We start from the raw sequence: 56,241 nt of genomic DNA, 5'->3' as shown, positions 1-56,241 counted from the left end.
CGGGAACGGAGGGCACGATTCCCCGATACGACATGGTGGTGACCGATGTGGTGACGGCCCGGACGGGACTGTTCCGGTTCGTCATGCCTTTTCACAGCGGGCATGTCGTGGACAGCGCGGGCACGGTGGTGGCGCATGACGGCAGTGATGAAATCCGCACGCCCTATGACCGGTGCATGCTGGTCATGCCCAACCTGCGCCCCGCCCGTGGCCATACGGCCGTAAGGTTCGCCCGTGCAGATGCAGGGCCGCCCGCCCCGGATCAGTAACCGGAACGGGCGACCATCATCATGTTCAGGCGTAGATGGGGAAGCGCGCGCACAGCGCCTTGACCCGTTCGTGCACGGCCTGCTCGGTTTTGGTGCAGCCTTCCTCGCCCGGGGTCTTGGCCAGCGCGGTCAGCACCTCGTCAATCATGCGGCCCACTTCACGGAACTCTTCCGCACCAAAGCCACGCGCCGTCGCGGCCGGGCTGCCCAGGCGGATGCCCGAGGTGACGGCCGGCTTTTCAGGGTCGAACGGAATGGCGTTCTTGTTGGCGGTAATGCCGGCGCGTTCCAGCGCGCGTTCCGCCGCCCGTCCCGTAACCCCCTTGGGCCGCAGGTCCACCAGCAGCAGGTGACAGTCCGTGCCCCCGGTCACGATGTCGAACCCGGCCTGCACCAGCGTTTCCGCCAGCACGCGGGCATTGTTCGCAACCGCTTCCTGATAGGTCTTGAAATCGGGGCGCAGCGCCTCGCCAAACGCCACGGCCTTGGCCGCGATCACATGCATGAGCGGACCGCCCTGCAGGCCGGGGAACACGGCGGAATTGATCTTTTTCGCAAGATCCGCGTCATTGGTCAGGATCAGCCCGCCACGCGGCCCGCGCAGGGTCTTGTGCGTGGTGGAGGTGACGACATGCGCATGCGGCACGGGCGACGGATACAGGCCCGCTGCAACCAGCCCCGCGAAATGGGCCATGTCCACCATCAGATACGCCCCGACCTCGTCCGCGATGGCGCGGAAGCGGGCGAAATCGATGATACGGGGATAGGCGGAACCACCGGCCACGATCAGCTTCGGCTTCTCGGCGCGGGCCAGGCGTTCCATTTCCTCGTAATCCAGCAGGCCGTCTTCCTTGCGTACGCCATACTGGACCGCATTGAACCACTTGCCGGAATAGTTGGGGGCGGCGCCGTGGGTCAGGTGGCCACCGGCGGCCAGGCTCATGCCCATGACGGTATCGCCGGGCTTGACCATCGCCATGAAGGCGGCCTGGTTGGCGTTGGCGCCCGAATGGGGCTGCACGTTGGCGAATTCGGCGCCGAACATCGTCTTGACGCGTTCAATGGCAAGGGTCTCGACCTTATCCACTTCCACGCAGCCGCCATAATAACGGCGACCGGGATACCCTTCGGCGTACTTGTTGGTCAGAACGCTGCCCTGTGCTGCCATGACGGCGGCGGAGACCATGTTCTCACTGGCAATCAGTTCAATCCCGTCGCGCTGACGCACCAGTTCCGCGTCGATAATCGCGGCGACATCGGGGTCGGCTTGGGTCAGTGGGGCGCGGAAAAACTGCTTGAGGTCAGTCTGGCTGATGGGGTCCGACACCGTTATGTTTCTCCATTCATTGGATGATCTGTCATTTCCGGGTAGGCAAACGGACATGACACGTATGGGAACAGACCTGCTATGTGCGCCATATCGTGGCGTCAAGACAACGCCAAAATGATGGAGACCGGCTGATTTGACCGTTGTTATATTCCTTTCTTCCGTCCCCGCCGTCCCGTGCGTGGCAATATGAACACCGGCATTACGCGCGCGTTGCTGCGCCGGCTGCCGGTTGGCGCACCGGCGAATGATGCGGGGCTGAAACGCGTTCTGGGCGCGGGCAGCCTTGTCGCCCTTGGCGTCGGGGTCACGATCGGGGCGGGCCTGTTTTCGCTGACCGGCATCGCGGCAGGCAGCAATGCAGGGCCTGCCGTACTCATTTCCTTCGTACTGGCGGCCATGGCATGCGCGTTTGCCGGGCTGTGTTATGGGGAACTGGCGGGCATGATCCCCGCGGCGGGCAGCGCGTACGTCTATGCCTATGCATCCCTTGGCGAACTGGCAGGCTGGATCATCGGGTGGGACCTCGTTTTGGAATATACGGTGGGTGCATCGGCCGTATCGGTCAGCTGGGCGCGGTACATGCGCTCTTTGCTGGATGAATGGGGCATCCACCTTTCGCCCCGCCTCATGGCATCCCCGTTCGAGGTCGTGGGAATGGTGGATGGACAGCCCATCCACGGTATCGCGAACCTGCCGGCCGTGTTCATCATCGGGGTGCTGTCGCTGCTGCTCATACGCGGCATTTCCGAATCAGCGCGGCTCAACGCCATCGTGGTGATCATCAAGCTGGTGATCATCGCCGCCGTGATCGGGTTCGGGCTGCCTTATATCAAGGCCGCCAATTACACCCCGTTCATTCCCCCCAACACCGGCGAATTCGGGCATTACGGCGTGTCTGGCATCCTGCGCGCGGCGGGCACGATCTTCTTCGCCTATCTGGGGTTTGACGCCGTTTCCACCGTGGCGCAGGAAACACGCAATCCCGGGCGCGACATGCCCATTGGCCTGATGGGCAGCCTTGCGATCTGCACGTTTATCTATATCGCCTTTTCTTTCGTGCTGACGGGGCTGGTCAATTACCGTGACATGATCGGGGATGCCGCCCCCGTGGCCACCGCCATTGACCAGACACCGTTTGGCTGGCTGAAGGCGGCGGTCAAGCTGGGGATCATATGCGGGTTCCTGTCGGTCATCCTCGTCCTGCTGCTGGGACAGAGCCGGGTCTTCTTCGCCATGGCGCGGGACGGGCTGCTGCCGCCAATGTTCGGCCGCACGCATGCGCGCCTGGGCACGCCGGTCGCGTGTCACCTGTTCTTCATGGGGGTGACAGGGGTACTGGCCGCCTTCCTGCCGATCGAACAGCTTGCGCACATGACATCCATCGGCACGCTGCTGGCCTTTGTGATCGTCTGTGTTGGCGTTATCGTACTGCGCGTGCGTGAACCCGACCGCCCGCGCGTCTTCCGCGTGCCCGGGGGTGCTGTGATCCCGGTTGCGGGAATCATAAGCTGCGGGGTCATGATGCTCTCGCTGGATGGGCTGACATGGCTGCGGCTGGTTGTCTGGCTTGCGATCGGGCTGATGGTCTACGCACTGTACGGCATCCGCCACAGCCGGTTGGGCACCGTCATGCCTGCCATGCGCCCGAAACGCTGAACACCGGGCAGGTTACCGGATCATAATTTGGCACGGGGGCGCTGCAGGATCATAGTCGCCCCTTCCCCTGATGGAGTTGGATTGGATGAATATCGGTCAGTTTCCTCAAACAAGGCTGCGCCGTAACCGGCACGACCGGTTTACGCGGCGTCTGGTGTCTGAAAACACGCTATCGACCGATAACCTGATCTGGCCGATTTTCGTGACCGAAGGTACGGGATCGGTCACCGATGTCTCCTCCATGCCCGGCGTGCAGCGTGTCAGCCTTGACCGTCTGGCGGCACATGTGGAACCTGCGGCAAAGCTGGATATCCCCGCCCTTGCCCTGTTCCCCATCACGCCCACCAGCCTGCGTGATGAAGCGGGCACCGAAGCCACCAACCCCGACAACCTGATGTGTCGGGCGGCGCGCCTGCTGAAAAAGGAATTTCCGGAAATCGGCCTGATCGGCGATGTGGCGCTGGACCCCTACACCAGTCACGGCCATGACGGGCTGATTGAAGACGGATACGTGGTCAATGACCCATCCGTTGATATCCTGGTGACACAGGCCGTCAACCAGGCCGCTGCCGGGATCGACATCATCGCCCCGTCCGACATGATGGATGGCCGCATCGGGTCGATCCGTACCGCGCTGGATACGAGCGGTCTGGTCAATACCCGCATCATGTCCTACGCCGCCAAATACGCCAGTGCCTTCTACGGCCCGTTCCGTGATGCGCTGGGGTCCGGTGGACTGCTGACGGGTGACAAGAAAACATACCAGATGGACCCCGCCAACACGGATGAAGCCCTGCGCGAAGTCGCGCTGGACCTGCGTGAAGGCGCGGATATGGTCATGGTCAAGCCGGGCATGCCCTATCTGGATGTCATCCAGCGCGTTCGGGCGGAATTCGCGGTGCCGACCTTCGCCTATCAGGTATCGGGCGAATACGCGATGCTGATGGCTGCGATCCAGAATGGCTGGCTGGACCGTGACCGCGTGATCATGGAAAGCCTGATGGCGTTCCGCCGCGCGGGCGCCAATGGCGTCCTGACCTATTTCGCGCTGGACGCCGCCCGCCTGCTGCGCGCCTGAACACGACAAAAGCACAAGCGCGCAGCCGGATAGTTGATGCCTGCAACAGGAAGAATATGATAACCGTATAGGCATACGGGCAGTCTGTTTTTCCTGTTTGCGGGGCTGCTGCTTCCTGTTTCCCGGCTGGTGAGAGCGCATGACCTATACATCGCCACGGCATCCACAGCTGTTCTATACGACGGCGCCCATGCCCTGCCCCTATCTTGCGGGACGGATGGAACGCAAGGTTGTGACCGAAATTGGCGGACCGGACGCCGTGCCGTTCCACAACCGCCTGTCGCGTGCCGGTTTCCGTCGCAGCCACACCATTGCCTATGCCCCGGTATGCGCAAGCTGCACCGCATGCACGCCCATACGCGTGCCCGTGGCGCGGTTTAACCCCAGCCGCACGCAGCAACGCGCCCTGCGCCGCAATGCCATGTTACACGCCGCCCGCGTCCCCCCCACGGCCACGCCTGAACAGTTTACCCTGTTCAGCGCCTATCAGCAGACCCGGCATGAAGGCGGCGACATGGCGTCCATGACGTTTCCCGACTATCGCGCCATGATCGAGGATACCCCGATCGAGACCTTCATGATCGAATTCCGCGATACTGAAGGCAAACTGGCCTGTGTCGCGCTGGTGGACCAGCTCGATGACGGGCTGTCGGCCGTCTATGATTTCTATGATCCCGCACTCCAGAATCGTTCACTGGGCACGTTCGCGGTGATGCACCTGATCGACTATACCCGCACGCTTGGCCTGCCCTACCTGTATCTGGGCTACTGGATCAGCGAGAGCCGGAAAATGGCCTACAAGGCCCGCTTCCGTCCGGCCCAGATCATGACGCGTGGCGTCTGGCACGATCTGGACCCGGCCCATTACGAAGCACGTGAAAGCGCCTTCCTGCCGGACGGACTGTTCCGCCCGGTGGAATGACCTCGGCCGGATCAGGCGCGCGGTTTGCGGGTTGCCCATGCGGGCGCCGTCCTGCCCATATCGGCCCGCTTTCCTACATAATCCTTCAGATCCGCAAAGGAACGGGTGCGGGCCGGATCTGGCCATGCAAGCCCTTCGGCCGCCGTAAACACGACTGCATCGCGCAGGCCGCCTTCCTTGTATTTCTGCACGATCACACCAAGGCCGCGCGTCATTTCAGGCAACTGATCCAGCGGGAAAACCAGCATGCGCCGGTTCTGGCCGATCACCAGCACATGGTCGCCTGTGGCGGGGGCGCAGACCTGCGCGCTTTCCCCGTCCTTCAGGTTCAGCACCTGCTTGCCGGTACGCTTTTCCGCCGTCATGGCCGATTCCGCCACCACCATGCCGCGGCCCGCGCTGGAAACCAGCAGGCGCTTGCGCGTGTCCTCGACCGGGAACATCGTAATGATGTCCTCATCATTGGACAGGTCGATCAGCAGCCGCAGGGGCTGGCCATCACCACGCCCGCGCGGCAGATCCCCCACGCGCAGCGTAAAGGCGCGCCCATCGGTTGCGAACACACACAGCCGGTCATTGCTATGGCATTCAACCGACATGCCCGGACCATCGCCCTCCTTGAATTTCAGCGCCTCCGGGTCCTGTCCATGTCCACGTACGGTCCGGATCCATCCCTTCTGTGACAGGATGACCGTCAGCGGATCACGTTCGACCGGCAGGGCGGCCTCGACATCGATTTCAACCGGCGCATCCGCCAGCAGGCTGCGTCGCCTGCCCAGCGCACCGCTGCCAAAGGTTTTCTGGATGTCCCTGATCTCGGACGCGATACGCTTCCACCGCAGCCCCTCCTGCTCCAGCAGATCATGCAGGGACTGTTTTTCCGCGCTCAGCTTCGCATGCTCGTCGCGGATTTCCATTTCCTCCAGCCGCCGCAGGCTGCGCAGGCGCATGTTCAGGACTGACTCCGCCTGCAGTTCCGTCAGGCTGAACGTCGCGATCAACGCTGCCTTCGCATCATCCTCCTCGCGGACAATGCGGATCACCTCATCAAGGTTGAGATAGACCGCAAGGAACCCGTCAAGGATTTCCAGACGCCGGTTGACCGCCGCCAGCCGGTTGGCGCTACGGCGCTGCAGCACGTCATGGCGGTGGTCCAGCCAGGCCTGCAGCACGTCCTTCAGGCTACGCACACCCGGCACCTGGTCGGCGCCCAGCACGTTCATGTTCAGGCCGAAGCGGCTTTCCAGCTGCGTTGCGCGGAACAGGGTTTCCATCAGTACCGCAGGTTCGATCCCACGCGACTTTGGTTCCAGCACCAGCCGGATGTCGGTCGTGCTTTCATCGCGGATATCGGCCAGAAGGGGCAGCTTCTTCTGTTCCATAAGGTCCGCGACCTGTTCGATCAGGCGTGATTTCTGCACCTGATACGGAATTTCGGTCACCACGATCTGCCATGTGCCGAAACGCCCCTGCTCCACCTCCCATTTCGACCGGATGCGGAAGGAACCGCGTCCCGTCTCGTAGGCACGCGCAATGGCGTCGCTGTCTTCCACAATGCTGCCCCCCGTGGGGAAGTCCGGACCGGGCATATGTTTCAGCAGGTCGGCCGTAGTCATGGCGGGCCTACGGATCAGGGCAAGGGCGGCCGCGCAGATCTCGCCCACGTTATGGGGCGGGATCGAGGTCGCCATGCCCACCGCAATGCCTGCCGCCCCGTTGGCCAGAAGGTTGGGAAAGGCCGCGGGCAGGACGACGGGTTCCTGTTCCTCGCCATCATAAGTGGGACGGAAGTCAACGCAGTCCTCACCGATTCCTTCCAGCAGGGCCTTGGCCACCTCGGTCAGACGGGATTCGGTGTACCGCATGGCGGCGGCGTTATCACCGTCGATTGAGCCGAAATTGCCCTGCCCTTCCACCAGCGGATAGCGGACGGCAAAATCCTGCGCCAGTCGCACCAGCGCCTCATAGACCGAGGCATCGCCATGCGGATGGTATTTACCGATCACGTCACCCACCACACGGGCGCATTTCTTGAACCCGGCGGACGGGTCCAGCTTGAGCTGCTGCATCGCATAGATCATGCGACGGTGCACCGGCTTCAGCCCGTCGCGCACATCGGGCAGCGAACGCGACATGATCGTTGACATGGCATAGGCCAGGTAACGTTCGCTCAGCGCATCGGCCAGCTTGGTATCTTCAATATGACCGGCTGTTGTGTCCACAGGCATGCAATCTCCCTCCCGCAGGTGAACAGATAGCGAAACTTTACGCTTTGTCCAATGCTCGTACTCAGTCTGTAGCGGTCGTGGTGGCGTCAGGCGACGCATCTGGCGGGGAAATGTCCGCCTCACGCGCAATCATGTCCAGCAGCCTGCTCCGGGCTTCGGGCACGGGACGATGACGCTGCCCAAAGGCGTCACGTTGCAGGAAGTGACCCGTCAGGCGCAACCCGTCATACCAGTCCACCGGCGTGCCGACCTGATCGGGATGCAACACGAAACCGGGCAGCGGCAGCAGGCGGCTACGCCATTCTCCCGCCCGTTCATCCGATACCGCCCGTCCGGTGCGCGGCGATACCCAGCGCAGGTCGTCACACCTGCCACCAAGGGCACAGTGGCCCAGATCCAGCCCGAAGCCGAGTTCGGACAGCAGCAGCAGTTCCCAGCGCACGATTTCGGGCATGGCTTCGGCCACCGCCCATTGCGGGTCAAGGCTGATCCGCGCAAGCAGGCTGGCCAGTCCCTGAAATATGGCGGGGTGGGGTTCGCGTTCGGGCAGGCAGCCATCGGCCAGCGCGCACAGAGATGCCAGCATGGCCAGCGGTAGCGGATCGTCCAGTATGCGGGCGGCAGATGCGTGGACCGTCTCCGCCGTAATGTTGCCCAGCTGTTCAGGCAGGCGGGCGGTCCAGCGCGCACGCACGAGGTTCCCCGTCTGCCAGACCGCGCGACCCCGTCTGGATGATCCCCCACGGGCCAGACCGTGATACAGCCCGTGCTCACCCGTCAGGACATGCACGATCGCGCTGCCTTCCCCATACGGGGTGGCGGAAAGCACAAGGGCGGGTGCTTCCCATTCCATCAGGAAACACCCGCCCTTGCGAAAAGAAAACCGGAAACCGGCAACGTGATCAGTTGCCGGCAGCCTTTGCCACTTCGGCGGCAAAGTCGTTTTCTTCCTTCTCGATGCCTTCACCCAGCTGGAAGCGGTCGAAACCGGTCAGCTTGGCGCCTGCCTTTTCCACGATCTTGCGCACGCGGCTTTCGCCATCATGAACCCAGACCTGTTCCAGCAGCACAACTTCTTCATAGAACTTGCGGATACGGCCATCGACCATCTTTTCAATGATAGCATCGGGCTTGCCCGACGCCTTGGCCTGTTCCACCAGCACGGCACGCTCGCGCTCAAGCGCCTGCGGGTCGACACTGTCCACATCCAGCGCGGCCGGACGGGTTGCGGCAACATGCATGCCGATGCGGCGACCAAGGTCTTCCATCGCTTCGCTGGCAGTCGGCGCCTCAACGGCAGCCAGCACGCCAATCTTGCCCAGACCCGGGCTTACGGCGGAATGAACATAGGTCGCGACCACGCCCGACGGCACGCTCAGCACGCGCGCGCGGCGGATGGACATGTTTTCGCCAATGGTGGCGATCAGGTGCGTCAGTTCATCGGCAACGCTGCGGCCGCTTTTCAGCACGGCGGTCTTCAGCTTTTCCAGATCGTCGCCAACGTCCAGTGCCGCATGCGCCACTTCGGAGACGAAGTTCTGGAAATGCTCGTTGCGGGCAACGAAGTCGGTTTCGGCATTGACTTCGACCATGGCGGCCTTCTTGTCCGCCTGCGCCACGCCGACCAGACCTTCCGCCGTAACGCGGCCGGACTTCTTGGCGGCAGCCGACAGGCCCTTCTTGCGCAGCCAGTCGATCGCGCCTTCAATGTCGCCTTCGGCCTCGTTAAGGGCCTTTTTGCAATCCATCATGCCCGCGCCGGTCTTCTCACGAAGTTCCTTGACGAGGGCTGCGGTAATTTGCGCCATTATCCTGATACTCCTCACGACAGGCGCACGCCCCGCATCGCTGCAGGGCGTGTCCTTGCTGTGTCAGTTACGCCGGGGGGCCTGTTCAGCCCCACCCGGCGTGCAATTTCATTCCGCGCTTGCGGCGGCTTCCGTCACGGCCGTTTCCACGGCGGGGTCGATCGGCAGTTCTTCGGACGCACCGAAGTCTTCGCCCGACGCACCCAGCTCGGCGGAGATACCGTCGAGGACAGCGGACGACACCAGTTCGCAATACAGGGCAATGGCGCGGATGGCGTCATCGTTGCCCGGGATCGGATAGGTCACGCCACGCGGGTCTGAGTTGCTGTCCAGCACGGCCACAACCGGGATACCCAGCTTGTTGGCTTCTTCAACCGCCAGCTTTTCCTTGTTCGTGTCGATCACGAACAGGATGTCCGGCAGGCCGCCCATTTCCTTGATACCGCCGAGCGAACGCTCCAGCTTCTCACGGTCACGGGTGATGTCCAGGACTTCCTTCTTGGTCAGGCCCTGGGTGCCGTTTTCCAGCATGTCGTCAATGCCGCGCAGACGCTTGATCGAACCGGTGATGGTCTTCCAGTTCGTCAGCATGCCACCCAGCCAGCGGTGGTTGACGTAGTACTGGCCGCAACGCTTGGCAGCTTCCGCCACCTGATCGGCCGCAGCGCGCTTGGTGCCGACGAACAGCACGCGGCCACCACCGGCCACGGTGTCACGGATCGCCTTAAGCGCACGGTCCAGCATGGGAACGGTCTGCTGCAGGTCGATGATGTGAACCTGGTTGCGCACACCGAACAGGTACGGCGCCATGCGCGGGTTCCAGCGGCGGGTGTGGTGACCGAAGTGCACGCCGGCTTCCAGCAGCTGGCGCATTGTGAATTCAGGCATCGCCATGTCGGCTAAATCCTTGTGTCTGGTTTATCCTCCGTGAAGCACGCCCTGTTTTTCAAGGACACCAGAGGTATTGGCTTCACGTGCGAATTGGCCCCAACGTGGGACCGTGGCGGGATATGGCCGTTTTTGGTGCATATTGCAAGGGTGGTGTTGGCGCGAAGTGCATCGTGATGCAACTTTTCACCGGTCAGCCGGTTGCCCCGTGCGAGGGATGGCAATCATCCGGGGCGCATATCGCGCCCAGATCGTAACCTGGATATCTGAGGAAACGCGACATAATGGCGATCACGAAATTTGCGACCGCACACTGGTCCGGCGGACTGAAGGACGGCAAGGGCGAAATCTCGACCCAGAGCGGTTCACTCACGAACCAGCCTTATGGTTTCAATACCCGTTTTGAAGATAAACCCGGCACGAACCCCGAGGAACTGCTGGGCGCAGCCCATGCCGCGTGCTTCGCCATGGCGCTGTCGGGCATTCTGGGTGGCGCGGGGCTGACAGCCAGATCACTGGATGCGAAGTCTGAAATCGTGCTGGACAAACAGGGCGAAGGCTTTGCCATCACTCATGCGAAACTGACGCTGGAAGCTGAAATTCCGGGTACTACCGAAGCGCAGTTCAAGGAACTGGCGGAAAAGGCAAAAGCCGGTTGCCCCGTCTCGAAGCTGTTCAACGCAACCATTACACTTGATGCAAGGCTGAAAGGCTGATCCACAGGGCTGATGCGGGGCGGACAGATGTTCCGCATCGGCTTTCATGCCTGCTGCATTCCACCCTGTCTGAAGCTTTTTGAAAAAGCTTCATCAGAAACTTTCCGACAGTCAGAATGTCCTGCGGCTGGTCTGTCCAGACAGTTTTCGGGAACGGTACGACCTTGGGATAAGGAACAGACTGCCGCAGCAGGCGGGGCGGGTATAACCCGCCCCCACCGGAGCGACATGCCGCGGTCCCGGGTTTTACAGAACCACGGGCTCCTGATTGCCCACCTGTCCACGGTGGCGCAGCAGGTGATCCGCCAGGACGCAGGCCATCATCGCCTCCCCCACCGGCACGGCACGGATACCGACACAGGGGTCATGCCGCCCCCTGGTCATGACATCCACGTTCTCCCCGTCCCGCGTGACGGAGGGGACGGGCGTCAGGATCGAACTGGTCGGCTTGACCGCGAAACGGGCAACGATCGGCTGCCCGGTGGAAATACCACCCAGCACGCCGCCGGCATGGTTGGAAGCAAACTGCAGCATGCCGTTTTCCATGCGCATCGGGTCCGCGTTTTCTTCCCCCGTCAGGCAGGCGGACGCAAAACCGTCCCCGATTTCGACGCCCTTGACGGCATTGATGCTCATCAACGCCATGGCAAGGTCGGAATCCAGCTTGCCATAAATCGGCGCACCCAGCCCCGGCGGTACGCCTTCGGCCATGACCTCGATCACGGCGCCAATGGACGATCCCTTCTTGCGGATATCGGCAAGGTAGTCTTCCCATACCGGCAGCATCGCCATGTCCGGACAGAACAGCGGATTGGCATTCACCATTTCCCAGTCCATCCGTGCGCGGTCAACCGCATGCGGCCCGACCTGCACCAGCGCGCCACGGATGCTGATCCTGTCACCCAGCACCTTGCGCGCCACGGCCCCCGCCGCGACCCGCATGGCCGTCTCCCGCGCGGATGAACGCCCGCCACCACGATAGTCACGGATGCCGTATTTCATGTCATAGGCGACATCGGCATGGCCGGGACGGTACCGGGTGGCGATATCGCCATAATCACGCGAACGCTGGTCAGTATTGCGGATCACCAGTGAAATGGGGGTGCCGGTCGTATGCCCCTCGAACACGCCGGACAGGATCTCGACCTGATCTGCCTCCTGTCGCTGCGTGGTGAATTTGGACTGTCCCGGCCTGCGGCGGTCCAGCCATGGCTGGATATCCGCCTCTTCCAGGGCAACACGGGGCGGACAGCCATCAATCACGCAGCCAATGGCCGGGCCATGGCTTTCGCCCCATGTGGTGACGCGGAACAGGTGGCCAAAGGTATTGTACGACATGGGGACAGGCTTCCCGCGATCAGTTACCCGCGACCGTGATATCCGGCGCGGTGGGGTTTTTCATGCCGACAATATGGTAGCCGGAATCAACGTGGTGGATTTCCCCCGTCACGCCACCCGACAGGTCGGACAGCATGTACAGGCCCGCGCCGCCCACTTCTTCCAGCGAGACATTGCGTTCCAGCGGAGAGTTGTACTGGTTCCATTTCAGGATATAGCGGAAATCGCCAATGCCATTGGCCGCCAGCGTCATGACCGGCCCGGCAGAGATACCGTTGACGCGGATGCCGTCACCACCCAGGTCGACCGCCATGTACCGCACCGATGCTTCCAGCGCCGCCTTGGCGACACCCATGACATTGTAATGCGGCATGACACGCTCGGCCCCCAGATAGGTCAGGGTCAGCAGCGACCCGCCGGGGTTCATGATGGCGGCCGCGCGCCGGGCGACGGCGGTAAAGGAATAACACGAAATATCCATCGCCTTGAGGAAGGCATCACGCGGGGTATCGACATACCGCCCGCGCAGGAACTGCTTGTCCGCCCAGCCGATGGCGTGAACGAGGAAGTCGATCTTGCCCCATTCCTTCTCGATCGCGGCGAACGTCGCATCCATGGCGGCGTCGTCGGTCACGTCGCACGGCAGGACCAGGGTCGACCCCACGGTTTCGGCCAGCGGGCGCACGCGCTTGCCCAGCGCTTCCCCCTGATAGGTAAAGGCCAGTTCCCCCCCCTGTTCCGCCACGGCGCGTGCAATGCCCCAGGCGATGGAGCGGTCATTCGCCACCCCCATGACAAGGCCCCGTTTGCCCTTCATCAATGAACCCTTGATGGAAATTTTGGGCGCGCCGTCTGACATGCTGGTATCCTTAATGGTAAATGACGGATGAAATTTCGGCCTCGTGGTTGCACAAGCTGCCGTTTTGGACAAGATGCCGATTGCGGTAATTCTAGCCAATAATTGTCACATAGTAACTTACCTTATGTTTCCATATGTTTCGTATCCCTGCGCAGACCGGTCCGGGCGCAGGCCGGTACAAGGCATGCAGCGTGACGGAACCCCGATCCCATGACCCTTCCCCTGATCGATCTCGACGCCGATCCGTTCGACCTGTTTGACGCGTGGATGCGTGACGCGACCGCGCACGAACCCAATGACCCGAACGCCATGGCGCTGGCGACCGCCACGGCTGACGGGCGGCCATCGGTACGGATGATCCTGCTCAAGGGCGCGGACCGGCGCGGCTTCGTGTTCTATACCAACCTCAACAGCCGCAAGGCGGCCGAGCTGAAGGCCAACCCGTACGCCGCCCTGCTGTTCCACTGGAAAAGCATCCGCCGTCAGATCCGTATCGAAGGCGCGGTGGAACCCGTCACCGCGGCGGAGGCCGATGCCTATTTCGCCAGCCGCAGCCGGGTGTCACGCCTGGGCGCCATTGCGTCGAACCAGTCCCATCCCCTGCCCGACCGCGCCGTGTTCGAAGCGGCCGTGGCGGACCTTGAAGCCCGCTATCCGGATGCCGACGCCCCCATTCCCCGCCCCGCCAACTGGAGCGGCTTCCGCGTCGTGCCACAGCATTTCGAATTCTGGCAGGACCGCCCCTACCGCCTGCATGACCGGGCTGTATGGGACCGGACGGTCAATGGCTGGGCGACCGAACGCCTTTACCCCTGAACTTAACGCCGCCTGATCCGTTTTCCGTGCATACGGGGCGTGCCGTACCTGCCTTGCAGGCCATGCGCATTCCCCATGAACGGATCAGGAGGTGTTGAATGTGCATACGCAGGATATTGCTGCCCCTGGGCGGAATGAGCCATGCGGAAAGTGCGCTGCATGCTGGCGGCGTGATCGCCCGCATGTTCGACGCCCACCTGGCCGTGCTGCACGTGGGCACGGACATGCAGGAAGTCGGGCCGCTGGTGGGTGAAGGCCTGTCAGGTGCGATGGTGCAGGAAATGATCGCATCCGCCCTGAAGGAAAGCGCCACACGCCTGCATGGGGTGCGGGGACTGTTTGACAAGTTCGTTCATGACGAGGGGATTCCCGTCGTCGCGGTGGATTCCCCCCTGTCACCGGTCGGTGCGCATGGCCTGTCCGCCAGCTTCATCGCCCATAGCGGCCATACCCGCAGCGTGGTGTCGTTCCAGGCGCGGCTGTCCGATATCGTGGTCCTGCGCCAGCCTGACCCGGATGGAGATGTCTCGTCCTCGGACACGCTGCATGCCATCCTGTTCGAAAGCGGGCGCGGGGTCGTCATCGTGCCGCCTGTCGCCCCTCCCACGATCGGGAAGCGGATCTGCATCGGCTGGAACGGCACGTCGGAAGCCGCATCCGCCATCCACCACGCGCTGCCCCTGCTGCGCCGGGCGGAAGCGGTGCATATCCTGCACAGCCCGGCCTACCAGCGCCCCGGCCCGGAAGCCCGCCATGTCCGGTCATTTCTGGCGCTGCATGGCATCATGACCAATATTCACGAATTCGGTAGTGATACACGCCCCGTAGGCGAAGACATGCTGGCCACTGCCCATGACCTGGGGGCGGACATGATGGTCATGGGGGCATATTCCCACTCCCGCCTGCGTCAGATGATTCTGGGCGGCGTCACGCGGCATATGCTGGAAAACAGCGATATTATCGTTATCATGAGCCGCTGAGACGTACGATACACCCATATTCCGCGCCATTTTGGTCCCCCGTCTCACAATACGCATATTTTTGTGTATAAATGCCGGACCCCGCCTTGATTTTACGCCGTGCGGGGATTAGGTGTGACGTGAAAAGAACGCCAAAGCCTAGTGTAAAATCTGGCCTAGGGGGGGAGATTATGCGCATCAACGCGGACATTATGGCAGAACTGAAGCAGGCGGGGGAAAACGCTTCCGAGGTGCTTCGTGTCGCCCTGACGCGGCTGCGCGGTCGCATTGCGCTTGTTTCATCCTTTGGCGCTGAATCCGCCGTGATGCTGGCACTGGCGGCGGAAATCGATCCCGCCGTTCCGGTTCTATTCCTTGAAACGGGGCAGCATTTCCCCGAAACGCTGGCCTACCGGCAGGAACTGGCCCGCGTGCTGGGCCTGCGTGATGTGCGCGACCTGCACCCCGCCCCCGGCCAGATCGAACGCCGCGACCCCGAAGGCCAGCTATGGGCCTTTGACCCTGATGCCTGCTGCGCATTGCGCAAGGTCGAGCCGCTGGATGAAGCCATGATCCCCTTTGACGCGTGGATTACGGGCCGCAAGCGCACGCAGGCCGCGACCCGGCAGGGCCTGCCGGTGGTGGAGGACGCGCCAGGGGGCAGGATCAAGATCAATCCGCTGATCAGCTGGACGCCGCGTGAACTTGACGCCGAAATGACACGCCGCAACCTACCGCGACACCCGCTGACGCTGCGCGGCTATCCCTCCATCGGGTGCGCGCCGTGCACGCGGCCCGTGGCCGAAGGCGAGGACCCCCGCCAGGGCCGTTGGGCCGGGCAGGCCAAGACGGAATGTGGTATCCATGTCCGCAAGGCGTCCTGAACCGGAACACCCCTTTGCCGGCCATGCCGAGGCCGCCAGTTTCCCTGTTTTCTTTCCTGTTACGGAAGGTCTGTAATTCCATGGACGATCTCGACCAACTAGAGGCGCAGAGCATCTTCATCCTGCGTGAAGCCTACCGGAAGCTGAAGCCACTGGCGATGCTGTGGTCGCTGGGCAAGGATTCCAACGTCATGCTGTGGCTGGCGCGCAAGGCGTTCCTTGGCCGCGTGCCGTTCCCGGTCATGCATGTGGATACGGGCAAGAAATTCCCCGAAATGTACCAGTTCCGCGACGAATACACCAAGAAGTGGAACCTTGAACTGCTGCTGGGCGACTGCCCGCCGGTGGAGGACATCGATCCCACCCTGCCGCCTGCCGCGCGTTCGGCGGCGCGCAAGACTGCGGGCCTTGCCGCGATGATCGACAAGTACAAGCTGGCGGGCGTGATCGCGGGCATCCGCCGCGATGAACAGGCCACCCGTGCGAAGGAACGCGTGTTCAGCCCCCGTGGCGCCGGCCACAAATGGGACGTGCGCAACCAGCCGCCCGAATTCTGGGACCAGTACGCCACCCCGCACGAACCCGGCATGCACGTGCGCGTGCACCCGCTGCTGTCATGGCGTGAAATTGACATCTGGCGCTATGTCGAACGCGAAGGCATCCCGCTGGTTGACCTGTATTTCGCAAAGGACGGCAAGCGCTACCGCTCGCTGGGGGACCAGGACATCACCAGCCCGGTGGAAAGCAACGCGACAACCGTGGCCGAAGTGATCGCCGAACTGGAAACCTCACGCACATCCGAACGCGCGGGACGCGCCATGGACCATGAATCCGAGGACGCGTTCGAACGCCTGCGCGTGGCCGGCTACCTCTGATCGGACAGGACGGAGTTATATTACAATGAGTACAATCCCGACCCCTGCCCCGCAGGAAGCCGCCACCCCCATCGTGATCGTGGGCCATGTCGACCATGGCAAATCCACCCTGATCGGTCGCCTGCTGTATGATACCGACAGCCTGCCCGACGGACGTGTCGCGCAGATCATTGAATCCAGCAAAAAGCGCGGCCTGGCGGTTGAATGGAGCTTCCTGCTCGATAGCCTGCAGATCGAACGCGATCAGGGTGTTACCGTTGATTCCACGCGCATTCCCTTCCGACTGGGCACGCGCCAGTTCGTGATCGTGGACGCGCCTGGCCACCGCCAGTTCCTGCGCAACATGATCACGGGTGCCGCCGATGCCGAAGCCGCCGTACTGGTGGTGGACGCGAATGAAGGCGCGCAGGAACAGACCCGCCGCCATGCGATGCTGCTGCGCCTGATCGGCATCCGCCATGTCATCGTGCTGATGAACAAGGTCGATATCCTCGACTACGACCAGAAGAAGATCGAAGCGGCCGAGCGGGATGTCACCGCCCTGCTGCACCAGCTTGAAATCGAGCCGACGGTGTTCGTCCCCGCCTCCGCACGTGAGGGCGACAACATGGCGTCGCGTTCGGACCGGATGCCGTGGTACAAGGGCCCGACCCTGACCGAGGCACTGGCCGCGGTCCCTGCCCCGTCCTCGCGCGCCGACCTGCCGCTGCGCCTGCCGGTGCAGGACGTCTACCGCTTCGACACCAAGCGTATTGTCGTGGGCCGTATCGAACGTGGCCGCATCCGCGTGGGTGATGAGATCGTAATTGGCACGCAGGGCGCGCGCGCGCGCATCGCCACCATCGAAAGCTGGCACACGGCACCGCAGGTCGCGGCCATCGCGGGGCAGTCCGTGGCCGTGACGCTGGAACCCGATGTCATTCCCGACCGTGGCGACTTCCTGTATCCCGCATCCGCCGCACCGCTGCGCGCAGCACGCATCCGCACCCGCCTGTTCTGGCTGCGTCAGGAACCGCTGCGCGTGGGCGAAAGCTTCAGGCTACGCCTTGCCACGGCGGAACATCAGGTCACGGTGGCGGCCATCGATTCCGTGGTGCGCCTTGAGGATCTGACCGAACACCCCGCCGAGGAAGTTCCGCCCGAAGGCTTTGCCGAAATCACGCTGGCGGTGTCCGAAACCATGCTGTTCGACCCGTTCGTGCCCGGCACGTCGGACGGACGCGGCGTGCTGGTGGACCGCAACCAGCAGATCGTCGGTGGCGCGCCGCTGATCGGCGTTGCCGAAAGTGTCGCGGGCCGCAATGCCATCCACCCGACCGGCAGCGCCGTGTCGCTGTGGGACCGTGCACGGGCGAAAGGCCACCGTGGCGGCGTGTTCTGGATGACCGGCCTGCCGGGCGCAGGCAAGAGCACGCTGGCGCGCGGGGCGGAGACGCGCCTGTTCTCCCGCGGGATCGATGTATCGGTTCTGGATGGAGATACTCTGCGTGCGGGACTGTGTTCGGACCTTGGCTTTTCGGAAGCGGACCGTCGTGAAAACGTACGTCGCGCCGCCGCCGTTGCCCGCATCCTTGCGGAAAGCGGGCAGGTCGTGATCGTTGCCCTGATCTCGCCCACCATTGCGGACCGTGAACTTGCCCGCCAGATCGTGGGTGAGGGTTTTCATGAAATCTTCATCGACACGCCGCAGGCCACGTGTGAACAGCGCGACCCCAAGGGCCTGTATGCCGCCGCCCGCGCGGGCAAGATCGAAGGGTTCACTGGCATCGATGCGCCGTATGAAGCCCCTGTCAGCCCCGACCTGCGGCTGGAAACGGCCAATGTGTCAAGCGACGAGACGGCTGCACGCCTTGCCGCCTTCATTGGCGATGAAATCCGCCCTGATGAGGCGGCCCAGCGCCAGCAATCCTGATGCCGGCAGGGTCAGGCCGCCCGCAGCGGCGACCTGACCCCATGCAGGACCGGGTTTAGGATCATGGGCGCCAGTTTACATGTCTGGCGCCTTTTTGTACCAGTCACGGCATATTACGCCTGTTGCCTGGAAAGGATCGGTTCACAAGTGGATGTCAGGAACAACCGCCGGGATACGACCGGCGCCAGCGTCATTACCGCCAACCGTCTGCTTGATGGCCGTACTGTCTGGCTGACGCAGCAGGGATGGTCGGAACATATCGCCCATGCCCGTATTTTCGACAATGCGGATGTGGAAGATGCGATAAAGCAGACCAAGGCGACGCCGGATGCCCGCAAACTGGTGGGTATCTATGGCGTGCAGCTGGACCCGTCGGCTGCTGGCATATCCCCGCTGACCATGCGTGAGCGCATTCGTGCGTTCGGTCCCAGCGTCCACCCCGATTTTGCCCCTGTGGAGATATCCCATGTCCACTGACACCGCGACCCTGCCGGTTGGCCGGTATGCCTATGACCAGGTGGACCGCACCTTCCTGTCCCAGCGCGTGGCGCAGTTCCGCGAACAGGTGAACCGCCGCATTGCTGGCGACCTGAGCGAGGACGAATTCAAGCCACTGCGCCTGATGAATGGCCTGTACCTGCAGTTGCATGCCTACATGCTGCGGGTTGCGGTGCCCTACGGCATGATGGGGTCCGACCAGATGCGCGCGCTTGCCCATATCGCGCGCACGTATGACCGCGATTACGGGCACTTCACCACACGGCAGAACGTGCAGTTCAACTGGATCCGGCTGGAGGATACGCCCGATATCCTCGAACACCTGGCCCGCGTGAACATGCATGCGATCCAGACCAGCGGCAACTGCATCCGTAATGTCACATGCGACGAATTCGCGGGGGCGGCCGCCGATGAACTGCTGGACCCGCGCATTCATGCGGAAATCCTGCGCCAGTGGTCCACGCTGCACCCGGAATTCTCGTTCCTGCCGCGCAAGTTCAAGATCGCCATAAGCGGCAGCCCGCATGATCGTGTCGCCGCCCGTTTCCATGATATCGGGCTGGTCGCCCGTCCCGGCCCGCAGGGTCGGCCGGTGTTTGACGTGTTCGTGGGCGGCGGCCTTGGGCGCACACCGATCATTGGCGTGCAGTTGCGCGACAACCTGCCCGAAGAGGATCTGCTGGCGTATCTCGAGGCCATCGTGCGCGTGTACAACGCCTATGGCCGACGCGACAACATGTACAAGGCCCGGATCAAGATCCTTGTGCAGGCACTGGGCGTCGAGCAGTTCCGCGAAAAGGTCGATGCGGAATTTGCGCTGATGAACCGCGCGGACTACCGGCTTGACCCCGCCATCGTGGACGGCATCCGCGCGCGCTTCGGCATTCCCGACCTGGCGGCCCCCGCTGACGCGGCGCAGAAGCTGGCCGCCGACCGCAGGGCAGACCCGGCCTTTGACCGCTGGGTGCGCACCAACACCCATCCCCACCGCAATGACGGGTTCATCTGCGCCGTGGTTTCCGTAAAGCCTGATGGCGGCATTCCCGGTGATGTCACGGCGGACCAGATGGACCTGATCGCCGATCTGGCCGATGGCTGGTCATTTGGTGAAATCCGCGTCACCCACATGCAGAACGTGGTGCTGGGCCATGTGCGCAAGGACCGGCTGCGTGACCTGTGGCACAAACTGGTCGCGGCCGGTCTGGGCACGCCCAATATCGGGCTGGTGGGCGATATCATTGCCTGCCCCGGTCTGGATTACTGCGCGCTGGCCAATGCGCGTTCCATCCCCATTGCGCAGAAGCTCAGCGCCCGCTTTGCCGACCCCGAACTGCAGGAACGCATCGGCAGGCTGAACATTAACATATCTGGCTGCATCAACGCCTGCGGGCACCACCATGCGGGCCATATCGGCATCCTTGGCGTGGACAAGCGCGGCGAGGAATTCTTCCAGCTTACCCTTGGCGGTTCGGCTGGCAATGACGTGGCCATTGGCCAGATCATCGGTCCGGCGCTACCGGAAGATGAAACGGTCGACGCCATCGCCCGGCTGATCGATACCTATCTGGTGCTGCGTCAGGGTGACGAGCAGTTTATCGATACATACCGGCGTCTTGGCGCCGCCAGCTTCAAGGATGCCGTCTATGCCCCTGCTTGAGAATGGCCACATCGTGGATGACGCCTGGGTCACGGTTGCCGGGGATGACCCCATTCCCGCGACGGGCGCCGTGATCGTACCCTTCGCACGGCTGGAGGAAGGTCTGGCGCGCGCGGGCGATGCACCGCTGGGTGTCGCCATCGGGCCGGATGTGGATGTAGCCCTGCTCCGCCCTGCCCTGCCGCGCCTCGGGCTGGTGGCGGTCACGTTCACCTCCTTCCGCGACGGACGCGCCTTCACGCAGGCACGTGCCCTGCGCGAACACCTGTCGTTTACGGGGGAAATCCGGGCCACGGGCACGCCGTTGCCCGACCAGTACGAATTCATGCTGCGCTGTGGCATCACCACCGTGCAGACCGAACGGCCGGAGGCCGTCAGCGTATGGCAGCAGGCGCACGAAATCATTTCCGTCGCCTACCAGCCGTCCATCCTGCATGAACGCGTGCAGGGACTGGGATTCCGCCGCTTCGTGTCATGACCACACACCGGGGAAAAGGACCTGTGTCCTTTCCCCACCCGGCGGGGCGTGTTACCGCAAGGGCATGCGCAAGCGTGTTTTCGAACTGATACAGCCATGACGCACCGGGACAGGATGGGCACAGGCCCGTGCGGTGCCGTCCTTGCGGCGGCATGGTGGGGTGTTGCCAGCCTGCTGCCCCCCTTCCTTCGCCTGAACCTGCGCCGCCGTCTGACGCGCGGCAGGGAAACCTCCGACAGCGTGCCGCAACGCCGTGGCATTGCCAGCCGTGCCAGTCGCCCCCCCGGCCCCCTGATATGGCTGCACGCGGCAAGCGTGGGGGAAAGCGTGGCGCTGCTGCCGGTTATCAGCCAGCTTCTTGCCATCAGCCCCACCCATACCATTCTGGTTACGACCGGCACCGTGACAGGTGCCGGAATCATGCAGGCCCGCCTGCCGGGCCTGCACGGCCATGAACGGGTCATCCAGCAATTCGCGCCGCTGGATGTTCCGCGCTGGGTCGCGCGGTTCCTCGATTTCTGGCGACCTGATGTGGCAGCACTGGTGGAAAGCGAACTCTGGCCCAACCTGATCGCTTCATGCCGCAGCCGACATATTCCGCTGGCATTGCTGAACGGACGCCTGTCCGACCGGTCATTGACCCGATGGGGCATGGCGCGATGCCTGCTGGCGCGCATGCTGTCCGCCTTTTCATGGGTCATGGCGCGCAGCCCTGAAGATGCGCAGCGCCTGCGCCTTGGGGGCGCCGCGCGGATCGACCTTGTAGCGGACCTGAAGGAAGCCGCCCCCGCCCTGCCATATGACCCGTCGGCGCTGGACGAAATCCACCACCACCTTGCGGGGCGTCCGGTCTGGGTCGCCGCCTCGACCCATCGGGGGGAAGAAGCCGGCATTCTGGCCGCCAGCCATCTGGTCCGCCATACCGTGCCCGACGCGCTGACCATCATCATTCCCCGCCATCCCGAACGCGGGACGGAAATCGAAACCCTTGCGGGTCACCCGCTGCCCCGCCGGGCGGAGGGACAGTTTCCTACGGACCATGACGCCGTATGGATATGCGACACATTGGGGGAGACGGGACTGTTCTACGCCCTTGGCGCGCCCGTCCTCATGGGAAACAGCCTGCCGGGCTGTGCCGGGGGTGGCCATAATCCGGCGGAACCGGCACATGCCGGGTGCACGATAGCCAGCGGTCCGCAGACAGGCAATTTCCGTCAGGCCTATGCCCGGATGGGCACACGCGTCCATTATGTGCGGACAGCGCAGGATATCGCGCAATGGGTCATCGCGCATATGGGGCAACGCGGTTCGGACAACACCGTACCCACCGTTGCCTCCCCGTCCGATCCGGACATTGCGCGGCAGGTTGCAGCCGCGATCGCGGCGATGGCAGGACGATGATACGCCCCCCGGCCTTCTGGTGGACTTCGCCGGCCCATCCGGGGTGGGCGGCACACCTGCTTTCCCCGCTGTCATGGATATATGCCGCCGCCACGGCGCGCCGGGTACGGGCGACGGGATGGCGTGCGCCGGTGCCCGTGCTGTGCTGCGGGAATATCGGGGTGGGCGGCACGGGCAAGACCCCGCTTGGCCTTGATCTGGCACAGCGCGCCATTGCGCGGGGGCGGCGTCCGGCCTTTCTGTCGCGCGGTTACGGCGGAAAGCTGCCTGCGGGCACGAAAGTGGACCCGCAGCGGCATACCGCGCGCGAGGCGGGCGACGAACCGCTGCTGCTGGCCCGCGTCGCCCCATGTTATGTCGGGGCTGACCGGGCCATTTCAGCCCGCCGGGCCATAAGCGATGGGATAGACTGTCTGGTGATGGATGATGGTTTCCAGAATCCCACGTTGCATCAGGACCTCTCCCTTGTCGTGGTGGATGGCGCGGTCGGATTCGGCAACGGGCGTGTCCTGCCCGCCGGGCCGCTGCGCGAACCCGTGGCTGCCGGTCTGGCGCGCGCAGGTGGCGTGGTCGTGATGGGTACGGACCAGCGGGGCATGACGACCTCCATAAAAAAGGGTCTGCCCTGCTATACCGCCACGTTGCAACAGAAGGCGGATGCCGTGCCGCGCGACAGGCCCGTTATCGCCTTTGCCGGAATCGGACGGCCTGACAAGTTTTTTGACGGCCTTGCCAGCATTGGCATCATCCCCTTGCGCTGCGTGGCATTTGCCGACCACCATCCCTATACCCTGACGGACTGCAGGCGCCTGCTTGCACTTGCGGCGCAGCAGGACGCCTGCCTTGTCACAACGGAAAAAGATGCCGTACGCCTGCCCCCGGACGTGCGGATGCAGGTCGTGACCGCAGGACTGCAACTGGTATGGGGCACGTCCGCCATGCCGGACCACATACTTGACCTATGGCTGGGCAGAACAGACGCATGACAGCACCCATCCCCTCACGCCCCACCCGGCAGATGCGCCTTGAAGCCGCGTTCGTCCGCGGATTGCTGGCCATATTCCGCCGCATCGGGCCAGTGCGGGCATCCAACCTTGGCGGTTTCCTGTGCCGGGTGGTGGGACCACGCCTGCCGGTGTCGCGCATTGCCGATGCCAACCTGCGCATGGCCATGCCGGAACTGGACGCAACCATGCGCCGCCGCGTGATACGGGACATGTGGGATAATATCGGTCGCAATGCCGGAGAATTCCCCCATCTTTCCACCCTGCCCCGCAATCCCGCCAGTGGTCCCGGTTGGGACGTGGTGGGCGAGGAACACCTCCAGGCGCAGGCAGCGCGGGGCGGGCCGACCATTTTCGTATCCGGTCATATCGGCAACTGGGAAATGCTGCCGCCTGCCGTCGCGCGGTACGGCCTGCCATTTTCATCGTTCTACCGTGCCCCGAACAATCCGCTGGTCGACCGGATCCTGTGTGACCTGCGCGACGCGGCGATGGGACAGCCCGTGCCCCTGTTCGCCAAGGGCGCACGCGGCGCACGCAGCGCACTGGCGCATATCCTGAAGGGCGGGCATCTGGGCATGCTGGTGGACCAGAAGATGAATGACGGCGTGGCGGCGCGTTTTTTCGGCCTGCCCGCCATGACCGCAGGCGCCATGGCAGCCATGGCGATCAAACTGCGTTGTCCTGTCATACCGGGGTATGTCGAACGGCTGGGCCCGGCGCGGCTGCGCATTCACGTTCACCCGCCACTGGACCTGCCCGATAGCGGGGACCGGACTCAGGACCAGATGGAACTGACCCAGATGGTCAATGACCGGATTGAAGGCACCATTCGACAGCATCCGGGCAGTTGGCTATGGCTACACCGCCGATGGAATAGGCATTTGCCTAAAAACAAGATTAATAAATAGGCAGTTATGCAACATATTATTGCTTTTTATCACAGGGTGAGGTTTCTGCCTGTTTCTGCGGCTTTCATTCCCAAATTCAGTTTGGCAAAGCAGCCATGCAGGAATAGCGTTGTTCCCACATTGTCACTCCACGACAGTCAGAGGGCCAACGGAATGCACATGATGGATCAGCAGGCTTCCGCCACCAATGTTGTTTCCCTGCGGCAGGGTTTCCTGCCCCGTCACCGCGAATACCTGATGCGCTGGCTGCAGGCAGGTGCCTGCATGGGCCTGTGTGATGTGGACATCACCAACCGTGACGAAAACGATGAAGTCGACATGGATCATGTCCTGGTCTGGGTACGTGAGAACGCAAACCCTGCCTACATGGTTCGCCCCGAAGGCATGGGCTGGGTGCTGATCGACCAGATCCGTGAGCGTCCGCTTGCCACCTACCGCAGCTTCGAAGCCGCGCTGCATGCCATCCGCCCGGTACTGTCCTGCGGGGCCACTGTCGCGGCCTGACCGGCCGCGACGCGCATTATGCCCTTCCCCTTTCGCGCCTAATTGGCGCTGCGGCGCAGCTTGCCTGCGGGGGGAATGACGATCCTGCTACCACCGGACGGCAGGATCTGGAACACTGCAAGATCACGCCGCGTCTTGCCATTTTCAAGAAAACCGAACGCGCCATCCACGCCGCCAAACCCTTCTGGCCGGGTCAGCGCCTGCACGGAATAGCCATTCGGGCTGCCCGCCGGACGGGCCTGGTCCAGCGCCTTGACCAGTGCTGCCGAATCATAGGTCAGGTCAGCCAGCGGCGTGGGCATGTGGTGGTACCGCGCCATGAACTGCTGCACGAAAGTCTGGCGCGTGGCCGGATCGGGGGCTGCGTACCATGCCCCCTGCAATGCTGACAGCTTGTTGGCGAAAGCGCCCCACAGCCCCGGTCCCATGATCTGCACATGCGTGCTGTCCACATGTGTCTCGGCCAGCGCGTTGATGACCATGCCCAGTTGCAGCCCCGTATCCCCCAGCAGCAGCGCATCGAACGGGGGCGCCGGGAATTCTGGTGCAGCAGTCGGCGCGGGCGACGGCGCAGGCTGATCGGATGCCGACGGCGCGGGTGCGCCATCGGGATTGGCGGGATCAACAGTCGCATCCACCTTGGGGGCAGCCTGCGCATCGGGCGCGGGCTGCGTCGTGGCGTCGGGCTGCACCACGGCGCTGGCACGCGTTTCAAAGGCGGACAGGGTTTTCAGGCCAGTGAGAATGGAAGCCTGCGTGCTGTCATGGAACATGATCTGCGGGGACTGCAGGCCATTTTCCTCGCACACCTGCTGCAGCGCCTGTCCCAGCGCGCGCCCCAGCCGGTTGTCAGGCAGGAAGGCGACAAAATGCTGACGCCCCTGCTGCCGGGCGGCCAGCACCATGCGCCGCACCTGCTGTTCCGGGGCAATGCCCAGCGTCCACACGCCCGGCTGGGCTACGGACATGTCACTGGTGAACGCCAGCATGGGAATATGCGCCGCCGTGGCGATCGTGGCCGCGCGGGCCGTGTCATCCGTCGTCAACGGCCCCAGGATCAGTCCGTCCCCTGCCGTGACGGCGGCCTGCGCGGCCGTCGCGGCGGTTGCACCCGGGGCCGCGGTATCATGCACGTCCAGCGGGGGTGATGTGGGGGAATTCATGGCCATGCGGGTGGCGGTCAGCATCTCCTGACCCAGATGGGCGTTGGTGCCGGTCAGTGGCAGCAGGACACCCACGCCACGACCGGCCTGCGGGCCACGATGGTGCCCGCCCCCGCTGGCGCATGCCGTCAGCGCCGACAGGGCCAGCCCGGCAAACAATAAGCGCTTGCATGCAAAGCGCGAAGAGGCAGAATCAACATCCTGTCCTTGCATCTGGGTTCCGAATGTCTGACGCCTCATCTTCCTCGCCTTCAAAATCTCAACATGCCGCGGAACATCCGACGGACATTCCCCCCAGAACGCTTCATAGCGGAGAAACGCCCCTCCGTCATGCAGGGAACGTGGATGAAACCATTGCGGTTCTGCACCGGGATGGAGAACTTATCCTTGTTTCCACCCCCATTGGCAATCTGGGTGACATGAGCCGCCGGGCAGTGGAAACACTGCAGGCCGTCGACCTGATCCTGTGCGAGGACACGCGTACCAGCGCACGGCTGCTGCGGGAATACGGCATCCATACCCGCACCCGTCCCCTGCACGACCATAATGAGGACCGGCAGATCCCCGCCCTGCTTGACGCATTGGGCACGGGCCAGCGCATCGCGGTGATTTCGGATGCGGGCACGCCGCTCATGTCCGATCCCGGCTACAGGCTGGTGCGCGCGGTTGTGGCGGCGGGTGGCCAAGTGACCGCGGTACCCGGCCCCAACGCGGCGGTCATGGCGCTGACGCTGTCGGGGCTACCGCCACATCCATTCATGTTTTCGGGCTTCCTGCCCCCGCGTGAAGCCGCACGGCGCGAGGTACTGGCACAACTGCACGCAGCGGAATGCGCCGGGCTGTCCGCCACCCTGATCTGGCACGAAGCACCGCACCGGCTGGCCGAAATGCTGGCGACGCTGGCCGATGTCATGGGGGGCGACCGCCATGCCGCCGTCGCGCGCGAACTGACCAAGCGGTTTGAGGAAGTGCGCCGGGGCACGGTAGCCGAACTGGCCGCCCACTACGCAGAAAACCCGGCACGGGGCGAGATTACGGTGGTGCTTGGCCCGCCATTGCATGATGACAGCACGGCCACGGACCTGGACACGCAGTTGCGTGAAGCCCTGCGCACCCTGTCGGTCAAGGACGCGGCCGCCCTTGTGGCCGGCATTACTAGCCTGCCGCGCCGCACGGTCTATGCCCGCGCGCTGGAACTTGCACGCGGGCCGCAGGGATAATGACCGCGATCAGTGCTGTTCGGGCAGGTCGGTACTGAACAGCGAATCTGGCGGCATAGGGCCACCGGTTGATGCATCAAGCAGGTCGACACGGGTGGTTTCCTGCTGGGCGTCCTGAATGATCCAGCCACGCAGCAGCAGCGGACTGTCATGGAAAATCAGCGTCATGCTGCCGTCACCGGGGGAATCGGTACGCACCAGCGTGATCTCCAGCACATTGCCGTCATGCGACAGGCCGGTGACCGTCACATCCCCCGATAGCTGGAGATGCGGACGCAGCAGCAGGCCCAGCGGCGTCTTTTCCATGGGCATGGTGGTGGTCTGGTCCAGCTGGCTGTCGTTGAAGACGACCTGATCATGATTGGCGACCAGCAGCAGCGGGCTGGGCGGATCATACTGAAACCGCATGCGCCGATTCGTCCGGTCGATCCACGCGGTCCCGGTGCTCTGCTTGCCATCAGGTGCAGTCTGGCGGAAACGGGCTTTCAGCAGGCTGATCGCATCCAGATGCCGTTCAACGCGCTCCAGCAGGGCATGGTCCTGATCCGACGCGCCAACGGCCATCTGTTCCTGCGCATGGGCAATGGACAACGGGCTGCCGGCAGCCAGCAGGCAGGCCAGACCACAGATGGCAAGGGTAGGATGGAATTTCATGATACGGGACGATCCATGCACGAAGTAGCCGCCCACTGGTGCCCCATCATGGGGGTAATATCAAGGCAGGCGGATCAGGAACTGCCAATCAGCACACCGGCGGCAAACACCAGCAGGCCGCCAAGCACGATCTGCACGACGGCCGACCCGAACGGTGTTTCCTGATACCGCCAGCGTATCCATGAAATCACGAACAGTTCGATCACCACCACGATCACGGCCGCGATCATCGCCGCCGAAAAATCATTGATCAGGAACGGCAGCGTATGGCCGATCCCCCCCGCCGTGGTCATGAGCCCGCATATCAGCCCGCGCAGCAGCGGCGCGCCACGACCTGACAGCTTGCCATCATCGGACAGGGCTTCGGCAAAGCCCATGGAAATCCCCGCCCCGACCGACGCCGCCATGCCGACCAGAAAGGCATTCCATGGCTGATGCGTGGCGAACGCCGCGGCAAAGACGGGGGCCAGCGTGGACACCGACCCGTCCATCAGCCCGACAAGGCCGGGCTGGATGACCTGCAGCACGAAGCGGCGGCGGGCGTCCTCATCCTCGCTTTCGCGCTTGTTCAGGGGCAGGCGGTCCAGTTCAATCGCGTTGGCGGCCTGTTCGTGCTGGTCCTCGGCATGGGCCAGGTCGCCCAGCAGCTTGCGCGTGACGGCGTCAGTAGTGCGCAGCGCGGCCTGACGGTAGAAGCGCGCGGCATCCATTTCCATCTGCCGGGCATGCTGGCGCACGGCCTCGATCCCCTGCGTCTGGACCTGCCATGCGGGCTTGCGCACGATGAAATCCGCAATGTCCTGACGGCGGATCAGCGGGATATGGGGGCCAAACCGCCGGGCGTACAGGTCGATCAGATCCCGGCGGTGGCTGTCTTCCTCCGCCGACATGTCGGTGAATATCTTGGATGTATCGGGATATTTTTCCCGGATTGCGTAAGCAAAATCGGAATAGATGCGCCCGTCTTCCTCCTCATTGGAGATGGCCAGCGCGAGGATTTCCTGATCAGTCAGGGACGAGAATTTACGCATTATCCACTCTATGCATAAATTCCTGCGTCACCTCAAGAATATTGTAAAGTTAAAAATAATTATCAGTTGTATTTACAAAGTAATAACCGAAACTGATTATGCTTCTCGATTACATTTACTGTAGATACACTAATCTTTCGCGTCAGACCGCGGCCTCGGCAAAGATACGGGTTACATCCCCCTGCCACCGACCATGATAGGCCGCAAGCCATGCCTCCGCCTGCGTGGGGCCACCCGCCGCAATTGCGTGCAGGGGGGCCAGATGACAGGTTTCGTCGCGTCCCTGCGCATCCCTGACATTGCGTGCCCGCAGCCCGTCAGTCGCCAGTTCGATCATACGCGCGGCCAGTGCGCGCAGCGTGCCCTGCCCCCATGGTGTGTCCAGCCCGCTGCGCGGCACCGCGCCGCGAATGGCGATATACTCATCCCACCCGTGTTCCAGCACCAGCCGTTCCGCGGCGTGCAGGGTGGCATCGTCATACAGCAGCCCGGTCCACAACGCGGACTGCGCCAGCATCATGGCCGGCGTCCCGGCATCTGCGCCCCGCATTTCCAGAAACTGCTTGAGCCGCACATCGGGAAACGCTGTGGTCAGATGATCCTCGAAATCCCCGATCGTCGGGCGCTCGCCCTCCAGTCCCGGTGGGCAGCGTCCTTCCAGCCAGCCCCGGAACGAACTGCCCGCGACATCAATCAGCCGGTCATCGCGGGTGACGAAATACATCGGCACATCCAGCAGCCAGTCCACATAGGATGCGAAGCTGAAGCCATCTTCCAGAAAACGGCGCGGCATGCCCGCGCGCGCGTTATCGGTATCGGTCCAGACCCGCGCACGGTTGGACAGGAAACCGTTGGGGCGTCCTTCATAGAAAGGCGAACTGGCGAACAGCGCCGTCGCCACAGGCTGCAACGCCAGCGAGACCCGCATCTTGCGCGCCATGTCCGCCTCAGACCCGAAATCAAGATTGACCTGTACCGTGCAGGTGCGCAGCATCATGTCCAGCCCCAGCGTTCCCACCCTGGGCATGTAGTTGCGCATGATGGCATAACGGCTCTTGGGCATCCACGGAATATCCGACCGCCGCGCCGTGGGGTGAAACCCCAGCGGCGCGAACCCGATGCCCAGATCCTCACAGATCGGGCGGATGGCCGTGAAGTGGCGCGTCATTTCCGACCCGGTTTCGTGCAGGGACGCCAGCGGCGCACCGGACAGTTCGAACTGCCCGCCCGGTTCCAGCGAAATCGAACTGCCTTTCGCGTCCCTCCGCCCCTTCAGCCCGATCAGCGCGTCACGGTCGATGATTTCTTCCCACCGCGTCCCCCCTTCTTCCGCGGCCAGACCACGCAGCAGGGCTTCGATCCCCTGCGGGGCATAGGGTGGCGAGGACCAGGGCCTGCGGTCCGGCATTGCGGCGTCGGGGCGGACAAAACCGAATTTTTCATGTTCCGTGCCGATCCGCCATTCTGGGCGCGGCCGGGCACCGGCCGCCAGAACTGCGACCATCTGGTCAAATGATTCGATTACGTTTGAATTATGCGCGCCGGGATTCGACATGGCGGGGGCAATATCCTCAATGACAGTCAGATTAACGCCGGCGACAGGCTGAACGCGCATGCCGGAGGGGGCAGGAATTTATTGACCCATCCCTCATACGGCCTTGAGGCCAGCCCCGACAAGAGCCAGCGCCGCCGCCGCCGCGGTATCCGCCCGCAGCACAAGCCCGCCGAGTGACAGCGGCCTGACAGACGCACGACCACGCAGGATGTCATGCTCACGCGGGGAAAAACCGCCTTCGGGGCCAATCAGCACACAATCCCCCGGGCGGGCCGCGACGGGGGTAGCCGGAGCCTCGCTGCGTTCAAGGGCGGCGAACAGGCTGACACCGTCGGGCCATCGGGACAGCACCAGCGGCAGGTCCGCCAGCGGGTCGATCACGGGCACGTCGAGGCGTTCGCACTGTTCGGCCGCCTCAATCGCGATGCTTTCCAGCCGGGCGGCATTGATGCGGTGGGTATTGGTGCGTTCGCTGACCACGGGGCGGAAATGCGTGACCCCCAGTTCGGTTCCCATGCGGATGACCGTTTCGGTCGCATCACGCTTGAGCGGCGCGAACAGCAGGCCCAGCCCCGGCGTAGGCCGGGGCGCGCGGGTCCGTTCCGTCAGCCGGATACGGCAGCGATCCCGGCGCAGGTGGTCGATCACGCCGCGCCATTCCCCGTCGCGCGCGTTAAAGACCGTGACCGCCGCCCCCACCTGCTGGCGCATGACAGTGCCAAGGTAATGGGCCTGCCCCGGTTCCAGATCCAGCATGCCACCGGGTGCCATCGGGGCGGTCGTTTCGGGGGAAATGAACAGTCGCGGGCAATCCCTCATGCCTGACGGTAACCTTTCGCACTTATTGCACTTGAACATAACGCCGGGGCCGGTCTTGACCCGACGGGGTCTTCCGGCCCATCTGTTTCGCCATTAGCAGCCACGGGGCGATCCGTCATCGGCAAACCCTGTCCCGCTGGCGCGATCAAGCCCGAAGGAGTTGCACCCGTGGACCAGCCAGTACCCCATACGGACATCCGGGTGGATGGCTGGATCGGCCGCCTGCCCGCGCGCCTGCGCCCGTATGCGCTGCTGGCGCGGCTGGATCGGCCCATTGGCACGTGGCTGCTGTTCCTGCCCGGCATATGGGGCATCCTGCTGCCCGCGGGCGTGCCGGTGTCGCAACGCATTTTCCTGATCGTGCTGTTCGCTATCGGCAGTGTCGTGATGCGCGGCGCAGGCTGCGTGGTCAATGACATGTGGGACCGCGACATTGACCGGCAGGTCGCACGCACGGCGGGCCGCCCGCTGGCATCAGGCGCGCTGTCAATGCGGGAGGCAGCGCTGTTCCTGGCCGCCCTGCTGCTGATCGGGTTCAATATCCTCATGAACCTCAATACCCTGTCACAGGTGCTGGGCGCGTCCTCGCTTATCCTTGTGGGGCTGTATCCGCTGGCCAAGCGGGTAACGTGGTGGCCGCAGCTGGTCATGGGGTTCACGTTCGGCTTTGGCGCGCCGCTGGGCTATGCGGCGGCGGCGGACCGGATCGATCCCGCGCTGTGCGCCCTGTATGCCGCCACCATCGTCTGGCAGCTTGGCTTCGATACGATCTACGGTTTTCAGGACATGGAGGATGATGCCCGTATCGGGGTGCGGTCCACATCGCGCCTCATGGCCGGGCATGCGCGGCTGTTCGTGGGCACGTGCTACGCCCTGACGGTTGCGGGACTGGCGGCGGCAGGGTGGCTGGCCCATACCGGTTACGGGTTCTGGCTGGCGCTGCCCCTGCCCGCCATGCTGCTGGCATCGCAGGTCAGCCGGCTGGACGAACGCGATCCTGCCGGGTGCCTGCGCCTGTTCCGCTTCAACCGCGAAACCGGCCTTGTCATCGCACTGGCCGTCCTGGCGGGCATGCTTACGCGCTGAGATGCATGATACGGCCTAGGAAGGTCCGGGCCATGTCCATGCACTGCAGGAACAGGGCGGAATCGTAACGGTGCCCTTCATCGCGCAGGAACGCATGCTGGGCATTGAATTCATGCCATTCGTAACACACCTGCGCCTGTTCCAGCGCTTCGCGGATCATCTGCCTTCCCGCGAAGGGCACATGCGGGTCCTGTCGCCCCCAGACCAGGAACGCCTCCCCCTTCATCTCCCCGACCCGGGCCAGCGTATCATCGCATTTCCCGTGACCAAGGCTGTGGGCATGGATGTCGGTCGCATAGAAACACACCGTCGCACGTACGCGCGGATCAAGGGCGGCACGAAACGCCAGATGCCCGCCAAGGCAGACGCCCATCGTGGCCAGCGCGCCGGTGCAGTGCGGATACGCCGCCAGCCAGTCCAGTGCCGCACGGGCATCATGGTCATAGGCAGAAAGCGGTTTTTCATGCTTCAGGAAATTGCCCCGGTCCGTGCCCGGCTTATCATAAGCCAGCACGGTGCCCGCGGGTTCGTATTCATGATAGACCTCTGGCACGCATACTACATGCCCCAGCCCTGCCATCATGGCCGCAAGCCTGCGGATGGGGGCCGTCACCTGATAGATTTCCGAAAACAGCACGATCCCGGGGAAACGCCCCGCGATGGCGGGACGGAAAACATGCATCCGCATCATGCCTGATGGTGTCGGGATGTCGGCCGTCTCGTCCGAAAGAATGATCATCGCTGTGCTCCTGTCCATAGGGCCTAAAGGGGCATGATAACAGCATCCGGACATGCCACCGAGGGGGCATGTCCATGACGATTGTGTAATATCAGGTCCGAAAAATAGGGTATTTTTGTTCAAATATTGCGCAGAAAAAGCTTCCAGCGTTGACAGCATGGGGGATCACCGGCCTGTATAGGGCATGAATTCGTTACAGAAACCATGATGTCATCCCTGTTCGCCCTCTCCCTCGCATCGCTGGCGATCGTAGCCGTCGTGGTTCTGATTGCCCGTTTCAAGATCAACCCGTTCATCGTGCTGTTCGCCGTTTCGCTGGCGCTGGCGCTGGGTGCGGGCATGCCACCGCAGAAGGCCATCACGTCATTCGAAACCGGCGCGGGCCACGTGCTGGGGCATGTCGCGACGGTCATCGCGCTGGGCACCATGCTGGGCAAGATGCTGGCGGAATCGGGCGGCGCAGACCGGATTGCGGTCACGATCACCAGCCTTGCCGGCACGAAGCGCGTCAGCTGGGCCATGATGGTGATCGGGCTGCTGGTGGGCCTGCCGGTGTTTTTCGAGGTCGGGTTCGTCCTGCTGATCCCGCTGGCCTTTACACTGGCGCGACGCACCAACACGCCCCTGCTGCTGCTGGCGCTGCCCATGGGGGCCGCGCTGTCGGTTACGCACGCCATGATCCCGCCCCATCCCGCGACGCTGCTGGCGCTGTCCGCCTACCATGCGGATATCGGGCGCACGATCCTGTGGGGAATCGTGATCGGCACGCCGGTGGCGGCCCTTGCGGGACCGATTTACGCCCGCTTCATCGCCGGGCGGATCGGGCCGGTCCAGCCATCCACGCTGGAGGCGCAGTTCGTCAACCATGATCTGCCCGAAAACATGCCCGGTTTCGGGCTGACGGTCATGACCATCCTGTCTCCCGTCATCCTGATGCTGGTGGGATCGATGGCGGACATGCTGGCCGCGGCCCATACGCCCCTGAACAACACGCTGCACTTTATCGGCAATACCGACATCGCACTGGCGCTGGCGACGCTGCTGTCATTCCAGGTCTTTGGCGCGGCACGCGGGTTCAGCCGGGAAACCATCCTGAAGTTCACCAATGACTGCCTGGCCCCCACCGCCCTGATCATGCTGCTGGTCGGCGCGGGCGGCGGCTTCGGTCAGGAACTGGTCGATAGTGGCGTGTCATCGGCCATTACCGACCTTGCGGTGGGGGCGCATGTGCCGCTGCTGGTACTGGCGTGGCTGCTGGCGGTAGTGGTGCGCGTGGCCACCGGGTCCGCCACCGTGGCCATGAGCACGGCGGCCGGCATTGTCGGCCCGATCCTGCTGCGTACCCATGCTGCGTCGCCCGAACTGATGGTGATCGTGACCGGGGCCGGGTCCGTGGCGCTGGGGCCGCTGAATGACGCGGGTTTCTGGCAGATCAAGGAATATCTTGGCCTGTCGGTTGGCCAGACCATAAAGACATGGTCAGTGATCGAGACGCTGATCGCCGTACTGGGACTGGTCTTCGCACTGCTGCTGTCACTGGTGATCGGATAGTCCGGACGTCATGCCCAGATGACAGAAGGAACCGCCATTTCCGGCAAAGGCGGCACCTGAAAATATTTAAAAAAGACTCCAGCAGGGACTTTGTTTAATTCCTACGGTTATGGGCCAGCACGTCCGCCGCCTGCGCATGGTCGACGCCTTCAATGCCCAGCGCGGCCAGCACCGCAGCCGGGGCCTGCTGCACGGCACGACAGGCGTCGGGCAGGACAAAGGTGGCAAATCCCGCCCGCACCGCATCGCGTGCGGTCGCGGCCACGCAGTAATCCAGCGCAACGCCCACCACGAAGACACGGGTGATCCCCCTGCCCTTCAGCAGCCCATCCAGTCCGGTACGGCTGACATGGTCGTTGTCTTCAAAAGCGGAATAGCTGTCGATTTCGGGATGCAGCCCCTTGCGCAGCACCACGCCGACATGCACCTGCGCCAGCGCGGGCGACAGGTCAGCCCCCCGCGTTCCGGCCACACAATGCACCGGCCATGGCCCCCCCTGCCCCGCAAAGGACACATGCCCCGGCGGGTGCCAGTCCTGTGTTGCGACAATCGCACCGAACGGCAGGTCACATAACGGGTTGATCAGGGAGGGCAGCATATCCGCGCCCGGCACCCCAAGGGGACCGCCAGGCATGAAATCGGCCTGCATGTCGATGATCAGCAGGGCATCCGTGGTGGATATGCGCAGGGACATGATCTGTCTTTCCTCCCCATGACAGCCGGGGCCATATGTACCATGCGGGACGTGACAAGGCACCAGAAACGCAAAATCCGGACGGGCGGCCGTCCGGATCCCGTGCCTAGCCCTTGGCGTAAGGGTTGCTCGATGCCCGCAGCAGCAGCCGGATCGGCGTGCCGGGCAGGTCAAAGGTTTCACGCAGGCCATTGACCAGATAGCGCTGGTAATCCTCAGGCAACTGGTCAGTGCGCGTGCCGAACACGATAAACGTGGGCGGACGGGCCTTGGCCTGCGTGATGTAGCGCAGTTTGAGCCTGCGCCCATCGACCAGCGGCGGCGGATGACGCTCGACCATCATTTCGAACCAGCGGTTCAGCGCGCCGGTCGGCACGCGGCGGTTCCATATGTCATAGGCGCGGCGCACGGTGGGCAGCAGCTTGTTGATCCCTGCCCCCGTCATGGCGGAAAACGCGACAACGGGAATGCCGCGCATCTGTGCAAGCGACGTTTCGATACGATCCTTGATCGCCTGCCGCGTCGCGGCCCGGTCTTCCACTGCGTCCCACTTGTTCAGCGCCAGCACGCAGCACCGGCCTTCACGTTCGATCAGGCGGGCGATCTGCAGGTCCTGCTCATGTACGCCCAACGTCGCATCCAGCACGAGGATGACGACCTCCGCCATCTTCAGCGCCTCGATCGAGGCGGAAACGGACATTTTCTCCAGCGTCTCGTCAATCCGCGCCTTACGGCGCAACCCCGCCGTATCGACCAGCTGGATCGGGCCCTGGTCATCATGCAGCATGACGGCAATGGAATCACGCGTAAGCCCCGGTTCCGGGCCGGTAATCATCCGCTCCTCACCCAGCAGGCGGTTGAGCAGCGTGGACTTGCCCGCGTTGGGGCGCCCCACGATGGCAAGGCGCAGCGGACCGGGGGGACGGACATCCTCCTCCTCGCCTTCCGCCTGTTCACGACGGCTGCGGCGCGTGGGTTTCTGTACGGGCGGCAGGTCGGTCGGCGGCAGGCGGTCCGCTATTTCGGACATGAGGTCAGCCACGCCTTCCCCATGCTCGGCAGAGATGGCCAGCGGCGCGCCAAGCCCCAGCGAAAATGCCTCCATGGCGGCAGCAGCCCCCTGCCGTCCCTCCGCCTTGTTGGCGATCAGCAGCACCGGGCGGCCCTGACGGCGCAGCCAGTTGGCAAAATGCTCATCCGCGGGGGTAAGGCCACTGCGCGCGTCAATGCAGAACAGCACGAGGTCCGCATCCGCCACCGCGGATTCGGACGATGCCCGCATGCGCCCGTACAGCGTATCAGGGGCGGCTTCTTCCAGCCCCGCCGTATCGATGATGCGAATGGCGCGGCCACGCACGGTCGCCTGCCCTTCCTTGCGGTCACGGGTTACGCCGGGGGTGTCGGCCACAAGCGCCTGCCTGCGTCCGACCAGCCGGTTGAAAATGGTCGACTTGCCAACATTCGGCCTGCCCGCGATCACGACAACCGGCAGCGCATCCACTGGCGCGGATGGAAAAGATGAACTCACTGCGGCAACTTTCTTTTTAGCTATAGGCGATAAGGTAGCCGCTATTGTCCAGCAGCAACAGCAGATTATCGACCACGATGGGCGCGGTCGTCACCTGACCGGGCAATTTGTGCAGGGATTCGATATGTCCCTGCGCCGGATCGATGATGGCAACCCCGTTTTCGGGGAAGCTGGAAATGAACACTAGCTTGCCTCCCGCCAGCAGCGGGCCATTCCATACGATACCGCGCTTCTGCTTGTCCGCGTTTTCATACTGGCGCAGCTGCGTGATCCAGCGCACATGGCCCGAAAGCCGGTCAAGGCAGGCCACCTGCTGGTCCATGGAGATGATGAAGATCCAGTCCCCGATCACCAGCGGTGTATTCTGTCCCGAAATGCCACGTTCCCACAGCCTGCGGCCCGAACGCATGTCAATGGCCACCAGCACCGCGCCGGTGCTTATGGCATAGGCCGTGCCATCGGCAATGACCGGCATGCCGTGCACACATGAAAAGTCGATCAGCGCCTGCTGCCCATTGGTGCTGCCCAATGTGTCGGCCCACACGACCTCGCCACCTTCCGCACGCAGGGCCACCAGATCGCCCGAACCGAAACCGGCCAGAACCACCCCGTCCGCCACGGCCGGGGCCGGCTGGCCGTAGATGATGGTGTCGGCCCCCGTCGCAGCATATGTCCACAGGATATTGCCGTTTTCGGCATCCAGGCAGTACAGGTGTTCGTCAATGGTGCCAAGGAACAGGCGGCCATTGTCGATGGTTGGCGCGGAACGGCCGGGGGCCTGGATATTGACCCGCCATTTCAGCTTGCCCGTGGCAGCTTCCACCGCCAGTGCCTGACCGATACCATCGACGATGTACAGTGTATCCCCGTCAACGCTCAGGCCACCGCCCAGATTATCCGACTGCATCTTGCGCGGCTTGGGGTTGTATTCCCACAGCTTGCGCATGGCCGGCCAGTGATAGGCCCGGATCACGCCCTGCGCGTCCATGACGAACAGCCGCCCGTTCTGCACCACCGGCGGGGCCTGGATGATGCCACGCCCGCTATTGCCAAGGGCGACGTAATACAGGGGATCGGGTTCGGAGATACCCGCCCCGATGTCGTGGGTCCACTGGTGGCGCATCTCGCCACGCCACGCGATATCCATGCCGACATGGCTGGGCGCCACGCCGGACTGCGGCCATGCATTCACCGCCACCGGCGCGGGCACGGTCACGGCCTGCGTCTCGTCCGAATCAACGGTCAGGCCCGCCGTGGTATGCAGCACGTCGGAACGGTGGCCGATCAGCAGGGGCTTCTTTTTCTGCGCGCTGGAACAGGCGGCCAGGGCGGGCAGCAGCGCAGCCCCGGCACCAAGTAACGCGTGGCGGCGGCTCAGGGCTGTTTTCATGGTCTTCCTGTCTGTGGGCATGGGGGTGTCATGGATCGGGCTAGCCACCTGCATCAGCCCCCATGGTCTGCAGCATGGCTTCCGCGCGGTTACGCACGCCATCGGTTACGGACATGTCCATGGTCAGGCGTTCCAGCCGGGCGCGTGCGTCCGCATCCTTACCGGTGCGCAGGTCAAGCATGGCCTCGGCCTCGATCGCCTGGGCGCGCCATGGCTGGCCCGCGCCATCCAGCACTGCCAGGCGCGAGCGCAGGGTGGCGGGATCGCCACTGTCGATCTGGTGCTGAACCCACAGCAGGCTGGCGAGCGAGGCAATGACCGGATCGGTGGCATGTTCCTGCGCCACGCCATCCCACAGGGCGAGGGCCGCGGGCAGGCTGCCGCTACCGGCCAGCAACGCGGCGCGTTCCATGCGTGCGAGGATGCGCAGCGGCGGCCGTGCCCTGCCGTCCAGCGCCGCAAGTTCCTGCAGTCCGGTTTTCTGCCGTGCGGTCAGCGTACCATCGGTGCCCGCATTGTCGGGTGCACGGGTGGCGTCCTGCATTGCAGTGAAATAGGCTGCCGAGACCGCCGCATCCGCCTTGTGCGCGCGGGAGACGGAATACTGCCACCCCCCGGCCCCGATGCACACCACAGCAACCACGGCCCCCGCCACAGCCAGATAGCGGCGCGCCAGCGCCCGGATGCGTTCGGCACGGATTTCCTCATCGACTTCCGTGAAGATGTCGTCAGCCACGTTCCTGTCGTTCCCTGCTCGCTTGCGCGGCGCCCTGCGCACGGCGCGTCGTGTTTGTCGACCCCAGCATATCCGGCCTGAAACGGCACGGCAAACCACCCTGTTCAGGGGCCATGCGCCGTCCCGGGCCATCATGCCAGTCCGATCACATAGACCGGGCCGTTTTCCACCGCCAGCCGTAAGCGGGGCGGAAATGCAAAAAGTTCGGGTTTTTCACCGTTTCCACCCCCATCTGTCCCGCAACAGCGCCCTTGCGGTGGTCACGACCTGTGCAACAGCCAGCCCTTCCATCGGGGCGTCGCCCACCGGTCCGGGGGCCATGGCCACGCGCGCCCACGGGCCCGCAGGCGCGTATTCCGACGCCCGGCTGCGCCCGAACAGGCCCAGCGTGGGAATCCCGCATGCCGCCGCAAGGTGCATAAGCCCCGAATCATTGCCGATGAACAGCGTGCATCGCGCCAGCAGCGCCGCCACCTGCGTGACCGACAGCCCGCCCCCCGTATCCAGCGCATCGGGCAACTGGTCCAGCACCGCCTGCGCGCGGGTGCGCTCGGCCGCACCGGGGCCGTACAGGATTACGGGACGCAGGGATGGATCATCCGCGTGCAGGGCCCTGAACACCGCAACAAACCGCCCGGCAGGCCAGATCTTGCCATCCCAGTTGGCCGTCGGGCCAAGGGCGATCCAGCGTGGCCCATCGGGCAGCATGGATGCCGCCTGCGCGCGCTCCCCGGCGCTTGTCCACGTAACCGGCAGGGGAGCGGGGTCAAGGTCCAGCAAGTTGCCGATATGGGTAATGCGCCGCCCCGGCCTGCGGCCGCCCCGCATGACATGGCGTTTGCCCACCCGCAGAAAATAGCTGACGACCGACCCACGCAGATCCACGCACAGATCCCACTTTGTCCCCCTGCACTGCCGCCACAGTTCCAGCCAGTGACGGTCCCATGGCTGCTTGACCATTTCTATGGTGCGCACGCGGCGCGGCATGTGCGCGAACAGGCCGGCAGCCACCGGCCCGCAGGCAATGGTGAAATCCGCCAGCGGATAGCGCCGCAGCAGCGTGTCCAGCAGCCCGGTGGACAGGATGGCATCCCCCAGCCGGGTGGATGTGATGAACAGGATATGCATTTTCGTGGTGCTAGTCAGGTTTTGCCTGCGTGCCAACCTCTCTTTACCCCTTGCCTGCGGGCACGGGCATGGCCAGATTGCGCGTATGGCCAGAATTGCTCATCTTCCTGATCGTGCCGTACTTGGTATTTCCGGGGCGGACCGTGTTTCCTTCCTGCAGGGACTGGTGTCCAATGACATGACGGCGGTCGCGCCCGGTCATGCGGTATGGACCGCCTTCCTGTCGGCACAGGGCAAATGGCTGGCCGATTTCTTTGTCTTTGCCGACCCTGAGGGCGTGCGCCTGCTGGTCGACTGTGACGCGGCACAGGCCGACATGCTGCGCCAGCGCTTGTCGCGCTACCGCCTGCGCGCGGATGTGGACATCAGCGAAACGGGTTACGCCGTGCATGCCGCATGGGGGGAAGACGTCACCCCGCCCGAAGGATATCCCGCAGCCCCCGACCCGCGCCTGCCACAGGCGGGATGGCGGTTCCTGCTGGGCCACCCCATGGCGGCCCTTTCGGCGGATGAAGTCGAGTACGACCACCTCCGCCTGTCACTGGGCCTGCCCGATGGCGCGCGGGACTGCGAAAGCGGCAAGACCCTGCTGCTGGAAGCCAATTTCGACCAGCTGAACGGCATTTCATGGACCAAGGGCTGCTACATGGGCCAGGAACTGACCGCGCGCACCCGGTACCGCGGGCTGGTGCGCCGTCACCTGCTGCCGGTCACATCCCACCATGACCTGCCCGCGCCCGGCACGCCCATCGTATCCGGTGATACGACGGTCGGGGAAATGCGGTCCTCACGCGACAAGGTGGGCATGGCCATGATCCGCAATGAACATATCAACGATACGGGACTGAACGTGGATGGCCATGCGCTGCACGTGCATGTGCCCGAATGGTTTACCCTGCCCGCCAAGGCGGAATAGGACTACCTGCGCGCCGGCTATCCGCGCTGTTTCTTAAGGTTGGAAAGACATGCCCTATACTCCCCCGGACCAGGCCGTACGCACGGCCATGATCGACCGGGTCAAATTCAATGAAGACGGCCTGATCACCGCCATTGCACAGCAGCATGACAGTGGTGAGATACTGATGCTGGCATGGATGAATGCCGAAGCGCTGGATGAAACGCTGCGCACGGGTCGCGTCTGCTATTATTCACGCAGCCGCCACGGCCTGTGGCGCAAGGGGGAAACATCGGGGCAGGTGCAGATGCTGGTTGACGCCCGCCTGGACTGTGACCGTGACGCCATCCTGCTGCTGGTAGACCAGAAGGGCGTTGCCTGCCATACCGGCCGGCGGAGCTGTTTCTACAACGCGCTGCGCCCCGAAGGGATCGTGGAAATCACCAGACCGGAAGTTGCAGTGGAGACGCTCTATGGCAAAGCCTGATAAACCCGTGGTGGATGAAGAAGAACGGCGCGAACAGATCAGCAAGCTGATCTGGATCGGGATTACCGTGATGGGCACGCTGATCATGGGCGTATTCATGCTGCGCACGGAGCTGCATGCGCTGATATCGGAAAACGAACCCCTGCCCCCCGGCGCCTCGGCGCCTGTTACGCCGGGTGCGGCGCCGGAAGCGCCCCCCGCGCAGGGACAGAACCCAGCAAATCCATGATTTCGGCCGCTGCCGCCTGCGCCGGGTCCACGCCGGGCCCGCGCAGGGCGGCACGGATATCACCAAATCCCGCCCGTTGCAGGCTGCGGCAGCGTTCATCGGACAACAGGCGTTCAACCGTTGCCGCCAGCAGGTCCGGGGTGCAGCGTTCCTGCAGCAGTTCCGGCACCAGCCTGTGGCCTGACAGCAGGTTGACCATGGCCACATATGGCACCCGGATCAGCCGCCGTACCATGGCCGCGGTCAGCGGATTAACGCGGTAGGTTACCGCCATGGGCACATTGGCGATGGCCAGCTCCAGCGTGGATGTGCCCGATTTGGTCAGTGCGGCATCAGCCGCGGCAAACGCATCGTGCTTGTCATCGACATCCGTCACGATCAGGGGACGTACCGGCCATTTCGCCACGCCCCTGCGCACGATATCGGCAATCACCGGGGCGACGGGCACCACGGGCACGATACCGGGTACCCGGTTCTGCAGGATGGCCAGCATACGCCCGAATACCGGCAGCAGGCGCGGCGCCTCGGACCGGCGGCTGCCGGGCATGAGCACCAGAACGGGCGCGTCCGCCGCAATCGCATGACGCGCACGGAACGCCGCGCCATCGCCACCATCCGCACCAGACTGCACGACGGGATGGCCGACAAAACGTGCCTCGATCCCGTGCCGGGCAAAGAATTCCGGCTCGAATGGCAGCAGGCACAGCATGCGTTCCCACAATCCGGGGAACTCACGGACCCGGTGTTCGCGCCATGCCCAGACCTGGGGGGCGACATAATGCAACCGGGGGATGGACAAAGGCGCAATCCGTCGCAGCAGCCGCAGGGTAAAGCCGGGACTGTCGATGGTTATGACCAGATCGGGTCGCCGGCTGGCAATATCCGACACCGCCTGATCCAGCCTGCGTGAAAGATGCCGGATTTTGGGCAGCACCTCCAACAGCCCCATGACGGCAAGGTCACGCAGGGGAAACAGGGTGTGCAGTCCCTGCGCCTGCATGCGCTCGCCACCAATTCCCGCGAACCGTACGCCAGGGCATACCGCCCGCAGCGCCGCCATGAGGCGACCGCCCAGAACATCGCCACTGGCCTCCCCCGCCATGATCCAGATGGTGGGGCCAGCGGAAACCGTCGCGGGGACCGCGTGCGTAGGGAAAGTGTCAGTCATGCCTGACCGGCTTATCGTGTCGGGTCAGCCAGCGCAAATGCCGGTTGTAAAAATACACCGTTACGCAGACCTGCCGGTTCCATCTGAAAAGCCCGTAAAAGGGTCCGGGTACCACCTGTTTTCAAGCGGCATTCCCTGTGCGCAGCACCCGCAGACAGTACCACGGCCCCGGGTCCGGCCGTGGTACTGTCTGCGTCGTTTCAGTGCGTTTCAAGCAGGCCGCGTATGGTGATACGGATATTATCGGGCAACGGCACGTAACGCAGCGCAAGGGCCGCGTCACCGCCATGCTGCATGCTCCAGTCAAAGAACGCGCGTACCGCCCTGCCCTGCGGCGTATCCGCCCGGTCTGTCGGGATCAGCACATAGGTCGCGGCCATGATGGGCCATGCACCCGGGCCATCGCCATCCAGCACATCGGCGGAATGACTGTCATCAGTAGCCCAGCGCGCGGTCGTGACCGCCTGGCTGAAACTGTCCGGCCCGGCGGCGACCAGATCCCCATGGTGGTTGCGCATCTCGGCAATCGCCATGTGGTTGCCCGCCGCATAGGCATATTCAAGGTAACCGATGCTGCCTTCGGTATTGCGCACGGCGGCGGCGATGCCGTCATTGCCACGCGCGCCCTCGCCCACCGGCCATTCGATGGATGTCCCGCTGCCCTGTTCCTTCGCCCATTGCGGTGAGACACGGGCAAGGTAGGACGTGAACACGAACGTCGTGCCGGACCCGTCCGCGCGTCGCACCGGGGCCACCGGCATGGCGGGCAGGGTCATATCCGGGTTTTCCGCGGCAATCCGGGGGTCATTCCACATGGTGATGTCCCCCGCGTACAGCCGCGCCAGCAGTTCCCCCGTCAGGTGCAGGTGGCTGGTATCCACACCGGGCAGGTTCACGACCGGCACGATCGCCCCCATGACCGTGGGGAACTGGATCAGGTGGAACTGCGCCAGTTGCGCCGCGGTCATGGGCGCGTCGGATGCGCCGAAATCCACCGTGCGGGCCTTGACCTGATTCTGCCCGGCACCCGACCCGATGGTCTGGTAATTCAGGCGGATATCCGTATCGTGCGCGACCCCTTCGCCCCATGCCCCGTAAATGGGCGCGCCAAAGCTGGACCCCGCCCCGATGATTTCGGTGGCATGGGCCGCGGCACCGGCAAGGCCCAGCACCACCGCCGTCCCCAGCCCGATACCCCGGCAGGCGCCGCGCACCCGCTCGCGTTCAGCCACGCAGGACGGCATTGCAGCTTTTCTGCGCGGCAGCGACCACCCGATCACAGACAGCTTCGATTTCCGCATCGGTCAGGGTCCTGTCCATTGGCTGAAGGGTTATCTCCACGCCCAGCGACCTGTGTCCCGCCGGGATCTTGTCGCCTTCATAAACGTCAAACAGGCTGACGGCCACAATCAGGTTCCGCTCGGCCCCCCTGACGGCCTTCAGCAGCTTTTCCGCCGGAACGTCAGTCGTTACCACAAAGGCAAAATCACGCTTGAGCGGCTGGAACGCCGACAGTGCCGGGGGCGCCTTACGCTTGCGCTTGGGTTCGGGCACCGCATCGGGATATAGCGTGAACGCGCAGACCGGCACGTCAATGCCACGCGCGGCCAGCAGGGCAGGATGCAACTGCCCGAAATGCCCCAGCACCAGCTTCGGCCCCTGCCGGATCACACCCGAACGGCCCGGATGGTAATAGGACGGTGCATCCGTAGTAATGCCAAGCCCTTCCATCGCAGCCCCGGCGGCAGCCAGACCCGCCAGCGCATCGGCCTTCGCCTGCCACAGGTCAACCGGCTGCGCGGGGTGGCCGGGCAGACGCGCGGAATGGCCGCTACGGATACCGGCAGCCACCAGCTTCTGCCCATCCGGGCCAAAAGCGGGCCCGACCTCGAACAGCCCGAGGTCGGGGTAACCACGCGCGGCATTGCCTTTTACCGCAGCCAACAGGTTGACCAGCGGCGTGGGCCGCATCTGATCCAGATCGGCCGCAATGGGGTTAAGCAGGTGCAGGTCCGCAGGCGTTTCACCGAATTCGGCAGCCTGATCCATCGCCACGAAGGAAAAGCCCACCGTTTCCATCAGCCCACGCGCCGCCAGTCGGCGGCGCAGGCTGGCGATACGGCCCTGCCGCGGGGTAAAGGCAGGCAGCGGCACCGCGTTGTCCACCGGCAGGGAGACGGCAGGCACGCTGTCCAGTCCACGCAGGCGCAGCACTTCCTCGATCAGGTCCACTTCGGGGTCAATGACCGCCGCTCCTTCCGCTGCTGCCTGCGCACGGGCGGGCGGCAGGTCAGGCTGCTGGTCCAGCAGCATGGGCGTTGCGATGTCATTGCGCCACGACGGCACATCCACCACCACACGCCGCGCGTCACATTCCCGCACCCTGAAGCCCAGCCCCTCCAGCAGGTGGACCGCGTGGTCAGGTTCTTCCACCAATCCGCCCAGCGTTTCCAGCCGGGCGAATTCCAGATGCGCCTGCCGCTGCCATGCCGGCTCGGCCCCGGCGGAGACCACGTTGCCCGCTTCCCCCCCGCACAGGTCAAGGATCATGCGCGTGGCAGCTTCCAGCGCCGCAGGCGGCAGGGCCTGGTCCACGCCGCGCTCGAAACGCTGGCGCGCATCGGAATGCAGGTTGTGCCGCCGCCCCGACAGGGCGATGGTCACGGGATCGAACAGCGCGCATTCCACGAACACGGTCGTGGTGTCATCACTGACCCCGCTGTCCGCCCCGCCCATGATCCCGGCCAGCGACTGCACGCCGCGCCCGTCAGCAATCACGCAGTCATCCGGCGTCATGACGTGTTCGCTGCCATCCAGCGCGGTGAAGGTTTCACCCGCGCCACGGCAGATGGTCAGCTCCGAACCCATCAGCCTGTCCACGTCAAACACGTGCAGCGGACGACCAAGGTCGAAGGCGAAGAAATTGGTAATGTCCACCAGTGCGGATACCGGACGCAGGCCAACGGATTCCAGCCGCCGCTTCAGCCAGTCCGGGCTGGGGCCGTTCTTCACGCCGCGAATGACGCGCCCCAGAACCCACGGGCAGGCTTCGGGAAACGTGATGCGCCAGTTGATGGGGCTGTCAAAGCGCCCGTCCACCGTGTCCGCAAGCCATGGCTTCAATGTACCAAGGCCCGCCGCCGCGAGGTCGCGTGCCACGCCGCGCACCGCCAGCGCGTCGCCCCGGTTGGGCGTGATCGCGATGTCGATGACCGGATCATCCAGCCTGGCGAACAGCGCATAGGACTGCCCCGGCGCGGTGCCTTCAGGCAGTTCGGCGATGCCGTCCGTTTCCTCGCCCAGTCCCAGTTCACGCAGCGAGCACAGCATGCCGCCACTGGCCTCGCCACGCAGCTTCCCGGCCTTGATGGTCATGCCGCTGGCGGGGATGAAGGTGCCCGGCGGGGCAAAGATCACATGCAGCCCCGCACGCGCATTGGGCGCACCACAGACGACCTGAACGCGCTCGAACCCTTCGCCCGCATCGACCTGACACACGCGCAGGCGATCGGCATTGGGGTGCTGGGCCGCTTCAATGATGCGGGCGGTGCGGAAGGATGCCAGCGTGGCGCCGAGGTCTTCCACCCCTTCAACTTCCAGCCCGATGGTGTTCAGCGTGGCGCAGATTTCTTCCACCGTCGCCGTGGTCTCAAGATGCTCGCGCAGCCATGACAGGGAGAACTTCATCGATCACAGACCTTCGTGCAGCGGGGCGGGAGACAGGGGGCTGGTGCCATAGTGGCGTAGCCAGCGGACATCGCTTTCATAAAACGAGCGCAGGTCGGGAATGCCATGGCGCAGCATGGTCAGGCGCTCGATCCCCATGCCAAAGGCGAACCCCTGCCATTCCCGTGCATCCAGCCCGCAATTGGCCAGCACGCGGGGGTGGACCATGCCCGCGCCCAGCACCTCCAGCCAGTCATCGCCCGCGCCGATCTGCCCGGTCCTACGCGACCAGCCGATGTCGATTTCCATAGACGGTTCGGTAAAGGGAAAATAGGACGCGCGGAAGCGCACCGGCAGGTCGGGCATCTGGAAAAACGCGCGCAGGAAATCCGACAGGCAGCCCTTGAGGTGCCCCAGCGTGATCCCCTTCTCGATCACCAGTCCCTCGCACTGGTGGAACATGGGCGAATGGGTGGCATCGTGGTCGGCGCGGTAGGTCCGGCCGGGGGCGATGATGCGGATGGGCGGCTCTTTCGCCAGCATGGTGCGGATCTGCACGCCCGATGTCTGGGTGCGCAGTACGCGTTCGGGCTGGCCCTCGGCTTCGGCGGGCAGGTAGAACGTGTCCTGATCCGTGCGGGCGGGATGGTGCGCGGGCGTGTTCAGGGCCGAGAAATTGTGCCAGTCGCTTTCGATATCCGGCCCTTCGGCGATCTGGAACCCCATCGCGCCGAAAATGGCGGCCATTTCCTCGATCGTGCGGGTGATGGGATGCAGCGCGCCGTCCGCTTCCGGCGCGCAGGGCAGCGTCACGTCCACGCGTTCCGCAGCCAGACGGGCGTTCAGCGCCTCGGTTTCCAGTTCCTGCCCACGCGCCTCGATCAGGCGGGACAGGTCGTCGCGCAGCCGGTTCAGGGCGGCACCCCGCGTGCGCCGCTCATCCGGTGTCATGCGCCCGAGTTGCTTGAGGAGTGCGGTCAGCGTGCCCGACTTGCCCAGCGTGCCGACGCGCACCGCATCCCACGCGCGCTGGTCGGTTGCGGCAGCGAGTGCCTGAACTGTCTGTTCCCTCAGGGTTTCGAGATCGTCACTCATAGCACCTCGCACAGGCTCACGTCCGGGCGGGCTGGTATCGATCTACCGGCGGGCCAGACCCGGCGCATGGAATTGTGTCCGCCACCGGCATCGACTGCGGCACGGGCATTGCATTAAAAACAAAACGGGCCGCCCGTTGGGACGACCCGTTTCGTGGACCTGTCGCCACGCGGGCGTGGAAACAGGGATCAGGCCAGAGCGGCCTGCGCCTTCTTCACGATTTCAGCGAAGGTTGCTGCATCGTCATAGGCAATGGCGGCGAGGACCTTGCGGTCGATCTCGATGCCGGCCTTGTCCAGACCGTTGATGAAACGGCTGTAGGTCAGGCCATGTTCACGCACTGCCGCGTTGATACGCTGGATCCACAGGGCGCGGAATTCGCGCTTCTTGTTCCGGCGATCGCGGTATGCATACTGAAGCGACTTTTCCAGACGTTCCAGCGCAATGCGGTAATTGGTGGACGAACGGCCCCGGAACCCCTTGGAGAGTTCAAGAACCTTCTTGTGGCGGGCGTGGGTGGTTACGCCGCGTTTCACACGTGCCATGTCTCAGGTGCTCCTTATGCCAGACCGTAGGGAGCCCACTGCTTCACAGTGCGGCCGTCCATTTCCGTCAGCACCTGCGAACCACGGTTCGTGCGCTTCATCTTCTGCGAGCGGTTGATCAGGCCGTGGCGCTTGTTGCCGGGACCTGCCAGCACCTTGCCGGTGGCGGTGATCTTGAACCGCTTCTTGACCGATGACTTGGTCTTCATCTTGGGCATTTTCTTCTCCTGAATGTCTGGTGCCCGTGTCCGTGCCCATCCCTGCGGATAGACATGAACACTCCATTGCGGCCGGGCATGCCCTACAGGCCCGGACGCGCGAACACGCAGGCTATAGACAACCCGCACCCCGCGATCAACCCCCTTCGCACGCGTGGCCACGCTTTCCCCGACCCGCGTGGTGCTGTAGTGGGAAAAAGACAGGTTGGAAACAGGAGAAAACACAATGACACAACGCGTTGCCTACATTACCGGCGGCAGCCGTGGCATCGGCGCCGCCATTGCGAAATCACTGGCGAAGGATGGCTATGACATCGCCATTTCCTACGCCCGCAATGAACAGGCGGCACAGAAGACGGTCGATGAGGTCCGCGCACTGGGCCGCCGGGGCATGGCCATCCGCTGCGATGGCGAAGGCAATGGCAACCGTGCCGCCATCCGCCGCGTGGTGGCCGATATGGGGCGGATCGACGCACTGGTGTGCAATGCCGGCATCTACCCCTTTGGCGACGTGGCCGACATGACGGATGAACAGGTCGATGCGGTGCTGGGCCTGAATGTGCGTGCCGTCATGATCGAAACCATCGAAGCCGCGCGCCACATGACGCAGGGCGGGCGGATCATCCTGATCGGCTCGACCTTTGCCGACCGCTCCCCCTTCCCGGGCATTTCGCTGTATTCGGCCTCCAAGTCGGCACTGAACGGGTTTGCACGGGGGGCCGCGCGCGACCTGGGCCCGCGCGGGATTACCATCAACGTGGTCCAGCCCGGCCCGATCGACACGGACATGAACCCCGCCACCGGCCCCGCCGCCGACATGCTGCGCAGCTTCATGTGCCACAAGGAATACGGACAGGTGAGCGATATTGCCTCCGTCGTCTCGTTCCTGGCCAGTCCCGCCGCCAGCTTCATGACCGGGTCCGCCGTGACAACGGATGGCGGCCTGGCCGCCTGATCCGCCGGATGCGCGCAGGCGTCCCCTGCCCTGCGCGCATCCGATCCCATGCCGTTTGTTATGGAAACCGCGTGGCCAGCCATGATATGGTCAGGCCATGAAAAAATTCGTGCTTCTCATCCGACCGTGCACTCCAGCCTGCTGGAATGTGAACGGGATAATGAGGGAAGCAGATGCCGGAACCGGACGATTTTGATTTCTTGATCGCACTGGGCTGCGATGATGATCTGGATGAGGATGAAACCCCTCCTCCCGAAGCCGCGGCTTACCAGTCCGCCCCCCACACCTACATCCGTGTGCTGCCGGAACATTACCAGTTCCCCGAACACAAGCGCACGACCCAGCCCGATCCATATGAATCGGTGCGCAGGCTTGCCCATCCGGTCAAGATTCATGAGCCGGATAACATCCGCACCCGCGTACAGGATGTGGAAAACGCGTGCCCCCATGCCCTGGCCGCCGTGCGCGCCATGGCGGAAACCGATCTGAAGCGGCTGGAATGGGGCACATCGGGCATCGCGCGACCGGTACTGCTGGTCGGACCGCCGGGATGCGGAAAGTCGACAGTCGCGCGGGTCTATTACCGCACGCTGGGCTACGAAGTCATGACCATGAATGTGGGCGCGATGGGGGATCCCCTGTCCCTGACCGGCACGCACCAGACATTTGGCGATGCCAAGCCGTCTACCATCGTGGAATTCCTGGCCGCGACCGGCATGGCCAATCCGTGCATCATCCTTGATGAAGTGGACAAGGCCCCGACCGATGGCCGCTTCGGCAGCGTGCAGAATGCCCTGCTGCAGTTTCTCGACATGGGGGAATGCAGGCAGTTCCGGGATGTGTTCCTGAACGTGCCGGTTGATGTCAGCCGCGTACGATGGGTCCTGACCGCCAATGACCTGTCCACCGTGTCCGAACCGCTGAAATCACGTTGCCACATCATTCATATGGACAGGCCGGACGCCACGCATGCCCCCGCCCTGTCCATGAACATCATCCGCCAGATCGAGCAGGACCGGAACCTGCGCCCGGGCTGGTTCACGCTGGACGGAGTGGAGCAGCGCGTACTGGCGCAGAATTTTACCGGCGACATGCGGGCACTTCGCCGCATGGTGGAGATTATTGTGGACCAGCAGGTCCGCAACTGGTCGAAATGCTGAACCGCGCGCGGCAGATCACGCCTTGCCGCCCCATCCCGCCCCGTCATGCGAAACACCCCGCCAGGCAACAGCCTGACGGGCAAGAAACCTGACAGCTTCCTCCAGGATGTGAAGGCGTAATTCGGGCAGCCCCGACTGCGTATAACCGGGGTATTGCGGGCCGACCGCCGTGGACGTGGCCATGCAGGCGCATGCTTCGTGACAAAAAATCGGTTCATTCCGCCATGGGACAATGAAAACGGCACGATCCTGTGTCCGTCCATTTTCATCCTGACACAAGGCCGGACGCTTGCCCACCGCGACCATGCGCACACTACCGCCCTCTTATGATTGCCGGTGGGGCGGATGCATCCGAACACCAGACATTATCGGTGGAAATAACGCAGGCGTACCAGTTATCGATTAGGCAGCACCCCATCCGGGCCACTACTTCAGACGGACCACCACACTCGCAGATGATATTTTTGCAACCATAATGACAGGCCAGCGATCAGCCATGCCGTCAGTCGCGGCCATGACCACATTCCTTGATCCGGGCGCATTACCCTGAATACAGGCAACCAATCGGTCATTTCATGCGTCAGACACGATAAACCACCCAAACCACCACTGGGCCGGGATACTCAACTGTCTGATATTATTTTACGGGAGAAAATTGGCTGGGGGACCTGGATTCGAACCAGGGCTGACCGGGTCAGAGCCGGTAGTTCTACCGCTAAACTATCCCCCAGCAAGGAGAAAGCGGCGCGGTGCGCTGCGGTGATCAGGCATATAGCCGGGGGGCGTGTGGGGTGCAACCCCTCTCCTGATCTTTTTTGCGAATTTTCTCTTTTGACTTGCGTTTCACGCAGAACACTCAACACAATAGGTAATACCTTGGCCGTCAACGGGTTTGCATGCATATGGTCCAGCAGACGCTCAGCGCAAAGATACGCCAGCATGGGGACATCCTCCCCCTTGCGTCTGCAACGAATCGCCGTACCTTCCGTGCGCCGCTTTATGCCGCCATTGACCTTGGCACCCATAACTGCCGCCTGCTGGTCGCCCGCGCGGGGGAACAGGGGCTGCGTGTCATTGACAGCTTCAGCCGCGCCGTACGCCTTGGCGAAGGACTGCATCATTCGGGGCAACTGGCCGAAGCGGCGATGGAACGCACCATCGGCGTGCTGCGCACCTGTGTCGCGCGCATGGGGCTGTATGACCTGCACAGCCATCGCGCCATTGCAACCGAAGCCTGCCGCCGCGCGGGCAATGGCATGGATTTCATTGCCCGCGTCCTGCATGAAACCGGCCTGAACATCTCGGTCATTTCCGCGCGGGAAGAAGCCGAACTGGCCCTGGCGGCCTGCAATTCCCTGCTGCAGACCCATCACCACGCCGCAGGGCGTGGCCTGCTGTTCGATATTGGCGGTGGCTCCACCGAAATCGCATGGGCGCGAATCGACCGCGGCGCCGGGCGCCATGACCTGTCCGGCTATATCAGCCTGCCTGCCGGCATCATGACGGTGGGCGAACGCTATGGAACAGACATCTTCACCGACCATGGCTACCGCGCCGTAGTCGGTGAAATCAGCGACATGCTGCGCGGGTTTGATGACGTCCACTGCATCACCCGCGAAATCGCACGTGGCAATGTCATGCTGCTGGGCACCAGCGGCACGATCACCACACTGGCCAGCCTGGCGCAGGGGCAGGACAGGTACGAACGCGCCGGGATCGACGGCAGCACCCTGTCAGTTTCCCATGCGCTGGGCCTGATTGCCAATCTCCGCCGGTCGGGCATGGCGGGGCTGACACGCCACCCCCTGATCGGCGCGGACCGCGCGCGCTACATCCTGCCCGGCTGCGCCATATTCGAGGCGATCGCCACCACATGGCCCATGCCCGACGTCACGGTTGCGGACCGGGGATTGCGTGACGGACTGCTTTTACGCATGATTGGGGACCGCAGGCGGCATGGCGGCCTATCCGCAGCGCCGCCTTCCTTCCCCCTGCATAATCGTATGGAGCACCGGGTCATTACCTGACCGCGTCCCGTCATGAAACAGCGTTCTTCTACCCGCATACCGGGCAAGGCCCGTACCAGCAGTCTGACACCCGGCACCGGTGACAGCAGCACGGACGGACGCGCCGCACAGGCCAACCGCACCAAGACCGTCACGGTCAAAAAGGCGCGCGGCCGCACAACCGCGCAGCACCGCTGGCTACAGCGCCAGCTGAACGACCCGTATGTGCAGGCTGCCCAGAAACAGGGGTGGCGTTCACGCGCAGCCTTCAAGCTGATTGAACTTGATGACCGCTTCCAGCTGATCAGACCCGGCGCGCGGGTGGTTGACCTTGGCGCGGCACCCGGTGGCTGGACGCAGGTCGCGGTCAAGCGCGGAGCCGCGGAGGTGGTGGGCGTCGACCTGCTGCCGGTTGACCCCGTGCCGGGTGCCACCATTATCGAAGGGGATTTCAACGACCCCGACATGCCCGATCGCCTGACCGGCCTGCTGGGTGGCCGGGCGGATGTCGTGATGTCGGACATGGCCCCCAACACCACCGGCCATGCCCCGACCGACCACCTGCGCATTATCGGGCTGGCGGAACTGGCGCTGGATTTTGCCGTCCGCATCCTCGCCCCCGGCGGCACGTTCGTGGCCAAGGTGTTCCAGGGCGGATCGGAAAAGCAGATGCTGGCGGACCTCAAGCGCATGTTCACGCAGGTCCGCCACGCCAAGCCCCCGGCCAGCCGCAAGGAATCAAGCGAACTTTACGTCGTGGCCACGGGCTTTCGCGGCCTGGACCGCACCGAAGACTGATCACAGGCCGCGTCACTGACCCGCCGGGTCAGTCAACGTGATGGTCGTCCCACAGCCACGCTGCCCCGCGCACGCCGGAACTGTCACCATGCCGGTTACGCACGATGGGCGTGGTGCAGTTAGGGGTGATGACGTAACGCTGCATGAGGCGGGGCACACGTTCGTAAATCGAGTCCAGATTGGACACCCCGCCCCCCAGCACGATCACGTCGGGGTCCATGAAATTGATCGCCATGGCGCAGGCGCGCGCCATGCGGTCCATGTAGCGGTCCAGCGCGCCGATGGCGGTCAGGTCGCCAGCCTCGGCTTCCTGCTCGATATGTGCCGCGCTGCGGTGGCCGGGGCCTTTCCAGTCCTGCGCCAGCGCGGAACCGCTGAGGAAGCGTTCCATACACCCCTCGTTGCCGCAGAAACACTTGGGCATGGGAAATTCTTCCAGCCGCGGCCACGGTAGCGGCGTATGCCCCCATTCCCCCGCAATATGGTTGCGCCCGATCAGCAGCTTCTGGTCGATCACGATCCCGGCCCCCATGCCGGTGCCGATAATGACGCCAAACACGCAGTGATGGCCTGCACCCGCCCCGTCGATCGCCTCGGACAGGGCAAAACAGTTCGCATCGTTCTCGACCCGCACATCACGGCCCAGGGCGGCCGACATGTCACGGACCAGTGGCTGGTTGTTCAGCCACGTCGCATTCGCGTTCTTGATGACGCCCGTATCGGGGCTGATGGAACCAGGAATGCCGATTCCCACGGTGCCCGTGCCGCCGAGCTCCTTGTCCACCCCGTGGATCAGTTCACACATGGCCCCGATGGCGGCGGGATAGTTGCCGGGGTTGGAAATGCGCCGACGCACACGTTCCGTACCGTCCTTTGCCAATGCTGCAATTTCAATCTTGGTGCCGCCAAAATCAATTCCAATACGATAGGTGGCCATCCGGAGTCTTTCTTTCATCATGTTTTATCAGTGGCGCGTTTTCTTTTATGGTCGTACCTGCACGCAACTTCAAACCCTGATGCGCAAGCATAGCTGCCCACCACCAAGGAGACACGGCCACCCATGAGTGAGATCCTGCTAGACGCACGCGGCCTGACCTGTCCCCTGCCCGTGCTCAAGGCCAACCGCATGCTGCGTGGCCTGCCGCCCGGCGCACGGCTGCGCGTGATCGCGACCGACCGGGCATCCGTCGCGGATTTTCAGGCATTCTGCCGTGAAACGGGCCATGCCCTGATCGCATTCGGGGAAGAAGGCGGCACGCTGTCCTTCGTCATCCGCCGCCGGCCCGATCCCGATGCGACTCCCGCTGACGCGCCGCACACGGCATAAGCGTCAAAATGCCGTAAAACCAGTTGTCCCCTTGGCAGGATGCCCCCCAAGGATGTAATGCCTGCGCCAGCCAAGTTATTTTCAGGAAGCACCACGCGCCGATGACCGAAGACCTGACCAGCCTTTCCTTCGAGGACGCACTGGCCGAACTTGAAGCCATCGTGCGGCAGCTCGAGGTAGGCCAGCTCAGGCTGGAAGACGCGATTACGGCCTATGAGCGTGGTGCCGCCCTGCGACAGTACTGCCAGAAAAAACTGGACGAGGCCGAGGCCCGCGTTCAGGCGATTGTCCAGCGTGCCGACGGTACGCTGGATGCAAAACCGATGGATTGATGCATCAGATGAGCCAAACAACAGCAACCTCGTCCCAAACAGACGGTACGGATCGCATGGTCCGTCTGCGTGCATCAATGTCCGCGCGCGCCAAGGCGATCGAGGGCATGATCGACCGCCTGCTGCCCCGCGTTGAAGGGGGCGAGGCCCGGCTGATCGACGCCATGCGCTATGCCACGCTGGGTGGTGGCAAGCGCCTGCGCGGTTACATGGTCGCCGAAGTGGCCAGCCTGTTCGGCGTGGCACCGGAAGGTGCAGATCGTGTCGCGGCATCGGTCGAGATGCTGCATGCCTATTCGCTGGTGCATGACGACCTGCCCGCCATGGACGACGACGACCTGCGCCGTGGCCAGCCTTCCACCCACCGCAAGTTCGATGAAGCGACGGCCATCCTGGCCGGTGACGCGCTGCAGACCATGTCGTTCGACATCCTTGCCAACCCGCTGACGCATGCCAGCGCGGATGTGCGCATCAACCTCGTCCGTGCGTTGGCCGACGCCGCGGGCGCTGCCGGCATGGTCGGTGGCCAGATGATCGACATGGAAGGCGAAGGCCGTGCGCTGTCCCTGGACGAAGTCGCCCGCCTGCATGCGCTCAAAACCGGTTGCCTGATCCGCTACTCGGCTGAAGCCGGGGCGATTCTGGGGCAGGCCAGCGATGACGTGCGCAAGCGCGTTTCCGCCTATGGCCGTGACCTTGGCGCAGCTTTCCAGATTGCCGATGACGTGCTGGACGCCACCGCCAGCGCCGAGGAGCTGGGCAAGACCGCAGGCAAGGACGAAGCGGCCGGCAAGTCCACCTATGTCGCCCTTCTGGGCGTGGATGGCGCGGCCAAGGAAGCCCGCCGCGTGGCGGAACAGGCCCTATCCCATATCGACATTTTTGGCCCCGAGGCTGATCGCCTGCGCGATCTGGTCCACTACGTGGTCGAGCGCAGGAACTGAGAGACATGACCGACAGCAAGACGCCAGCCGACATTCCGACCCTTGGGCGCTACCCACAGCTTGACCGGGTTCGCATGCCGCATGACATGCGCAACCTTTCGGTGGAGCAGCTGAAGCAGCTGGCGGAAGAA

Annotated in this window: 56 protein-coding genes and 1 tRNA gene (1 of these 57 only partly in view); 30 read left to right on the top strand and 27 right to left on the bottom strand. The window is 63.8% G+C overall.

What is annotated here, in order from left to right; translation table 11 throughout:
• Positions 1–269: the 3' portion of a M14 family metallopeptidase gene (locus CFR80_RS04790; RefSeq protein WP_010513486.1), read on the top strand. It extends 766 nt beyond the left edge of the window; the window shows 269 of its 1,035 coding nt (coding positions 767–1,035); its start codon lies beyond the left edge, outside the window; the stop codon is at positions 267–269.
• Positions 270–294: 25 nt separating this feature from the next.
• Here the strand turns inward: CFR80_RS04790 and glyA are convergent, their stop codons facing one another.
• Positions 295–1,584, bottom strand: a complete 1,290-nt coding sequence (gene glyA / locus CFR80_RS04785; RefSeq protein WP_029329311.1) for a serine hydroxymethyltransferase — start codon at positions 1,582–1,584, stop codon at positions 295–297.
• A 201-nt stretch (positions 1,585–1,785) separates the two neighbouring features.
• On the opposite strand from glyA, the gene CFR80_RS04780 reads away from it, so the two are divergent.
• From CFR80_RS04780 to CFR80_RS04770, 3 genes are all read left to right on the top strand, one after another.
• Positions 1,786–3,255 carry an amino acid permease gene (locus CFR80_RS04780; protein WP_010513489.1) on the top strand — a complete coding sequence of 490 codons (1,470 nt, stop codon included), beginning with the start codon at positions 1,786–1,788 and terminating at the stop codon, positions 3,253–3,255.
• An 85-nt stretch (positions 3,256–3,340) separates the two neighbouring features.
• A complete protein-coding gene (hemB, locus tag CFR80_RS04775; protein ID WP_010513491.1) occupies positions 3,341–4,333 on the top strand; it encodes a porphobilinogen synthase in 993 nt (330 codons plus the stop codon).
• Positions 4,334–4,472: 139 nt separating this feature from the next.
• The gene (locus CFR80_RS04770; protein WP_010513492.1) at positions 4,473–5,255 is read left to right on the top strand and encodes an arginyltransferase; all 783 of its coding nucleotides are present in this window, start codon (positions 4,473–4,475) and stop codon (positions 5,253–5,255) included.
• A gap of 11 nt (positions 5,256–5,266) precedes the next feature.
• Here CFR80_RS04770 and parC read toward each other — a convergent pair whose 3' ends face one another.
• The 4 genes from parC to rpsB all read right to left on the bottom strand — a co-directional run bounded on the left by parC (position 5,267) and on the right by rpsB (position 10,185).
• On the bottom strand, positions 5,267–7,483 hold the full coding sequence (gene parC, locus CFR80_RS04765; protein ID WP_010513493.1) for a DNA topoisomerase IV subunit A: 2,217 nt from the start codon (positions 7,481–7,483) through the stop codon (positions 5,267–5,269).
• A gap of 61 nt (positions 7,484–7,544) precedes the next feature.
• Positions 7,545–8,336 carry a DNA repair protein RecO gene (gene recO, locus CFR80_RS04760; protein ID WP_010513495.1) on the bottom strand — a complete coding sequence of 264 codons (792 nt, stop codon included), beginning with the start codon at positions 8,334–8,336 and terminating at the stop codon, positions 7,545–7,547.
• 49 nt (positions 8,337–8,385) lie between these two features.
• Positions 8,386–9,291 carry a translation elongation factor Ts gene (tsf, locus tag CFR80_RS04755; RefSeq protein ID WP_010513496.1) on the bottom strand — a complete coding sequence of 302 codons (906 nt, stop codon included), beginning with the start codon at positions 9,289–9,291 and terminating at the stop codon, positions 8,386–8,388.
• A gap of 108 nt (positions 9,292–9,399) precedes the next feature.
• Complete coding sequence (gene rpsB, locus CFR80_RS04750; protein ID WP_010513497.1) at positions 9,400–10,185, bottom strand: 30S ribosomal protein S2; 786 nt, start codon at positions 10,183–10,185, stop codon at positions 9,400–9,402.
• 278 nt (positions 10,186–10,463) lie between these two features.
• On the opposite strand from rpsB, the gene CFR80_RS04745 reads away from it, so the two are divergent.
• Positions 10,464–10,895 (top strand): OsmC family protein, encoded by a 432-nt coding sequence (locus CFR80_RS04745; RefSeq protein WP_010513498.1) that lies wholly within the window; start codon positions 10,464–10,466, stop codon positions 10,893–10,895.
• 246 nt (positions 10,896–11,141) lie between these two features.
• On the opposite strand, the gene aroC is transcribed toward CFR80_RS04745, so the two are convergent.
• Both aroC and fabI read right to left on the bottom strand, forming a co-directional pair.
• On the bottom strand, positions 11,142–12,233 hold the full coding sequence (gene aroC / locus CFR80_RS04740; protein ID WP_010513499.1) for a chorismate synthase: 1,092 nt from the start codon (positions 12,231–12,233) through the stop codon (positions 11,142–11,144).
• Between the two features lie 19 nt (positions 12,234–12,252).
• Complete coding sequence (fabI, locus tag CFR80_RS04735; RefSeq protein WP_010513501.1) at positions 12,253–13,092, bottom strand: enoyl-ACP reductase FabI; 840 nt, start codon at positions 13,090–13,092, stop codon at positions 12,253–12,255.
• Between the two features lie 210 nt (positions 13,093–13,302).
• Here fabI and pdxH point away from each other — a divergent pair, with 210 nt between their 5' ends.
• The 12 genes from pdxH (at position 13,303) to CFR80_RS04675 (ending at position 24,991) form a co-directional block, all read left to right on the top strand.
• The gene (gene pdxH / locus CFR80_RS04730) at positions 13,303–13,908 is read left to right on the top strand and encodes a pyridoxamine 5'-phosphate oxidase (RefSeq protein ID WP_010513502.1); all 606 of its coding nucleotides are present in this window, start codon (positions 13,303–13,305) and stop codon (positions 13,906–13,908) included.
• Positions 13,909–14,042: 134 nt separating this feature from the next.
• Positions 14,043–14,888, top strand: a complete 846-nt coding sequence (locus CFR80_RS04725; protein ID WP_010513503.1) for a universal stress protein — start codon at positions 14,043–14,045, stop codon at positions 14,886–14,888.
• Positions 14,889–15,058: 170 nt separating this feature from the next.
• Entirely contained in the window at positions 15,059–15,751 is a 693-nt protein-coding gene (locus CFR80_RS04720; RefSeq protein ID WP_010513504.1) for a phosphoadenylyl-sulfate reductase, read from the top strand.
• Positions 15,752–15,831: 80 nt separating this feature from the next.
• On the top strand, positions 15,832–16,626 hold the full coding sequence (gene cysD, locus CFR80_RS04715) for a sulfate adenylyltransferase subunit CysD (protein ID WP_010513505.1): 795 nt from the start codon (positions 15,832–15,834) through the stop codon (positions 16,624–16,626).
• Positions 16,627–16,651: 25 nt separating this feature from the next.
• Positions 16,652–18,538: an adenylyl-sulfate kinase gene (gene cysC, locus CFR80_RS04710; protein WP_010513506.1), complete on the top strand. Its 1,887-nt coding sequence runs from the start codon at positions 16,652–16,654 to the stop codon at positions 18,536–18,538.
• 147 nt (positions 18,539–18,685) lie between these two features.
• Positions 18,686–19,015 (top strand): DUF2849 domain-containing protein, encoded by a 330-nt coding sequence (locus CFR80_RS04705; protein WP_010513507.1) that lies wholly within the window; start codon positions 18,686–18,688, stop codon positions 19,013–19,015.
• Entirely contained in the window at positions 19,005–20,693 is a 1,689-nt protein-coding gene (locus CFR80_RS04700) for a nitrite/sulfite reductase (protein WP_010513508.1), read from the top strand. Before CFR80_RS04705 ends, CFR80_RS04700 begins: the two co-directional genes overlap by 11 nt.
• The gene (locus CFR80_RS04695; protein ID WP_010513510.1) at positions 20,680–21,171 is read left to right on the top strand and encodes a DUF934 domain-containing protein; all 492 of its coding nucleotides are present in this window, start codon (positions 20,680–20,682) and stop codon (positions 21,169–21,171) included. The genes CFR80_RS04700 and CFR80_RS04695 overlap by 14 nt, the downstream gene beginning before the upstream one ends.
• 96 nt (positions 21,172–21,267) lie before the next feature.
• Positions 21,268–22,572 (top strand): 3-deoxy-D-manno-octulosonic acid transferase, encoded by a 1,305-nt coding sequence (locus CFR80_RS04690; RefSeq protein WP_110507123.1) that lies wholly within the window; start codon positions 21,268–21,270, stop codon positions 22,570–22,572.
• Complete coding sequence (gene lpxK / locus CFR80_RS04685) at positions 22,572–23,558, top strand: tetraacyldisaccharide 4'-kinase (protein WP_373636459.1); 987 nt, start codon at positions 22,572–22,574, stop codon at positions 23,556–23,558. Before CFR80_RS04690 ends, lpxK begins: the two co-directional genes overlap by 1 nt.
• Positions 23,555–24,487: an LpxL/LpxP family acyltransferase gene (locus CFR80_RS04680; protein ID WP_110507137.1), complete on the top strand. Its 933-nt coding sequence runs from the start codon at positions 23,555–23,557 to the stop codon at positions 24,485–24,487. Before lpxK ends, CFR80_RS04680 begins: the two co-directional genes overlap by 4 nt.
• Before the next feature lie 159 nt (positions 24,488–24,646).
• A complete protein-coding gene (locus CFR80_RS04675) occupies positions 24,647–24,991 on the top strand; it encodes a hypothetical protein (RefSeq protein WP_110507122.1) in 345 nt (114 codons plus the stop codon).
• 38 nt (positions 24,992–25,029) lie between these two features.
• Here CFR80_RS04675 and CFR80_RS04670 read toward each other — a convergent pair whose 3' ends face one another.
• Positions 25,030–26,367 (bottom strand): penicillin-binding protein activator, encoded by a 1,338-nt coding sequence (locus CFR80_RS04670; RefSeq protein ID WP_181418162.1) that lies wholly within the window; start codon positions 26,365–26,367, stop codon positions 25,030–25,032.
• Between the two features lie 11 nt (positions 26,368–26,378).
• On the opposite strand from CFR80_RS04670, the gene rsmI reads away from it, so the two are divergent.
• On the top strand, positions 26,379–27,374 hold the full coding sequence (rsmI, locus tag CFR80_RS04665) for a 16S rRNA (cytidine(1402)-2'-O)-methyltransferase (protein WP_029329321.1): 996 nt from the start codon (positions 26,379–26,381) through the stop codon (positions 27,372–27,374).
• A gap of 9 nt (positions 27,375–27,383) precedes the next feature.
• Here rsmI and CFR80_RS04660 read toward each other — a convergent pair whose 3' ends face one another.
• From CFR80_RS04660 to CFR80_RS04645, 4 genes are all read right to left on the bottom strand, one after another.
• A complete protein-coding gene (locus CFR80_RS04660; protein ID WP_029329313.1) occupies positions 27,384–28,028 on the bottom strand; it encodes a LolA family protein in 645 nt (214 codons plus the stop codon).
• A gap of 74 nt (positions 28,029–28,102) precedes the next feature.
• Positions 28,103–29,059, bottom strand: a complete 957-nt coding sequence (mbfA, locus tag CFR80_RS04655) for an iron exporter MbfA (protein WP_048856808.1) — start codon at positions 29,057–29,059, stop codon at positions 28,103–28,105.
• A 142-nt stretch (positions 29,060–29,201) separates the two neighbouring features.
• Entirely contained in the window at positions 29,202–30,614 is a 1,413-nt protein-coding gene (locus CFR80_RS04650) for a glutamate--cysteine ligase (protein ID WP_110507136.1), read from the bottom strand.
• A gap of 93 nt (positions 30,615–30,707) precedes the next feature.
• On the bottom strand, positions 30,708–31,433 hold the full coding sequence (locus tag CFR80_RS04645; RefSeq protein WP_010513521.1) for a 16S rRNA (uracil(1498)-N(3))-methyltransferase: 726 nt from the start codon (positions 31,431–31,433) through the stop codon (positions 30,708–30,710).
• Between the two features lie 168 nt (positions 31,434–31,601).
• Here CFR80_RS04645 and ubiA point away from each other — a divergent pair, with 168 nt between their 5' ends.
• Positions 31,602–32,519, top strand: a complete 918-nt coding sequence (ubiA, locus tag CFR80_RS04640; RefSeq protein ID WP_010513522.1) for a 4-hydroxybenzoate octaprenyltransferase — start codon at positions 31,602–31,604, stop codon at positions 32,517–32,519.
• Here ubiA and CFR80_RS04635 read toward each other — a convergent pair.
• Entirely contained in the window at positions 32,509–33,258 is a 750-nt protein-coding gene (locus CFR80_RS04635) for a dienelactone hydrolase family protein (RefSeq protein ID WP_010513523.1), read from the bottom strand. The two genes, ubiA and CFR80_RS04635, sit on opposite strands and share 11 nt — an antisense overlap.
• Positions 33,259–33,465: 207 nt before the next feature.
• Between CFR80_RS04635 and CFR80_RS04630 the strand changes: the two genes are divergently transcribed.
• On the top strand, positions 33,466–34,809 hold the full coding sequence (locus CFR80_RS04630; protein WP_110507135.1) for a GntT/GntP/DsdX family permease: 1,344 nt from the start codon (positions 33,466–33,468) through the stop codon (positions 34,807–34,809).
• A 94-nt stretch (positions 34,810–34,903) separates the two neighbouring features.
• Here the strand turns inward: CFR80_RS04630 and CFR80_RS04625 are convergent, their stop codons facing one another.
• The 5 genes from CFR80_RS04625 to CFR80_RS04605 all read right to left on the bottom strand — a co-directional run bounded on the left by CFR80_RS04625 (position 34,904) and on the right by CFR80_RS04605 (position 40,285).
• Entirely contained in the window at positions 34,904–35,503 is a 600-nt protein-coding gene (locus tag CFR80_RS04625) for a nicotinamidase (RefSeq protein WP_010513526.1), read from the bottom strand.
• 106 nt (positions 35,504–35,609) lie between these two features.
• Positions 35,610–37,031 carry a ribosome biogenesis GTPase Der gene (gene der, locus CFR80_RS04620; protein ID WP_010513528.1) on the bottom strand — a complete coding sequence of 474 codons (1,422 nt, stop codon included), beginning with the start codon at positions 37,029–37,031 and terminating at the stop codon, positions 35,610–35,612.
• 16 nt (positions 37,032–37,047) lie between these two features.
• Complete coding sequence (locus CFR80_RS04615; RefSeq protein ID WP_048856803.1) at positions 37,048–38,421, bottom strand: PQQ-binding-like beta-propeller repeat protein; 1,374 nt, start codon at positions 38,419–38,421, stop codon at positions 37,048–37,050.
• Between the two features lie 40 nt (positions 38,422–38,461).
• Positions 38,462–39,157: a hypothetical protein gene (locus tag CFR80_RS04610; RefSeq protein ID WP_010513530.1), complete on the bottom strand. Its 696-nt coding sequence runs from the start codon at positions 39,155–39,157 to the stop codon at positions 38,462–38,464.
• Between the two features lie 213 nt (positions 39,158–39,370).
• Positions 39,371–40,285, bottom strand: a complete 915-nt coding sequence (locus CFR80_RS04605) for a glycosyltransferase family 9 protein (RefSeq protein ID WP_110507120.1) — start codon at positions 40,283–40,285, stop codon at positions 39,371–39,373.
• Positions 40,286–40,370: 85 nt separating this feature from the next.
• Between CFR80_RS04605 and ygfZ the strand changes: the two genes are divergently transcribed.
• The 3 genes from ygfZ to CFR80_RS04590 are packed head-to-tail and all read left to right on the top strand — an operon-like array spanning position 40,371 to position 41,896.
• On the top strand, positions 40,371–41,201 hold the full coding sequence (gene ygfZ / locus CFR80_RS04600; protein WP_029329316.1) for a CAF17-like 4Fe-4S cluster assembly/insertion protein YgfZ: 831 nt from the start codon (positions 40,371–40,373) through the stop codon (positions 41,199–41,201).
• Positions 41,202–41,250: 49 nt separating this feature from the next.
• On the top strand, positions 41,251–41,667 hold the full coding sequence (hisI, locus tag CFR80_RS04595; RefSeq protein ID WP_010513534.1) for a phosphoribosyl-AMP cyclohydrolase: 417 nt from the start codon (positions 41,251–41,253) through the stop codon (positions 41,665–41,667).
• Positions 41,654–41,896, top strand: a complete 243-nt coding sequence (locus CFR80_RS04590) for a hypothetical protein (RefSeq protein ID WP_042658778.1) — start codon at positions 41,654–41,656, stop codon at positions 41,894–41,896. The genes hisI and CFR80_RS04590 overlap by 14 nt, the downstream gene beginning before the upstream one ends.
• Here the strand turns inward: CFR80_RS04590 and lpxB are convergent.
• The 6 genes from lpxB to rpmI all read right to left on the bottom strand — a co-directional run bounded on the left by lpxB (position 41,835) and on the right by rpmI (position 48,588).
• A complete protein-coding gene (lpxB, locus tag CFR80_RS04585) occupies positions 41,835–43,064 on the bottom strand; it encodes a lipid-A-disaccharide synthase (protein ID WP_010513538.1) in 1,230 nt (409 codons plus the stop codon). The two genes, CFR80_RS04590 and lpxB, sit on opposite strands and share 62 nt — an antisense overlap.
• Before the next feature lie 200 nt (positions 43,065–43,264).
• Positions 43,265–44,308 (bottom strand): phosphate ABC transporter substrate-binding protein PstS, encoded by a 1,044-nt coding sequence (pstS, locus tag CFR80_RS04580; RefSeq protein ID WP_010513539.1) that lies wholly within the window; start codon positions 44,306–44,308, stop codon positions 43,265–43,267.
• Positions 44,289–46,751 (bottom strand): phenylalanine--tRNA ligase subunit beta, encoded by a 2,463-nt coding sequence (gene pheT / locus CFR80_RS04575; protein WP_110507119.1) that lies wholly within the window; start codon positions 46,749–46,751, stop codon positions 44,289–44,291. Before pheT ends, pstS begins: the two co-directional genes overlap by 20 nt.
• A gap of 3 nt (positions 46,752–46,754) precedes the next feature.
• On the bottom strand, positions 46,755–47,825 hold the full coding sequence (gene pheS, locus CFR80_RS04570) for a phenylalanine--tRNA ligase subunit alpha (protein ID WP_110507118.1): 1,071 nt from the start codon (positions 47,823–47,825) through the stop codon (positions 46,755–46,757).
• Between the two features lie 188 nt (positions 47,826–48,013).
• The gene (rplT, locus tag CFR80_RS04565) at positions 48,014–48,370 is read right to left on the bottom strand and encodes a 50S ribosomal protein L20 (protein ID WP_010513542.1); all 357 of its coding nucleotides are present in this window, start codon (positions 48,368–48,370) and stop codon (positions 48,014–48,016) included.
• 14 nt (positions 48,371–48,384) lie between these two features.
• Positions 48,385–48,588, bottom strand: coding sequence for a 50S ribosomal protein L35 (rpmI, locus tag CFR80_RS04560; protein WP_007400447.1), 204 nt, complete (start codon positions 48,586–48,588; stop codon positions 48,385–48,387).
• Between the two features lie 226 nt (positions 48,589–48,814).
• Here rpmI and CFR80_RS04555 point away from each other — a divergent pair, with 226 nt between their 5' ends.
• Together CFR80_RS04555 and CFR80_RS04550 are read left to right on the top strand one after the other, a co-directional pair.
• Positions 48,815–49,543: an SDR family NAD(P)-dependent oxidoreductase gene (locus CFR80_RS04555; protein WP_010513544.1), complete on the top strand. Its 729-nt coding sequence runs from the start codon at positions 48,815–48,817 to the stop codon at positions 49,541–49,543.
• 173 nt (positions 49,544–49,716) lie between these two features.
• Positions 49,717–50,703 (top strand): AAA family ATPase, encoded by a 987-nt coding sequence (locus CFR80_RS04550; RefSeq protein ID WP_010513545.1) that lies wholly within the window; start codon positions 49,717–49,719, stop codon positions 50,701–50,703.
• Between the two features lie 15 nt (positions 50,704–50,718).
• On the opposite strand, the gene CFR80_RS19200 is transcribed toward CFR80_RS04550, so the two are convergent.
• Entirely contained in the window at positions 50,719–50,886 is a 168-nt protein-coding gene (locus tag CFR80_RS19200; protein WP_157132899.1) for a hypothetical protein, read from the bottom strand.
• A 473-nt stretch (positions 50,887–51,359) separates the two neighbouring features.
• Positions 51,360–51,433: transfer RNA gene (locus CFR80_RS04540), tRNA-Gln, on the bottom strand.
• Between the two features lie 166 nt (positions 51,434–51,599).
• Between CFR80_RS04540 and CFR80_RS04535 the strand changes: the two genes are divergently transcribed.
• On the top strand, positions 51,600–52,730 hold the full coding sequence (locus CFR80_RS04535; RefSeq protein WP_010513547.1) for a Ppx/GppA phosphatase family protein: 1,131 nt from the start codon (positions 51,600–51,602) through the stop codon (positions 52,728–52,730).
• Positions 52,731–52,742: 12 nt separating this feature from the next.
• Positions 52,743–53,507 (top strand): RlmE family RNA methyltransferase, encoded by a 765-nt coding sequence (locus CFR80_RS04530; protein WP_010513548.1) that lies wholly within the window; start codon positions 52,743–52,745, stop codon positions 53,505–53,507.
• 28 nt (positions 53,508–53,535) lie between these two features.
• Here the strand turns inward: CFR80_RS04530 and CFR80_RS04525 are convergent, their stop codons facing one another.
• The gene (locus CFR80_RS04525; RefSeq protein WP_010513549.1) at positions 53,536–54,444 is read right to left on the bottom strand and encodes an ROK family protein; all 909 of its coding nucleotides are present in this window, start codon (positions 54,442–54,444) and stop codon (positions 53,536–53,538) included.
• Between the two features lie 123 nt (positions 54,445–54,567).
• Between CFR80_RS04525 and CFR80_RS04520 the strand changes: the two genes are divergently transcribed.
• The 3 genes from CFR80_RS04520 to CFR80_RS04510 all read left to right on the top strand — a co-directional run bounded on the left by CFR80_RS04520 (position 54,568) and on the right by CFR80_RS04510 (position 56,110).
• Entirely contained in the window at positions 54,568–54,834 is a 267-nt protein-coding gene (locus CFR80_RS04520) for a sulfurtransferase TusA family protein (RefSeq protein WP_010513550.1), read from the top strand.
• A gap of 101 nt (positions 54,835–54,935) precedes the next feature.
• Positions 54,936–55,166, top strand: coding sequence for an exodeoxyribonuclease VII small subunit (locus CFR80_RS04515; RefSeq protein WP_010513551.1), 231 nt, complete (start codon positions 54,936–54,938; stop codon positions 55,164–55,166).
• A gap of 8 nt (positions 55,167–55,174) precedes the next feature.
• Positions 55,175–56,110: a polyprenyl synthetase family protein gene (locus CFR80_RS04510; protein ID WP_029329319.1), complete on the top strand. Its 936-nt coding sequence runs from the start codon at positions 55,175–55,177 to the stop codon at positions 56,108–56,110.
• Positions 56,111–56,241: the final 131 nt, after the last annotated feature.

The organism is Komagataeibacter oboediens, from assembly GCF_003207815.1.
Classification (GTDB): Bacteria; Pseudomonadota; Alphaproteobacteria; order Acetobacterales; family Acetobacteraceae; genus Komagataeibacter; species Komagataeibacter oboediens.
The sequence above is the reverse complement of the archived record's forward strand: the minus strand, read 5'-3'. Positions and strand labels throughout refer to the sequence as shown.

What these genes read in the sequence shown, in the direction of transcription:
- CFR80_RS04630 (WP_110507135.1), top strand. Translation starts at nt 33,466, where the DNA reads ATGTCATCCCTGTTCGCCCTCTCCCTCGCATCGCTGGCGATCGTAGCC.
- cysD (WP_010513505.1), top strand. Translation starts at nt 15,832, where the DNA reads ATGGACGATCTCGACCAACTAGAGGCGCAGAGCATCTTCATCCTGCGT.
- CFR80_RS04515 (WP_010513551.1), top strand. Translation starts at nt 54,936, where the DNA reads ATGACCGAAGACCTGACCAGCCTTTCCTTCGAGGACGCACTGGCCGAA.
- rsmI (WP_029329321.1), top strand. Translation starts at nt 26,379, where the DNA reads ATGTCTGACGCCTCATCTTCCTCGCCTTCAAAATCTCAACATGCCGCG.
- pheS (WP_110507118.1), bottom strand. Translation starts at nt 47,825, where the DNA reads ATGAGTGACGATCTCGAAACCCTGAGGGAACAGACAGTTCAGGCACTC.
- CFR80_RS04525 (WP_010513549.1), bottom strand. Translation starts at nt 54,444, where the DNA reads ATGGCCACCTATCGTATTGGAATTGATTTTGGCGGCACCAAGATTGAA.
- CFR80_RS04650 (WP_110507136.1), bottom strand. Translation starts at nt 30,614, where the DNA reads ATGTCGAATCCCGGCGCGCATAATTCAAACGTAATCGAATCATTTGAC.
- CFR80_RS04605 (WP_110507120.1), bottom strand. Translation starts at nt 40,285, where the DNA reads ATGCATATCCTGTTCATCACATCCACCCGGCTGGGGGATGCCATCCTG.
- hemB (WP_010513491.1), top strand. Translation starts at nt 3,341, where the DNA reads ATGAATATCGGTCAGTTTCCTCAAACAAGGCTGCGCCGTAACCGGCAC.
- rpsB (WP_010513497.1), bottom strand. Translation starts at nt 10,185, where the DNA reads ATGGCGATGCCTGAATTCACAATGCGCCAGCTGCTGGAAGCCGGCGTG.
- cysC (WP_010513506.1), top strand. Translation starts at nt 16,652, where the DNA reads ATGAGTACAATCCCGACCCCTGCCCCGCAGGAAGCCGCCACCCCCATC.
- aroC (WP_010513499.1), bottom strand. Translation starts at nt 12,233, where the DNA reads ATGTCGTACAATACCTTTGGCCACCTGTTCCGCGTCACCACATGGGGC.
- CFR80_RS04670 (WP_181418162.1), bottom strand. Translation starts at nt 26,367, where the DNA reads ATGCAAGGACAGGATGTTGATTCTGCCTCTTCGCGCTTTGCATGCAAG.
- pstS (WP_010513539.1), bottom strand. Translation starts at nt 44,308, where the DNA reads ATGCCGTCCTGCGTGGCTGAACGCGAGCGGGTGCGCGGCGCCTGCCGG.
- CFR80_RS04745 (WP_010513498.1), top strand. Translation starts at nt 10,464, where the DNA reads ATGGCGATCACGAAATTTGCGACCGCACACTGGTCCGGCGGACTGAAG.
- CFR80_RS04660 (WP_029329313.1), bottom strand. Translation starts at nt 28,028, where the DNA reads ATGAAATTCCATCCTACCCTTGCCATCTGTGGTCTGGCCTGCCTGCTG.
- CFR80_RS04680 (WP_110507137.1), top strand. Translation starts at nt 23,555, where the DNA reads ATGACAGCACCCATCCCCTCACGCCCCACCCGGCAGATGCGCCTTGAA.
- pheT (WP_110507119.1), bottom strand. Translation starts at nt 46,751, where the DNA reads ATGAAGTTCTCCCTGTCATGGCTGCGCGAGCATCTTGAGACCACGGCG.
- rplT (WP_010513542.1), bottom strand. Translation starts at nt 48,370, where the DNA reads ATGGCACGTGTGAAACGCGGCGTAACCACCCACGCCCGCCACAAGAAG.
- CFR80_RS04635 (WP_010513523.1), bottom strand. Translation starts at nt 33,258, where the DNA reads ATGATCATTCTTTCGGACGAGACGGCCGACATCCCGACACCATCAGGC.
- hisI (WP_010513534.1), top strand. Translation starts at nt 41,251, where the DNA reads ATGCCCTATACTCCCCCGGACCAGGCCGTACGCACGGCCATGATCGAC.
- CFR80_RS04725 (WP_010513503.1), top strand. Translation starts at nt 14,043, where the DNA reads ATGAGCCATGCGGAAAGTGCGCTGCATGCTGGCGGCGTGATCGCCCGC.
- CFR80_RS04590 (WP_042658778.1), top strand. Translation starts at nt 41,654, where the DNA reads ATGGCAAAGCCTGATAAACCCGTGGTGGATGAAGAAGAACGGCGCGAA.
- mbfA (WP_048856808.1), bottom strand. Translation starts at nt 29,059, where the DNA reads ATGCGTAAATTCTCGTCCCTGACTGATCAGGAAATCCTCGCGCTGGCC.
- tsf (WP_010513496.1), bottom strand. Translation starts at nt 9,291, where the DNA reads ATGGCGCAAATTACCGCAGCCCTCGTCAAGGAACTTCGTGAGAAGACC.
- rpmI (WP_007400447.1), bottom strand. Translation starts at nt 48,588, where the DNA reads ATGCCCAAGATGAAGACCAAGTCATCGGTCAAGAAGCGGTTCAAGATC.
- fabI (WP_010513501.1), bottom strand. Translation starts at nt 13,092, where the DNA reads ATGTCAGACGGCGCGCCCAAAATTTCCATCAAGGGTTCATTGATGAAG.
- CFR80_RS04550 (WP_010513545.1), top strand. Translation starts at nt 49,717, where the DNA reads ATGCCGGAACCGGACGATTTTGATTTCTTGATCGCACTGGGCTGCGAT.
- CFR80_RS04645 (WP_010513521.1), bottom strand. Translation starts at nt 31,433, where the DNA reads ATGAGGGATTGCCCGCGACTGTTCATTTCCCCCGAAACGACCGCCCCG.
- pdxH (WP_010513502.1), top strand. Translation starts at nt 13,303, where the DNA reads ATGACCCTTCCCCTGATCGATCTCGACGCCGATCCGTTCGACCTGTTT.
- CFR80_RS04535 (WP_010513547.1), top strand. Translation starts at nt 51,600, where the DNA reads ATGCATATGGTCCAGCAGACGCTCAGCGCAAAGATACGCCAGCATGGG.
- CFR80_RS04520 (WP_010513550.1), top strand. Translation starts at nt 54,568, where the DNA reads ATGAGTGAGATCCTGCTAGACGCACGCGGCCTGACCTGTCCCCTGCCC.
- CFR80_RS04555 (WP_010513544.1), top strand. Translation starts at nt 48,815, where the DNA reads ATGACACAACGCGTTGCCTACATTACCGGCGGCAGCCGTGGCATCGGC.
- CFR80_RS04780 (WP_010513489.1), top strand. Translation starts at nt 1,786, where the DNA reads ATGAACACCGGCATTACGCGCGCGTTGCTGCGCCGGCTGCCGGTTGGC.
- CFR80_RS04675 (WP_110507122.1), top strand. Translation starts at nt 24,647, where the DNA reads ATGATGGATCAGCAGGCTTCCGCCACCAATGTTGTTTCCCTGCGGCAG.
- CFR80_RS04530 (WP_010513548.1), top strand. Translation starts at nt 52,743, where the DNA reads ATGAAACAGCGTTCTTCTACCCGCATACCGGGCAAGGCCCGTACCAGC.
- CFR80_RS04625 (WP_010513526.1), bottom strand. Translation starts at nt 35,503, where the DNA reads ATGTCCCTGCGCATATCCACCACGGATGCCCTGCTGATCATCGACATG.
- lpxB (WP_010513538.1), bottom strand. Translation starts at nt 43,064, where the DNA reads ATGACTGACACTTTCCCTACGCACGCGGTCCCCGCGACGGTTTCCGCT.
- CFR80_RS04770 (WP_010513492.1), top strand. Translation starts at nt 4,473, where the DNA reads ATGACCTATACATCGCCACGGCATCCACAGCTGTTCTATACGACGGCG.
- recO (WP_010513495.1), bottom strand. Translation starts at nt 8,336, where the DNA reads ATGGAATGGGAAGCACCCGCCCTTGTGCTTTCCGCCACCCCGTATGGG.
- CFR80_RS04700 (WP_010513508.1), top strand. Translation starts at nt 19,005, where the DNA reads ATGTCCACTGACACCGCGACCCTGCCGGTTGGCCGGTATGCCTATGAC.
- ygfZ (WP_029329316.1), top strand. Translation starts at nt 40,371, where the DNA reads ATGGCCAGAATTGCTCATCTTCCTGATCGTGCCGTACTTGGTATTTCC.
- CFR80_RS19200 (WP_157132899.1), bottom strand. Translation starts at nt 50,886, where the DNA reads ATGGCCACGTCCACGGCGGTCGGCCCGCAATACCCCGGTTATACGCAG.
- parC (WP_010513493.1), bottom strand. Translation starts at nt 7,483, where the DNA reads ATGCCTGTGGACACAACAGCCGGTCATATTGAAGATACCAAGCTGGCC.
- CFR80_RS04510 (WP_029329319.1), top strand. Translation starts at nt 55,175, where the DNA reads ATGAGCCAAACAACAGCAACCTCGTCCCAAACAGACGGTACGGATCGC.
- CFR80_RS04615 (WP_048856803.1), bottom strand. Translation starts at nt 38,421, where the DNA reads ATGAAAACAGCCCTGAGCCGCCGCCACGCGTTACTTGGTGCCGGGGCT.
- CFR80_RS04690 (WP_110507123.1), top strand. Translation starts at nt 21,268, where the DNA reads ATGACGCACCGGGACAGGATGGGCACAGGCCCGTGCGGTGCCGTCCTT.
- CFR80_RS04720 (WP_010513504.1), top strand. Translation starts at nt 15,059, where the DNA reads ATGCGCATCAACGCGGACATTATGGCAGAACTGAAGCAGGCGGGGGAA.
- CFR80_RS04695 (WP_010513510.1), top strand. Translation starts at nt 20,680, where the DNA reads ATGCCCCTGCTTGAGAATGGCCACATCGTGGATGACGCCTGGGTCACG.